The sequence below is a fragment of the Pseudomonas sp. GM84 genome (assembly GCF_000282535.1).
Classification (GTDB): Bacteria; Pseudomonadota; Gammaproteobacteria; order Pseudomonadales; family Pseudomonadaceae; genus Aquipseudomonas.
The window spans coordinates 1-57,369 of the sequence record NZ_AKJC01000104.1; the positions used below are offsets into that span (position 1 = coordinate 1).

Below are 57,369 nucleotides of genomic sequence, written 5' to 3' on the forward strand. Positions count from 1 at the left end.
AGGCCGGGACAGGCATGACGAGGTAGCCTGTTCGGGCCCCATCGCCGGCAAGCCGGCTCCCACAGGTAGAAGAACAATGCAATCCTTGTGGGAGCCGGCTTGCCGGCGATGAGGCCAGAACAGCCGGCAGCGTCCTCAAGCCTGCGCCAGCACCCGGCGCCGCCGCACCACCAGACTGTCCACCACCCACATCACCACCATCGACACCCCCACCAGCGGGAACATCACCCCGAGCACCAGCATCACCCCCACCGCTGTCTTCCAGCGCGGCAGGTCATGGCGCAGCGGCGGCACGCCCAGGCCACCTTCCGGCCGGCGCTTCCACCACATCACCAGCCCGCTCACCGAGCCCAGCAGGATCATCAGGCACACCAGCAGGATGATGATCTGGTTCAGCGCGCCGAACATCTTGCCTTCGTGCAGCATTACACCCAGCTCGGTCGCCTGGGCAACCGGGCTGTAGTCTTGCCAGCGCACGTCGGTCAGCACCTTGCCGGTGTACTGGTCGACATGCAGGGTGGCGTCGTTGCGTGGGTCGTCGGCGAACACGGCGATGGTGAACACGCCGTCGGCAGTGGTTGGCAGGGTGATGCTGTAACCCGCCTCGACCAGGCGCTCGGTGGCCACGTCCTCCACCTGCTGCAGGGTCACCTGTGGCGCTGCCGGCATGTCCGACATCGTGTGATGCCCGGCATGTTCGGCATGCGCGCCGGATTGCGGCATGGGCGTGTTTTCCAGCGCCCAGGGCACGGTCTGGCGGTGGGCCTTGTTCAGCTCACCGGCCTGCTGATCGGACTTGGGCACGTCATTCCACATGGCCGCCGGGAAGCGGTTCCACAAGTCGGCGTACTGCTTGCCCCACAGCCCGGTCCAGGTCATGCCGCTGATCAGCATCAGCAACAGCAGGGCCGAGCCCCAGAAACCGGTGACGGCATGCAGGTCGCGCCAGAACACTCGACCTTTCGCCCCGATGCGCGGCCATAGCACGCCAGCGCCGTTGCGCCCCCGCGGCCACCACAGGTAGAGGCCGGACACCACCAGCACGATGCCCCAGCCGGCAGCCAGCTCCACCAGGCGGTCGCCGACCGTGCCGACCATCACCTCGCCGTGCAAGGCGCGGGCGATGGCCTGCAGGTTCTGCTTGGCGTCCTGCTCGCCGAGGATCTTGCCGCTGTAAGGGTCGACGAACACATTCAGCTCGCGCCCACCGTCATGCACCACGAACTGCGCGCTGCGCTCGGCATCGATCGGCGGCAGGTACTGGCCCACGTGGCCCTTCGGATACGCCTGGCGCACTTCGGCCAGCATCAGGTCCGCGCCCTGTCGATGATGCCCGGCTTCGACCACCATCAGGTCGCGATACAGCAGCGGGTCGAGCTGCGGCTTGAACAGATAGATGATCCCGGTGATCGCCAGCAGGATCATGAAAGGGGCCACGAACAGCCCGGCATAGAAATGCCAGCGCCAGGCCAGGTTGTAGAAGGAAACGCGTGTTCCGCTCATGGGAACCTCCTGTTTGACCAGCTGAGGGGCGCGACCGTGACCGTGCCCATTGTTGTTGTCAGAAGCTCAAATCGACCTTGGTCCAGAAGGTCCTGCCTGGCTCGTTCACCGGCTGTGGATCAGTGGCCGGGTAGCCGAACCCGGCATTCCCGGCCAGGTTCAGGTGCTCGGCGTAGGTCTTGTCGAACAGGTTGTCGACCCCTGCGCTGAGCTTGAGGTTGTGGTTCACCTTGTAGGTGCCGTTGAGCGAGAACACACCGAAGCCGGCGCTCTTGTCGTAGTCCTTGCCGACCACGTTGCCCTGGTTCTCGGCGATGCGGTTTTGCGCCGCGACCAGCCGCCACAGTGCCCCGGCACTCCAGGTGTCGCGGCTGTAGGTCAGGCCCAGGCGGCTTTCCAGGGGTGGCATCTGGGGTAGCGCTTTGCCATCACTGCTGTTCTTGCCCCAAGCGTAGGCGAGCGTCGCATCGGTCTTCCAGTTTTCCGTCAGCTTGTAGGCGGCACCCAGTTCGCCGCCCATGATGCGGGCATCGATGTTCTGCGCCTGGGAGGTGCTCATGCCCATCATGCCGGTGTGGTAGTCGAACAGGATGTAGTCGCGGATCTGCCCGACGTAACCCGAGGCCCAGGCTTCCAGGCGCTCGTCGCGGTACTGGATGCCGAAGTCGAGCTGGGTGGTCTTCTCGGGCTTGATGCTGTCGAAGGCGTTGGTCGAGCCGGCTGGCCCCTGGTCCGGGGAGAACAGCTCCCAGTAGTCGGGGAAGCGCTGGGCATGGCCGAGGCCGATGTAGGTGGTGGCTGGCAGCGCCGCCAGGTCGTGCTCGTAGCGCACGAAACCACTGGGCAGGGTGTCGGCACGGGTGTCGCCGTTGGTAGCGCTGTCATCACGGAAATCCCTGGCCGAGGCGCGATCCAGGCGAGCGCCGGTGATCAGGCGGTCCTGGCCGGTGGCATACCAGGTGAGTTCGCCGAACGCACCGTAGTTGTGGAAGTCGGCGTCCTTTTCCCAGGGCTCGTTCTTGTAGGCGTCGACGCCCATGGCGCTGCGTGCACGGTGCTCGTTGGTCTGCGCGTCGATGCCGCTGATCAGTTGCACGTCGGCCCAGCGCCAGGTGGCTTTGATGCGTGCGCCCAGCGTGCGGCGGTCCACGGCGGAGGCCATTGGCCCGGCCATCATGCCCATGCCTGACGGGGTACGCAGGGTGTAGTTGTCCATGACGTGGTCGGCGTAGTTGTAGTAGACCTGCGCCTCGATCTTGTCGAGCACCTCGCCCAGGTTGGACTTCTCGAAGCGCAGGCCCAGGCTTTCGCGCTTGAACTGAGCACCGTCCATGCCGCGCCCGGCGTAGCGTGCTTCGCCGTCACCCTTGCCGGCAGTGAGCTCCAGCAGGGTGTCCTGGTCGGGAGTCCAGCCCAGGGCCACATCGCCGTTCCATTTGTCCCAGCGCGAGGGCACGGTGTCGCCGCTGCCATCCTGGTAATCGTCCGAGTGCGACTGGTTGCCGACGAAGCGGGCATAGCCCTGGCTGTTGCCGGCGGCGGCATCGACCAATTTGTCGAAGCGGCCATTGGAGCCCGCCAGCAGGCTGGCGTTGACCCGGCTGCCGAGGGGGCCGAACTTTTCCGGTTCACGTTCGAAGAGGACGGTCCCGGCCGAGCCGCCGGGGCCCCAGATCACGCTTTGCGGGCCTTTGATCACGGTGAGGCGGTCGTACGTCTCCGGCGAAATGTAGGACGTCGGCGCATCCATGCGGTTGGGGCAGGCACCGAGCATCACGCCGCCGTTGGTGAGGATGTTCAGGCGCGAACCGAACATGCCGCGCAGCACCGGGTCGCCGTTGGTGCCGCCGGCGCGAATCGCCGAGAAGCCGGGGATGGTCTTGAGGTAGTCGGCGCCATCGCTGGCCGGCACGGGCTGGCGCGGGTCTTTCGGGTTGGTGACCACGGTCAGCGGCGAGCTGGGTGCAATGGCGGTGATCACCGTCGGGCTCAGCTCGGCCAGGTCGTGCTCATGGCCTTCGTGGCCAGGGTCGGCGGCCAGGGCCATGGGCGCGAGCAGCGAGCCGCACAGGGCGGCGAGTGTGCCTTTGAATGCATAGGCAAAAGCAGGGGTACAGCCGGACATAAGATTTCCGTCGATCAGTCATGAGTGAGCGCGAAGCCTCCTGGCTCCGTGCAGCAATGGTGGTTTCAGACGCTGATCGAAGGCGGCGGCGCGCGGCTGCGCGCACCGGGGAACACGGCCTGCCGGGCATGGCCCTGGTGAGTGGGCGCGGGATTGAGGGTGGCGGGGGTGACGCTGGCCGCGCTGAGCGGGCTGAGGGTTTGCGGTAAGGCGGGGCAGTTGAACAACAGGCTGCAGTAACCGCACTTTTCCCACATCACATGCAGCTGGCCATCGTCGCCATGGCCTGAGTGGGCATCGCCGCCATGCTGATGGCTGGCAGGCATCGCCATGTCCATCGGCATGCTCATGCCGGCGTGGTGGTCCATCGGCATCGACTGGGAAACCAGCGGGCCGATGAAGATCATCCACATGGCGAACAGGCTCAGCCAGCCGCCACCGACGCGCCTGCGATCAGGGCGGGTGGTACGGCTGAGGCGGTTGCGCGGCAGGCTCATGGTGCGAGCGCCTGTCAGCTAGCGGTCAGTGCGCGTGTTCGTGGCCTTGGGGCTGGTCCGCCGGCGGCTGCTTCTGCACGGCGACATCGACCGTGATGTCGCCGGCCTTCTCGAAGTGCAGGGTCAGCGGGAAACGCTTGCCGTCGCTGAGCAGGCTGCGGTCCTTGGGCTGCATGAGCATCACGTGGTAGGCGCTGGGGGCGAAGATCACCTCCTTGCCGGCCGGTACCACCACGCTGGGCACCTGCTGCATCTTCATGGTGCCGCTGGCGGTCATGCTGTGTTCGTGCAGTTGTGCGTCAGCGGTGATCGGGCTGTCGACGCTGAGCAGGCGATCATCGACCTTGCCGTTGTTGTGCACGATGAAATACGCAGCGACGTTGGGCGCATTGGGTGGCAGTTGCAGCGACCAGGGGTGCGCGATGTGCAGGTCGCCCACGGTGTATTCATGGGCATTGGCAAAGGCGCCGGGCAGCAGCAAGGCGGCCACTACGAGAGCTTGCTTGAGCATTGGGTGAGTCTCCATTCTGTTCGGGTTCAGGCAGGCAGCGTGATGAACTCAGACCAGGGGAGAGGCACGGGGGTTGAGCGCGGGCCATAACTGGCGCGGCGTCGCTTGGTAGTGGGGGGGCGCTGGTGCATGGCCGGCCAACAGCGTGGGTGGGTTGTGCAGCTGTGGCGGGTAGCCTGGCAGGGCCAGCAGCGGCGCGGCGCCGGAGCAGCACCAGCAGTGCTGCATGTTGGAATGGTCGTCGCTTTGCGTGCCGAGGTCGATCTTGGCCAAGGCTTGTACGTCGACCTTGGCCTTGCCGGCCAGGCTGGAACAGAAAGCCCCCCACAGCAGCTGTTCGGCCGGGCCCTTGGGCGCGGCAGTGGACAGCGGCATGGCCAGCAGGTTGAACAGCACTGCGAAGCAGGCTATCCAGGCGATGTGCCGACGTGGGGGCATGGAGAGATCCGGTCAGGAATCGTGGCGGGTATTGTAAGGCGGAGTATAGGTAAAAATGCGGGGTGCGGTGAAGTGACGCAGGTGGGTGGTGATATCTGGGGCTGCTGCGCAGCCATTCGCGGGACAAGCCCGCTCCCACAGGGACCGCGCTTCTCTGAAAATTGGCGCATCACTTGTGGGAGCGGGCTTGTCCCGCGAATGGGCCGCAAAGCGGCCCCGGCAATCTCAAGCCTTGCTACGCCCCATCAACCCGAAGCACAAGGCATTGGCGACGATCACCGCGTTGTCGCGGGTGATGATTTCCTGCTCCATTCCTCGCCCTGGGGCACGATACGCACTCCCTTGAACACGGTGATCAGGACGAACAGGGCGAGGACAGCTACGACGATGAGGCTGGTCATGATGCTTGCTTCCTTTTAATGGCGGAGTCAGGCCCGAATGACCCGGGCGGTATTGCCTTCGATGGCGACGAGCCGCACACGCTCGCCGGAGGAGATGTCGCTGGCGGCGACGCAGACCCACTCCTCGTTGCCGAGGATCTGTTTCTGGAAACGCACACGGCCCTTCTCGAATGGCGAAACGCTGTTGACCAGCAGCCCGACCTCACCGATCACGCTGTCGGCGGTCCAGCGCACGTCCGGCTGCTTGCGCTTGAGCAGCTTGAACCAGAGCAACGTGGTGCCCGAGGAGAACAGAGCCCACAGCAGTACCTGCATGTCCAGGTGCAGGCTGGGGGCGGCCAGTGCGATAAGTGAGACCAGTACGGCACCGATGCCGAACCAGATGATGAAGAACGTGGGCAGGACCAATTCGAGCAGGATCAGGACGATGCCGAACACCAGCCAGATCCACCATTGCATTTCCATATGGGTGACGCCTACCAGAGGAGGGGGCTCGAGTTTAGGTAGGAGGAAAAGCAAGTCTATTCAGACAGATTGGAGTTAGTTGTAGGAATTGCCTGGCTTTCTGGGTGGGACGGTGGGAGTGGAGAAGTGCCAGGCGGATGTTCGTTGGCGTTTTCGAGATCGAGCGCGCTAGAAACCTCACGCCATGCCGAGAGCCGCCACCATTTCTTCTGGAGACAGATACTCACGATCTACGCCAGGAAGAACCGGGCGCTTCAAGATCAGCACTGGAACGCCCAGCGCTCTCGCCACCTCGAGCTTCGGCTCGGTCGCCACGCTGCCGCTGTTCTTGCTGACCAGCACATCGATCTGCCTGCGAGCGAACAATGCCTGCTCATCTGCGAGCTGAAATGGCCCACGCGCCCCGATCACCTCGCAACGGTCATTCCCAGGGCAGGCCTCCAACGCCCGCAACGTCCAGAACTGTCCCGGCGGAATCTCGTCAAGGTGTTGCAGCGGTTCGCGCCCCAAGGTGAACAGTGGCCGCTGAAACGGCTTGAGCGCGTCGATCAGCCCCGCCCAGTCTTCCACCTCGCGCCAGTCGTCACCAGGCTGGGCCTGCCAGGCCGGGCGGCGCAAGGCCCAGCACGGGATACCGACGGCTCGGGCGGCGGTGGCGGCATTGCGGCTGATCTGCGCGGCGTAGGGGTGGGTGGCGTCGATCAGCAGCGTGATGCCTGCTTCACGCAGGTAGCGGGCCAGGCCTTCGGCCCCGCCATAGCCACCGACCCGCACCTGGCAGGCCAGGTCCTGCGGCACGCGGCCGATGCCGGCCAGGCTGTAGACATGCTCGGGCCCAAGCTGGCGGGCGATGGCCAAGGCCTCGGTGACGCCACCGAGCAGCAGGATGCGCCGGCTCATTGCACACCGGCCTTGCCGACGATGCCGCCCTGGCGGTCGATGGCGAACACTTCCACCTGCACCTGCGCCGGCACCACGCTGCGAGCGAAGGCCAGCGCATGGGCGCAGACCGCATCGCCCAGGGCGACACCGGCCGCGTGGGCCATGGCCAGGGCCTGCTGGCTGGTGTTGGCGGCAATGATCGCCGCCTGCAGCTCGGCATCGGCGCCCACGTCAGCCGCCCAGCCGGCCAGTTGCGGCAGGTCGATGCTCGAATGGCGGCTGTGCAGGTCCATGTGCCCGGCGGCCAGCTTGCTGATCTTGCCGAAGCCGCCGCACAGGGTCAGGCGCGGCACCGGCACCTTGCGCACGTGCTTGAGCACCGCGCCGACGAAGTCGCCCATCTCGATCAGGGCGATTTCCGGCAGCCCGTAGACCCGCTGCATGGTGTCTTCGCTGGCATTGCCGGTGCAGGCGGCAATATGGGTGTAGCCATTGGTGTGGGCCACGTCGATGCCTTGGTGGATCGAGGCGATGTAGGCCGAGCACGAGAAGGGCCGCACGATACCGCTGGTGCCCAGAATCGACAGGCCGCCGAGAATGCCCAGGCGCGGGTTCATGGTCTTCAGCGCGAGTTGCTCGCCATCTTGCACATTCACCGTGACCTCGAAGCCGCCCGGGTAGGCGCAGTCATCGGCCAGTTGCTGCAGGTGTTCGCTGATCATGCGCCGGGGCACCGGGTTGATCGCGGGTTCACCCACGGCGAGCACCAGGCCAGGCCGGGTGACCGTGCCGACCCCAAGGCCTGCGACGAACCGCACACCGGGTTCAGCCACCAGGCGCACCTGGCTGTAGAGCAGTGCGCCATGGGTGACATCCGGGTCGTCGCCGGCATCCTTGAGCGTGCCTGCTTCGGCGCGCTCGTCGTCGCGGCGGCAGAATTCCAGGCGCATCTGCACCACCTTGCCCTTGGGCAGGGTGATGCTCACGGCGTCATTGACCTGGCCAGTGAGCAGCAGGCGCGCTGCGGCCAGGCTGGTGGCGGTGGCGCAACTGCCGGTGGTCAGGCCGCTGCGCAGCGGGGCTGGTTGTTCGCGGGTTTCTTCACGCATCGAGCGGCTTCACCACGTCGAGCAAGGTGATCGGCAGGGCCTGGCGCCAGGTATCGAAGGCGCCCAGGGGCTGGGCCTGGGCAACATGGATGCGGGTCAGTTCGCCGCCATGCTGCTCACGGAAATGCGCCAGTGCCAGTTCGCTTTGCAGGGTCACCGCATTGGCCACCAGGCGACCGCCGGGGCGCAAGCGTTCCCAGCACAGCGGCAGCACCCCTTCGCGGGTGACGCCGCCGCCGATGAAGATCGCATCCGGGCGCTCCAGCTCGGCCAGGGCCTCAGGCGCCTTGCCGCGAACCAGCTGCAAACCGGGAACGCCCAGGGCGTCGCGGTTGTGTTCGATGAAACCCTGGCGGCCTTCGTCGGCTTCGATCGCCAGGGCACGGCACGCAGGGTGGGCGCGCATCCATTCGATGCCGATCGAGCCGCAACCGGCGCCGACGTCCCACAGCAGCTCACCCGGTTGAGGGGCCAGGCGGGCGAGGGTAATGGCGCGCACGTCGCGCTTGGTCAGCTGGCCGTCGTGACGGAAGGCGCTGTCCGACAGGCCGGGCACGCGTGCCAGGCGTGGCGCATCTGGCGTGGCCTGGCACTCGATGGCGACCAGGTTGAGCGCGGCCACTGGCGGGCAAGGCCAATCGTCGGCACTGCCCGACAGCTGGCGCTCGTCCGGGCCTCCCAGGTGTTCGAGTACATGCAGGCGGCTTGGCCCGAAGCCGCGTTCGCGTAGCTGCGCGGCGATAGCGGCGGGGCTGTCACCATCATTGCTCAGCACCAGCAGGCGCATGCCGCTGTGCAGGTGGGCGTTGAGCGCTGCCAGTGGCCGCGCCACCACCGACACCACCTGCACCTCCTGCAGCGGCCAGCCCAGGCGGGCAGCGGCCAGGGCGCAGGAGGAGGGCATCGACAGCACGTGCATTTCAGTGGCTGGCACGTGCCGCGCCAAACTGGCACCGACGCCGTAGAACATCGGGTCGCCACTGGCCAGTACGCACACGGGTTCACCGCGCAGCGCCAGCACCGGGGCCAGGGAGAACGGGCTGGGCCAGTCTTGCCGTGCGCCGCTGATGCAGCGCGGCAGCAAGGCCAGCTGGCGCGGGCTGCCGATGATCCGCGAGGCGCCCAGCAAGGCGCGTCGGGCCTGCTTGCCCAAGCCACTGAAACCGTCTTCGCCAATGCCTATTACTGTCAGCCAGGGTGCCATCTGATCCAATCCGCCCATCATGCTCGACCACCGGCTTTTCATGCCGCCGGACAAAGCAGGCATAATACCGCGCCTTCTACACTCAAGCGCATTTTCAGCGATTGCCGGACACCCCTTTGAAGCAGGCCCATGCCCCCACCGTTTCGCCCCGTCCCTCGGCCTGTCCGGGGTTGTGGCGCATCGTCAGTGCCCGTGACGGCGGCATCTGCAGGATCAAGCTGCCCGGTGGCCTGCTGCTGGCCGACCAGGCCGATGCCGTGGCAGACGCCGCCGAGCGCTATGCCTCGGGCGTGATCGAAGCGACCAACCGCGCCAACCTGCAGGTACGCGGTATCGGCAATGATCATGCAGGGTTGATAGACACCTTGCTGGCGGCCGGCCTCGGCCCGCGTGACGCTGCCAGCGACGATGTGCGCAACCTGATGCTCAGCCCCTTGGCTGGGCACGATCCGGCCATGCGGCTGGATGTGCGGCCACTGGCCGAGCAGATTCTCGACCTGCTGCAAGGCACGCCACGCTTTCACCAACTGTCGGCCAAGTTCGCCGTGCAAGTGGACGGCGGCGAAGGGCTGGCAATGCTCGAACACCCCCACGACCTGTGGCTTTGCGCGCTTCACCTGGAGCAGCGCAGCTGGCTGGCGTTCGGCCTGGCCGGTTGCCCGGCCGACGGCCAGGTGCTGGGCGCGGTGCCGCTGGAGCAGGGGCCGGCGCTGGTGCGTGCGGTGCTCGGGCGCTTCCTCGACCTGGCCAGCCCGGAGCAGTCACGCATGCGCCAGCTGCTGGCAAGCTGCGCAGTTGAAACCTTCGTCGCGGGGCTTGAAGTGCCGCTGCGTCGCGATGCGGCCGTGCTGCAGTGGCGCCGCGAAACAGCCGGCAGCCCGTGGCTCGGCGTCGTGCCTCAGCAGCACGGCACAGCCCTGGGCGTTGCACCGCCGCTCGGCAGGCTTACGCCCGACATGTTGCGCGGCGCCGCGCACATCACCCGGCAGTGGGGTGACGGTAGCCTGCGCTTGACCCCCTGGCAGAGCCTGATGCTGACCAACATCGACCCCGCCGGCATCGAGCAGGCCCAGCGAGCGCTGTCGGCCCTGGGGCTGCTCTGCCACAGTCATGAGCCGCTCGCCCGCATTGTCGCCTGCACCGGCGCCAGCGGCTGCGCCAAGGCGCATGGCGAGACCAAGGCCGATGCGGTAACGCTTTCAGCCCTGTTGCGTACCGGTGCCCCGGCCAGTGTGCACCTGTCCGGCTGCTCCCGATCCTGTGCCGTGGCCCATGTCGCCCCGGCCACCCTGCTGGCCCGCTCGCCGGGCCGCTACGACCTCTATCTGCGTGACGCGCGCCAACCGGGGTTCGGTGCCCTGCGCGCCACCGACCTCACCTTGAACGAAGCAGGCGCCATGCTCGCCCTGCCGACGGAGCACCTTGATGATTGACTACATCCGCGATGGTCAGGAGATCTATCGCAATTCCTTCCGGATCATCCGCGAGGAAGCCCGACTCGAGCGGATCCCCGCAGACCTGGAGAAGCTAGCCGTGCGCGTCATCCATGCCTGCGGCATGGTCGAGGCCATCGACGGCCTGCAGTTCTCCGAAGGGGCCGGCCGTGCCGGGCGTGAAGCCCTGGCCAACGGTGCGCCGATCCTCTGCGACGCGCACATGGTCGCCGAAGGCATCACCCGTGCGCGCCTGCCGGCGAACAACAAGGTGATCTGCACCCTGCGCGACCCCAGCGTCCCGGACCTGGCCAAGGACGCCGGCAACACCCGCTCCGCCGTGGCCCTGGAATTGTGGCGGCCGCACCTGGAAGGCAGCGTGGTGGTGATCGGCAACGCGCCGACCGCCCTGTTCTACCTGCTGGAAATGATTGATGCGGGCGCACCGAAACCGGCGCTGATCCTCGGCTTCCCGGTCGGTTTCGTCGGCGCGGCGGAGTCCAAGGCCATGCTCGCCGCCGACAGCCGTGGTGTGCCGTTCGTGATCATGCAAGGCCGCCTGGGCGGCAGCGCGATGGCCGCAGCGGCGGTCAACGCCCTGGCCACGGAGGTGGAATGATGGCGCCGCGCGGACGTCTGCTGGGCCTGGGCGTGGGCCCCGGCGACCCTGAACTGATCACCGTCAAAGCCTTGCGCTTGCTGCGCGAGGCACCGGTGGTCGCCTATTTCGTGGCCAAGGGCAAGCGTGGCAATGCCTTCGGCATCATCGAGGCGCATCTGCAGGCCGAGCAAACGCTGCTGCCGCTGGTGTACCCGGTGACCACCGAGGCGTTGCCGGCACCCTTGTCCTACGAGCAGGTCATCAGCGATTTCTACGATGAAGCCAGCGTTCAAGTGGCCGAACACCTGGATGCCGGCCGCGACGTGGCGGTGATCTGCGAGGGTGACCCGTTCTTCTACGGCTCCTACATGTACCTGCATGACCGGCTGGCACAGCGCTTTGATGCCGACGTGGTCCCGGGCGTGTGCTCGATGCTGGGCGGCGCCTCGGTGCTGGGCGCGCCGCTGGTCTATCGCAACCAGAGCCTGTCGGTGCTGTCAGGCGTATTGCCTGCTGAAGAACTCAAGCGACGACTCGCCGACGCCGACGCGGCGGTAATCATGAAGCTGGGTCGCAACTTCCCCAAAGTGCGTCAGGTGCTCGGTGAGCTGGGCCTGGATGGGCGTGCGCTGTATGTGGAGCGCGCGACCATGGCCAACCAGAAGATCGTCCCGCTGGACCAGGTCGATCCGCAGTCTTCGCCTTACTTCTCGCTGATCATCGTGCCGGGTGAAAAATGGCAGGGATGAACATGCACGAAGCCCCGGCGATCATCATCCTCGGGCCTGGCAGCCTGACCACGGCGCAACGTATCCAGCAGTGCTATCCAGCGTCCACGATCCATGGCTTGAATGGCCGGGTCGAAGGTGCCGACGCCTATTACCAGGCGTTTGGCGACACCCTGCGCGCCCTGTATCAGCAGGGCAGGCCGATCATTGCGTTGTGCGCGGCAGGCATCGTCATCCGCAGCCTGGCCAGCCTGCTTGGCGAAAAGGGCGAGGAGCCGGCGGTGCTGGCGGTTGCCGAGGACGGCAGCGCCGTGGTGCCTTTGCTCGGCGGCCTCAGTGGCGTCAACGTGATGGCCCGCGAGATCGGCGAGGCACTGGGCGTGGCGGCGGCGATCACCACCAGTGGTGAGCTGCGCTTCGGCACCTGCCTGCTGAACCCGCCCGAGGGGTACGCGCTGGCGGACCTCGACCAGGGCAAGCGGTTTGTCTCCGACCTGCTGGCGGGTGAGGCGGTACGGATAGAAGGTGATGCCCCTTGGTTGCAGCAAGCTCAGTTGCCGGCCAGTGACAGTGCGCAGCGCACGATCCATGTCGGCTGTGATGCACGCCCGAGCCACCGTGACGAGTTGCTGATTCACCGCCGCTCGCTGGTGGTGGCGGTTGCCGATGCAGGGCCCGAACTGCTGGCACAAGTGCGTAGTGCCTTGCGCGATGCAGGCCTGGCCGAGCAGGCGCTGGCCTGCCTGCTGGCGGATGAAGCCTTGATGGCGGAGCCATCGCTGCATGAGGCAGCCGCGGCACTTGGCGTCGGTCTGCGCTTTGCGCCAGTGCCTTGCGGCCTGGCCAGCATGCTGGCCGAAAGCCTGCCTGAGGCGACACTGGTCGAGCAGGCGGGGATCGTCATTGCCGTGGCACCGTCGCCTGTCGACGTGACGCAGGTCGGTCGCCGCCGCGGTCGCCTGGCGGTGATCGGGCTTGGCCCCGGTGCCGCCGACCTGATGGTGCCGGCGGTCAAGGCCGAGCTGGCACGCGCTGAGGATGTGCTGGGCTATGAGACGTACGTGCGCATGGCTGGCCCGTTCCGCGATGATCAAGTGCTGCATTGCACTGACAACCGTGAAGAAATGCAACGCGCCCGACATGCGTTCGAGTTGGCTGCCCAAGGCCGCTCGGTAGTGGTCGTGTCATCCGGCGACCCAGGCGTGTTCGCCATGGCCGCCGCGGTGCTCGAAGCGCTGCACGGGTCCGACGACCCTGCCTGGCACCGTGTCGATCTGGAGATCCTGCCCGGGGTTTCGGCTTCGCTGGCGACCGCTGCCCAGGCGGGTGCACCGCTGGGGCATGATTTCTGCGTGATGTCGCTGTCGGACAACCTGAAGCCCTGGTCGGTCATCGAGCATCGTCTGGACCTGGCGGCTCAGGCCGATCTTGTCCTGGCGTTCTATAACCCGATTTCCCGCTCTCGACCTTGGCAGCTGGGGCGCGCCATCGAGATTGTGCGACAGCATCGCGGTGGCAGCACGCCTGTAGTACTGGGCCGAGATATCGGTAGGCCTGGGCAGACGCTCAAGGTCGTGTCTTTGGCCGAGCTGGTACCGGAAATGGTCGACATGCGCACCATGGTCTTGCTGGGGTCTTCCACGACCTGCCAATTCCCTAGAGCCGATGGCACGCAGTGGGTGTACACGCCGCGCTGGTACCCGACTGCCGGGTGAGGCGCTGAGGGAAACGGCTCATGCCTGCTCCTCGGTCGTTTGCAGCATAGGGTGAGGGCCCCTCGACGATACCCGTCGGGGCCTTCAAGGTACTCTGCAAATGACCGATGAAAACACTGTCAGTGGCGATAGCATCGCCGTCGTCGAACAATCCCTCCTGGCGCTCAGCGCAGGTATCTCCGCGCAAAACCGCCGCGATGCCAAGACGACTTTCCAGTTCGCTTCTCGGGTGGCGTCCAAGCTGCACGACCGTGATGGCGAGTCCGAGGCCTGGTTCAACAAGTTCCTGGAAGTGATGCGCACCTGCGGCTGGGTGGTGGGCAAGCGCTCCTACGAGCGTGACTATGACCAAAGCCGATCGCTGACCCTCGGACCTATTGCCTTCAAGGTCGCCAGCGCCGCGGGCCAGGCATTGCTCGGTGGCCCGGTTGGCCAGGCCATAACCAAGCTGATCGGCGATGGCCTGGAAGCGCTGGGCGGTATCACCGAAGCTCAGGAGATCTACAAGCAGAACGTCAAAGGGCATCCTGTGTCGACCACGGGCCTGGCGGCCTGCATCGAAACCCCCGAGGGTGAGATGTTCATGCTGGTGAACGCGTTCAGTGCTTCACCGAGCGAAAACGACTTGAACACCGTGGTGTTCGAGTGGAAGAGCGCGAGCAAGGACCGTTATTGCGGTTCGGTCGTGCTCAGCTTCAACGAAGCGGTGTACACCGACGCGGTGCGTGCCTCGATCGAGCAGAAGCTTGTCGACAAGGCTGTCCAGGCAGCCACCGAATTCGAGATCTGACATGGAACGGGGCTTCAGGGCCCTGTTCTTCCTTTTCTGTACTTGAAATTCGAGGTACTCCGATGAGTGAGGAAACCTATTCCTTGTGGCTCGTTGGCGGCACGGGCTTGTTGGTCGCGGATACGGCACTGCAAGACCAGCAGTATGCGCTGGACTCGGTGCTGTTCGCCCAGTTGCATTCAGACAAACTCAATGGTTCACGTTTTGCCAACTACGCTCGCTGGTACAGCGGTTACCGCACGGCCCTGGAACAGCGGGGTTGGATATTCACCCGTAGTCGAAGTGATCACCAGCGCTTGCAGGAAGGCGCTCCCCCAACACTGGCCCACATTCTCAAGAGCCATTTGCAGGCTCGTCATCCCAGCCTCTCAGGTTACCTGCAGGCGGCTATTACCAGGCTTTCGCAGGAGGAGGTTCAGCAACAGCTGAGGGCCTTCACCATGGCCCAACCCGAAAAAGCCAACGGCGTTGTCTGTGAACTGGGCGTTCTGCTTCCCGGCCCTTCGATGGACCTGTGCGGGCTGGCTTTGGGCAGTGAACTGTCCGACGGCATAGACCTGCGCGAGAGCGGCGCGACATTGGGCGAATACGTGGCCCAATCCATCCGCGAGCATTTGCACGAGATGCTCGAGCGCAAGCAGCAGGCAGGGAATATCAGGAACCTGGGCACGCTGAAGTGGGAGGATGGCAATGGAGCAACATGAAGCCGCAGTCGTGGGTGCCAGCCTTGTTTCCTTCATCCCCGGAACCAGTCAGAAGCAGCGTGAGGCGGTCAAGCTTGCCTCCTTGTGGGCTGAGACCGTGACCCTGAAAGACGTGGCGCAGGCAACTGCCGAAGAACAGTATCGCTACTACCTGAGGAAGCTGATGTATCTGGGGTGGGACGCGAAGACGGCGGAACAGGTTCACTGGCCCGATCCACAGCGCGTGGTGCTTGTCGACCAGGTGCTGAGCAAGATCGATGCTGTCGCTGGAAGCGTCCACGCCCGCCACATGTCACTGACGTTCGAGGCACTGAAAAAGAACGGCAAGCCATTGCTGCATTTTGAATCGCGGAGCAAGGAGCGGGCGCAGTTCCAGCTCTTGTCCTGTGCTGCCGTGAGCAGCAACTACGTTGACATCGTCCTGTATCACGAAGCTGGCGACAGCTCTGCCTTCACGGCGGGCTTTCTGTTTCGCGAGCGCCAGGACATGCGCGTTACCGCCGAGCTTGTTCGTTTCAATACACGGTTGTTCGACCAGGAGCGCCGCAGCGGGGTCGAGCGTGCGCTGGTAAACATCGCGCTCAAGGAAATCCATGCAATGGAGGTCTAGGACACGAGGTAGCCCTTGATCCCGGTAAAGATGATCTGCGCCGCCAAGGCGCAGACGAACAGCCCCATCAGGCGGCTGACGATCTGCAGGCCCTGATCGCCAAGAATCCGCTCTATGCCATGCGAGAGGTACAGGACCAGGCCTACGGTGAAACTGGCCAGGGCGATACTGACGATGGCCAGCAGCTTGTCGTCCCAATGCGGTTGCCCAACCCCCATCACCAGCAGTGCACCGATGGTGCCGGGGCCGACCGTCAGCGGGATGGTCAGCGGCACGATGGTCACATCCTGCTGCACGTTGTCGGCCTGCACGGCCGGCTTGCCCTGGGCCATGCCCAGGGCCGAAATGAACAGCACGCTGCCGGCGCCGATGCGAAAGGCGTCGGCGGTGATGCCGAAGATGCCGAAGATCGCTCGCCCGAACAGATACAGCAGGACACTGGCGACCAGCGCCGCGAAGGCCACCTTCCAGGCCAGTTGCTTGCGCTCCTTGCTGGAGTGGCCACGGGTCAGGCTGATGAAGCACGACAGCACGAAGAACGGGCTGTAGAGCACGAGCATCTTGAGGTAGACACTGAACAACTCATGGAGCATGAGCGAGATTCCTGGCTGGGCCGTCGGGGAGGGGACTTACCCGTGAACCGGTGGATCCAGCCACTATAGTTCAGGAGGTGTGCAGCGGATCGTCAGCCTTTGCTTCGCGCTGTTTTGCCCAGTACTGAATCAGCTCGCGCAGCTGCGACAGCTCCACTGGTTTGGCCATGTGCCCGTCCATGCCGGCCAGCCGTGCGCGTTCCTTGTGTTCGGCCAGGATATGCGCAGTCAGCGCCACCACCGGGGTGCGCTGGCGCTGGTTGGCGGCTTCCCAGTCGCGCAACTGCTGGGTGGCCGAGAACCCGTCGAGTATCGGCATTTCGCAGTCCATCAGCACCAGGTCGTAGCGCCGCGCCTTCATGGCCTGCAAGGCCTCTTCACCATTGCTGGCGGTGTCCGGTTCGAGGTTCAGCTTGCCCAGCATGCCCCGGATCACCTTGGTCGAGATGCTGTTGTCTTCGGCGACCAGAACGCGGAAATCACCTGGCAGCTCCGTTGCGCATGGCGTGTTGGGCAGGCTTGCCGGCACGGCCTGCTCGCGACCGCGCTGGGCCAGTTCTTCGGCCAGGGTGGTTTTCAGGGTGTAGCCGGCTACCGGCTTGGCGAGGATGCGTTTGACCCCGGCGTTACGGGCGATGACCTTGCTCGGGGCATTGCTGATGCCGGTGAGCATCACCACCAGGATGTCGTGGTTGAGGCTCGGGTCTTCCTTGATCTTGGCGGCCAGTTGCATACCGGTCATGCCTGGCATGTTCTGGTCGAGCAATACGGCATCGAAGTAGTCGCGCAGGTGCGCCTTGGTCCGCAACAGCGCGAGGGCTTCCTTGCCAGAAGGTACTGCGCTGACATTCATGCCCCAGGCGCTGCACTGTTGCACCAGCACCTTGCGGCAGGTGTCGTTGTCATCGACCACCAGCACCCGCGCATCGCGCAACGGGCCGTCGAGGTCGGCCGGGGGTTGCTCCAGGCGCGAAGGGTCCAGCGGCAGGGTCAGCCACAGGGTGTTGCCCATGCTGGTGCTGCTCTTGATGCCGAACTCGCCCTGCATCAGGCCGATCAGCTGTTTGGCGATCACCAGGCCGAGGTGGCCGCCGAGTTTGTTGCTGGAGAGGAAGTGGTGGCTGTGCAGCTCGGCCTGCAGCAGTGCTTCGCGCTCGGCGGCAGGCAGCGGTTCGCCACTGTCCTGCACGGCGATCCGCAGGCGCGGCACCTCGCCGCGTTGATCCAGCGCAACCACCAGCAGGATCTCGCCGTGGTCGGTGTTCTTCAGCGCATTTTCCAGCAAGCTCGACAAGGCCTGGCGCAGGCGCGTCGGGTCGCCGCTGATGACGCGCGGCACCTGTGGCTGGGTGAAGCTGATCAGCTCGATGTTCTGCTGCTCGGCCTTGGCCCGGAAGATGTTCAGGCAGTCTTCGATCAGGGCGTTGAGGTCGAACTGCACGTCGTCCAGCTCGATCTGGCGCGACTCGAGCTTGGAGATGTCGAGAATCTCGTTGATCAACGTCAGCAGTTCGTTGCCGGCGCTGTGGATGGTTTGCACATAGTCGCGCTGCTTGACCGACAGCGGCGTGCCAAGCAGCAGCTCGGTCATGCCCAGCACCCCGTTCATGGGGGTGCGGATCTCGTGGCTGATCTTGGCCAGGAACTCGGCCTTGGCGTTGATTTCGGCATCGCTGGCGGCCAGCGCGCGGCTGGCGCTGAAACGTTCTTCGCTCATGCGCCGCAGGCGCTCGCTGACGGCCAGGTTGAGCAGCAGACCGCACGTCACGGTCAGCCCCATGAGGATGCACAGCAGCCATGGCGTCGAGGTACGAGTCAGGCCGAGCAGGGCCGGTAGCAGCACCAGGCCGCCCAGGTTGAACACCAGCATGGCGATGGAGAACAGCCGTGCCGGGGCATAGCCTTTGTACCAGTGATAGCTGCTGACCAGCAGCATGGTCATGCTGCCCAAGGCCAGCAGGGCGTAGGTCATCAGGTTGAGCGGCAGGGTGTCGACGAACAGCAGGATCAGCCCGCTGACCGCAGTGATCAGCATCTCGCCATGCAGCAGGCGGTTGAGCCGGGGCGAGTTGCAGGGCGAGAAGAAGTGCTGGGTGAAATACAGGCCCGACAGGCCAGCCAGGACCAGGGTCAGGTAGGCGGCCGGGGTTTGCGCGCTGTGCCACAGGTGCCACCAGGGGCCGCTGAGGTTGAGCAGGATCAGGCCGCTGAGCAGCATCAGGCCGTGGTACAGGGCGAGAATCAGGGTGGTGCTGGATCGGCTGTAGAGGAAGCGGATCAGGTTGTGCAGGATCAGCATCAGCAAGCCGCCGAAGAGCATACCGAACAGCAGCGCCTCGCTGTGGTCGGAAGCGGCTACGGCCGCGGGCTCCAGGGTGATGGCCGGGCGCAACTGGTGCTCGGAGACCAGGCGCAGGTAGATATCCAGGGTGTGCGTGCTGTTGGGCAGGGGCAGTATGTGGTCGCTGCCGCGCAGGGTCGGGCTGGCGTTGCCGGCCTGGCGGCCATGGCGCAGCTGGCGTAGCAGCTTGTCACCGTCGAGGGCGTACAGGTCCAGGTGGGAAAGGTCGGGGGCGAAAATCCGCAGCAGTTGCTCTTGATCGCCCGGCTCCAGGCGGTAATGCAGCCACAGGGCCTGTTCCGCAGGGGCGGCATCGAGCTCGCCGAGGGTGATCGGGCTGAACTGGCTGCGATAGCGATCGGAGCGAACGTCGCTCAATTGCAGACTGGCCTGTTCGTCGAGCAAAACGGACCAGCCTCCGCCTTGCTCGGCAGAAGCCGGGAGTAGGCAGAGCAGGGTCAGCAAGCTGACGATCAGGGCTGTGGCAATCCGAAGCCGACGCACTACGAGATCCCTTCCTAGCTGATGTGCCGGGTACTAACTATGCGCGGCGCGCCAAGTCGAAGGCAAGGCCCACAGGGGGCCTTGTCGACGAGCCGAACGCCGCACGCACAGGGCGTTGCGGCGATCCGGCAACGCTTACTGCTGGTGTTCACCGCGCTCGCGGGCAATGGCCCGGTAGCCGATGTCGGTACGGTAGAAGCTACCGTTCCAGCTCACTTCCTTGGCCAGGCGGTAGGCCTGCTGCTGGGCATCGGCAACGCTGGCACCCATGGCCGTGGCGCAGAGCACGCGACCGCCGTTGGTGACCACTTGGCCGTCCTTGAGCGAAGTGCCGGCGTGGAACACCTTGCCTTCGATCTTGGCCGCTGCATCCAGGCCGCTGATCACGTCGCCCTTGGCGTAGTCGCCCGGGTAGCCACCGGCTGCCAGCACCACACCCAGGCTCGGGCGTGGATCCCACTGTGCTTCGACCTTGTCCAGGGCCTTGGCGAAGGCTGCTTCGATCAGCAGCACCAGGCTCGACTCCAGGCGCAGCATGACCGGCTGGGTTTCAGGGTCGCCGAAGCGGCAGTTGAACTCGATGACCTTCGGGTTGCCCGCCTTGTCGATCATCAGGCCGGCGTACAGGAAGCCGGTGTAGACGTTGCCTTCTTCGGCCATGCCGCGCACGGTCGGCCAGATCACCTGGTCCATCACGCGCTGGTGCACGTCGGCGGTGACCACCGGCGCAGGCGAGTAGGCGCCCATGCCACCGGTGTTCGGGCCAGTGTCCTGGTCGCCGACGCGCTTGTGGTCCTGGCTGGTGGCCATGGGCAGCACGTTGTGGCCGTCGACCATGACGATGAAGCTGGCTTCCTCGCCGTCGAGGAACTCTTCGATCACCACGCGCGAGCCGGCTTCACCGAACGCGTTGCCGGCGAGCATGTCACGCACGGCGTCTTCGGCTTCCTGCAGGGTCATGGCGACGATCACGCCCTTGCCTGCGGCCAGGCCATCGGCCTTGATCACGATCGGTGCGCCTTTTTCCTGCAGGTAGGCCAGGGCAGGCTCGATCTCGGTGAAGTTCTGGTAGTCGGCGGTCGGGATCTTGTGGCGAGCCAGGAAGTCCTTGGTGAACGCCTTGGAGCCTTCCAGCTGGGCTGCGCCCTTGGTCGGGCCGAAGCAGTCCAGGCCGCGGCTGCGGAACAGGTCGACCACACCGATGACCAGCGGCGCTTCCGGGCCGACGATGGTCAGGTCGACGTTCTTCTCGGCGAAGTCGGCCAGTTGCTCCAGGGCGGTGACGTCGATGGCGACGTTCTCGCACTTGGCTTCGGTGGCGGTGCCGGCGTTGCCCGGGGCGACGAAGACTTTCTCGACGCGTGGGTCCTGGGCGACTTTCCAGGCCAGGGCGTGCTCACGGCCGCCGCTGCCGATGATCAAAACTTTCATGTCAAAACCTCGAATTCAGGTGGTCTCGAGGCTGGCGGCGTACCTGGTGGGAGCGGGCTTGTCCCGCGAATGCGGCGGTGAATTCACCATCGTATTCGCGGGACAAGCCCGCTCCCGCAGGGCCGCTGCTCGCCCCGAGATCCGCGTAATTAGTGGCGGAAGTGGCGCATGCCGGTGAACACCATGGCGATGCCGGCTTCGTCAGCTGCAGCAATCACCTCGGCATCACGCATCGAGCCACCTGGCTGGATCACGGCGCTGATACCCACTTTAGCCGCATTGTCGATGCCGTCACGGAACGGGAAGAACGCGTCCGAAGCCATGACCGCACCTTGTACCTGCAGGCCAGCATGCTCGGCCTTGATGGCAGCGATGCGTGCGGAGTTGACGCGGCTCATCTGGCCGGCGCCGACGCCGATGGTCTGACGCTGCTTGGCATAGACGATGGCGTTGGACTTGACGAACTTGGCCACTTTCCAGGCGAACACCAGGTCGTGGATCTCTTGCTCGGTCGGCGCACGCTTGGTGACGATCTTCAGGTCATCGGCAGTGATCATGCCGTTATCGCGGCTCTGCACCAGCAGGCCACCGTTGACACGCTTGAAGTCCCAACCGGCAGTACGCTCGGCTGGCCACTCGCCACATTCCAGCAGGCGCACGTTCTGCTTGGCAGCGACCACGTCGCGAGCAGCCTGGGAGATTTTCGGGGCGATGATCACTTCGACGAACTGGCGATCGACAATGGCTTTGGCCGTTTCGCCATCGAGCTCACGGTTGAAGGCGATGATGCCGCCGAACGCCGACTCGGTGTCAGTGGCGTAGGCCAGGTCGTAGGCCTTGCGGATGCCGCCTTCGTCTTCAGGGACTACGGCCACGCCGCACGGGTTGGCGTGCTTGACGATGACGCAGGCCGGCTTGACGAAGCTCTTCACGCACTCCAGTGCAGCATCGGTGTCGGCCACGTTGTTGAACGACAGCTCTTTGCCCTGCAATTGGATGGCGGTGGAAACGCTGGCTTCGCCTTTCTTGGCTTCGACGTAGAACGCCGCGCTCTGGTGCGGGTTCTCGCCGTAGCGCATTTCCTGGGCTTTGACGAACTGGCTGTTGAAGGTGCGCGGGAACTCGCTGCGGCCTTCGGTCGACAGGGCCTCTTTGGCCTGGTCGATGGTGCCCATGTAGTTGGCGATCATGCCGTCGTAGGCAGCGGTGTGCTCGAACGCCTTGAGCATCAGGTCGAAGCGCTGGGCGTAGGTCAGGCCGCCGGCCTTGAGGCCTTCGAGGACGCTGGCGTAGTCGCTGGCATTGACCACGATGGCCACGTCCTTGTGGTTCTTGGCAGCCGAACGGACCATGGTCGGGCCGCCGATGTCGATGTTCTCGATGGCAGTCGGCAGGTCACAACCAGGCTTGGCGATGGTGGCTTCGAAGGGGTACAGGTTGACGGCGACCAGGTCGATCGGCTTGATGCCGTGCTCGTTCATGATGGCGTCGTCGACACCGCGACGGCCGAGGATGCCGCCGTGGATCTTCGGATGCAGGGTCTTGACCCGGCCATCCATCATTTCGGCGAAGCCAGTGTAGTCGGCCACTTCCACCGCGTTGACGCCGTTGTCCTTGAGCAGCTTGTAGGTGCCGCCGGTGGACAGGATCTCGACACCGAGCTGTTGCAGCTCACGAGCGAATTCGAGGATACCGGTCTTGTCGGAGACGCTGATCAGGGCGCGGCGGACTGGCAGGCGGGTAGTCTGGTCGGTCATTTCGGGTTCCAATAACGCGGTGGAGTCAGCAAAAAAGGCGTTCCTTCGCAGGAGCCGCCTTTTCTGATTGGGATTCTGGCCTTACAACAAGTCGTACTGCTTGAGCTTCTTGCGCAGGGTGCCACGGTTGAGCCCGAGCATCTCGCTGGCTTTGGTCTGGTTGCCCTTTACGTAGTTCATCACGCTTTCGAGCAGGGGCGCCTCGACTTCGGAGAGCACCAGGTTGTACACGTCAGTGACGGTAGCGCCTTCCAGGTGTGCGAAGTAGTTGTGCAGCGCCTTCTCGACGCTGTCGCGAAGGGTCTGGCCCTCTTCGCTCGGCGTATTGAGGTGCTGTTTGAGGTTGGCGTTGTCGCTCACGGGCGTTGTTCCACTCACTAATGTCTCGGTCATCATCGTCATGCGGCCACCCCTTGTTCGTCCTCTGTCTCAAGGCTCTGTCGACGTTCGTTGAAATACCCACGAACGTTGGCGCACTGCGCTTGTGTGTCTTCCAAAGCGTTGAACCGGGAGCGAAACTCCTTGCCGCCGGGTCGTGTTGCCAGGTACCAGCCAACGTGCTTGCGGGCGATACGAACGCCCATCACATCGCCATAGAAGGCGTGCAGCGCGGCCAGGTGCTCCAGCAGGATTCGTTCCACTTCGTCCAGCTTGGCGGCTGGCAAATGCTCGCCGGTCGCCAGGTAATGCGCGATCTCGCGAAAGATCCAGGGACGCCCTTGGGCAGCCCGGCCGATCAGCAGACCGTCGACCCCGGTGGCGTCCAGCACCGCCCGGGCCTTTTCTGGCGAAGTGATATCGCCATTGGCAAAAACCGGGATAGACACCGCCTGTTTGATGGCAGCGATGGTGTCGTATTCGGCTTCGCCGGTGTACAGGTCGGCGCGTGTGCGGCCATGTACCGCCAGCGCCTGGATGCCTGCCTGTTCGGCGATCTTCGCCACGTTCAGGCCGTTCTTGTTCGCCCGGTCCCAGCCGGTACGAATCTTCAGGGTCACCGGGACGTCCACCGCGCCGACAACGGCGTGGAGGATCTCGCTGACCAGTGCTTCATCTCTCAATAAAGCAGAGCCTGCGGCTTTGTTGCAGACTTTTTTCGCCGGGCAGCCCATGTTGATATCGATGATCTGGGCACCCGCTTCGACGTTGGCCCGGGCCGCCGCCGCCATCATCTGCGCGTCACCACCGGCGATCTGTACCGAGCGGGGCTCGGGATCACCTTCGTGGATGCGACGCAGGCTCGACTTGCGGCTGTTCCACAGGCTCATGTCGCTGCTGACCATCTCCGACACCACCATGCCCGCGCCCAGGCGCTGGCAAAGTGTACGGAAAGGCTGGTCCGTGACCCCGGCCATGGGCGCGAGGATCAGGTTGTTGCGTAGTGTGTATTGGCCGATGCGTACCGCCGACATAGGTGTTCCCTGTTGTGGGGCCGAATCATTGGAGTCGAAAAAGGGTGGGCATGATACCCGCTCTCGGTGACCGGATAAAGATGGATTTGGATAAATTCTGAACAGTTGTCGGCTTATGCCGATAGTGCTGCATGCCGCCTGTGCGGACCCCATCGCCGGCAAGCCGGCTCCCACAGAGCCTGCTTGCCGGCGATGGGTTATTCGGGGGAGCGGAAGCTGAGGCTGTAGTTCACGGCCTTGGGGCCCGGGTCGAGGATGTCCAGGGCAATGTGGATCGGCGTCTGGCTGGGCATTTCGCCACGGCCGGCCAGCTCGCCGGAGAGGTATTCGCTGGGTTTGAAGCGGCGGCTGGCGATCAGCTGGCCATTGAGGTCGGCGAAACGCAGCTCCAGCAATGGGAATGGTTGGGCGAAGGGGGCACGGTTGTAGATGATCGCGTCGACGATCAGTGCGCCCTTGAAGTCCGGGTGGCTGCGCACCACCAGGTTGCTGCTCTTGATCCGGCCGATATCGACGCGGGTCGGTACTTCGCAGCCAAGCACTGGGCACAGTTGCTGGAAGATCGGGCGGTACTGGTCGTGGCGGGCCAGTTCGTCGAAATGGAACCACACGTACTGGAAGGCCAGCAGGCCGGCGGCGAGCAGGGTCAGCACGCCCCACAACAGGCGCTTGCCCCAGTTAGCCTTGGGCTTTTCCCAACCCAGTTGCAACGGGTCGTCGACCACATCGACCAGAGGCTCCTTGCGGGACGGGCGCTCGGCTTTGGCGGCAAAGCCAGGCTCCAGGCGCTCGCTCGGCAGCGGTTCGACGGGGTCGTCGTCACGGGCCGACAGATGGATATCGATTTCGTCGTCATCACGGGCGCTCAGGCCCTTTTCGTGAATGATTTCGTCATCGTCAGGCAGTGGCTCGGGGAAGTCGCGGGCGTCATCGTGCTCGGCTGCCCGGTGGGCAGCAGGCTCATCATCGAAGTCCAGGTCCAGGCTCGCGCCCAGTGTCGGTTCGGTGCGGTCCCCGGGTTCTGGCTCGAGGGACAGCAGCTCCTGGTCCATCAGGACCGGCGCGGGCTGGTCCAGCGCTTGCGGTTCGAGGCGATCGTCGGTTGCGGTGCCGAACGGTGCAGCGCCGAGGTCGTCAGCTTGCGGCTCGTCTCGGCGTGCCTGCAGGGCGTCCTCTGCGGGCGCCGACCGGGGTTCGGCGGGCTGGTCGCGACGCTCCAGGCGGGCAAGCTCCTCGTCCAGGTCCAGCTCATCCAGGGCCTGGACGGTGGCCGCCCAGTCCTCGGGTTCGACCGGTGGCCGTTCGATGGTTGCAGGAGTGGGCACAACCGGCGCCTCGGCGGGCAGTTCCGCTGGCAACGCAGGTGCGCTGCCAGCCTTGGCACGATTCTGCTCCAGCAACTGTTTTGCCGCATTGAACACCTGCAGGCAGTGGCCGCAGCGCACCACGCCGCGCGCTACGCTCAGCTGGTGATGAGTGACGCGAAAGCTGGTCTGGCAATGCGGGCACTGGGTGACGAAACTGTCGGTCATGCGGCAATCCGGGAGCTGTGCAGAGGTTAATTCTAGGCCCGCTTAGCGGCGGCGACCACTGATGCGCACCCAGCCGTCGCGCACGACGATCGGGTCCAGCTCGAAGTCGGCGGCGTAGGCCGCGGCCACTTCCTCACCCTGTTCGGCGAGGATGCCCGACAGCGCCAGCAGGCCACCTGGGCGGACCAGGCCGGACAGTTGCGGCGCCAGGGAAACCAAGGGGCCAGCGAGGATGTTGGCGACCAGCACGTCGGCCTGCATCGCCGGCATGTGCTCGGGCAGGTGGAGCGCGAACTTCTCATCCGCGATGCCGTTGCGCTGGGCGTTGTCACGCGAGGCTTCGAGCGCCTGCACATCGATGTCGGTGCCAACGGCTTCACGGGCGCCGAGCAGCAGCGCGGCGATGGCCAGGATGCCCGAGCCGCAGCCGAAGTCCAGCACCTGGGTGCCTTCGAGCTGCTGGCCGTCAAGCCATTCCAGGCACAGCGCGGTGGTCGGGTGGGTGCCGGTACCGAACGCCAGGCCCGGGTCGAGCAGCAGGTTGACCGCGTCCTTTTCCGGGGCCTCGTGCCAGCTCGGCACGATCCACAGGCGGCGGCCGAAGCGCATCGGCTGGAAGTTGTCCATCCAGCTGCGTTCCCAGTCCTGGTCCTCGATCACCTCGGCGTGGTGCTCGGGCAATTCTGCGCCCGTCAGCAGGCGCAGGTGAGCGAATACGGCCTCAGGCACGGCATCGGCTTCGAACAGCGCCAGCAGGTGGGTGTGCGACCACAGCGGGGTGGTGTTGAGGTCGGGCTCGAAGATCGGTTGATCTTCGGCGTCCATGAACGTGACCGAGACGGCGCCGACTTCGAGCAGGGCGTCTTCGTAGGTTTCGGCTTGTTCCGGGCTGATGGCCAGGCGTACTTGCAGCCAAGGCATGGCGGGCACCTTTGGTAAATCGACAGGGGCAGCCCGAGGCTGCGCGAAGGCTGGCAGTTTACGCGAGTGCGGGGGGTTTGTAGAGGAGGGCGGGGAGGTGCCTGTCTTGGGTTTTTCAGTGTTCATGAGATCGAGCGCCGCCCGCGCGGCGCATCGCGGATAAATCCGCTCCTACATTTGTTGCAACGTGCCACGGTCTGTCAGGCCATGGTTGTCCGCCTTGTTGCCCGCCAAAAAATCGCGTCGGACAAACAAGGCTGGCAACTATGGCCTATCAGGCATAGGTACGTTGCAACAAATGTAGGAGCGGATTTATCCGCGATGCGCCGCGCGGGCGGCGCTCGGTTTCACTGGCGCAAAATATCTCAAGCCAGGCAATAAAAAACCCCGGCACGGGGCCGGGGTTTTCATGCATCACGCTAACGCGATCACTCCTGGTTGGCCAGTTTGTGCTCGAGGTAGTGGATGTTGACGCCGCCTTTGCAGAAACCTTCATCACGCACCAGGTCGCGGTGCAGCGGGATGTTGGTCTTGATGCCGTCGACGACGATCTCGTCCAGGGCATTGCGCATGCGCGCCATGGCTTCGTCGCGGTCCTTGCCGTAGGTGATCAGCTTGCCGATCAGCGAGTCGTAGTTCGGCGGAACCGAGTAACCGCTGTACAGGTGCGAATCGACGCGAACACCGTTGCCGCCCGGGGCGTGGAAGTGCTTCACCTTGCCTGGGCTCGGGATGAACTTCTTCGGGTCTTCGGCGTTGATACGGCACTCCAGCGAGTGGCCACGGATCACGACGTCTTCCTGGCGGATCGACAGCTTGTTGCCAGCGGCGATGCTGAGCATCTCCTTGACGATGTCGATACCGGTGACCATTTCCGACACCGGGTGCTCAACCTGCACGCGGGTGTTCATCTCGATGAAGTAGAAACGGCCGTTCTCGTACAGGAATTCGAAGGTACCGGCACCGCGGTAGCCGATCTCGACGCACGCATCGACGCAACGCTTGAACACTTCCTGACGGGCTTTCTCGTCGATGCCCGGGGCAGGTGCTTCTTCCAGGACCTTCTGGTGACGGCGCTGCAGCGAGCAGTCGCGGTCGCCCAGGTGGATGGCGTTGCCCTGGCCGTCGGACAGCACCTGAACTTCCACGTGACGTGGGTTGGTCAGGAACTTCTCCAGGTAGACCATCGGGTTGCCGAAGGCGGCACCGGCTTCGGTACGGGTGAGCTTGGCCGAGGCGATCAGGTCCTCTTCCTTGTGCACCACGCGCATGCCGCGACCACCACCGCCACCGGCGGCCTTGATGATCACCGGGTAGCCGACGTCACGGGCGATCGCCAGGGCGACCTCTTCGTCTTCCGGCAGCGGGCCATCGGAGCCCGGTACGGTCGGAACGCCGGTCTTGATCATCGCGTCCTTGGCCGAAACCTTGTCGCCCATCAGGCGAATGGTGTCGGCTTTCGGGCCGATGAAGGCGAAACCGGACTTCTCCACCTGCTCGGCGAAGTCGGCGTTTTCCGCCAGGAAGCCGTAACCCGGGTGAATGGCGGTAGCGCCTGTCACTTCAGCCGCGGCGATGATCGCCGGGATGTGCAGGTACGAATCCTTGGACGAAGCAGGACCAATGCAGACCGACTCGTCTGCCAGGCCCAGGTGCATCAGTTCGCGGTCGGCCGTGGAGTGCACGGCGACGGTCTTGATGCCCAGCTCTTTGCAGGCACGCAGGATCCGCAGGGCAATTTCCCCGCGGTTGGCGATCAGGACTTTTTCCAGCTTCCCAGACATCGTTGGCTCTCCGCGAATCAAACGATGGTGAACAGCGGCTGGTCGAACTCAACCGGCTGACCGTCTTCCACCAGGATGGCGTCGATGACGCCGCCCACATCGGCTTCGATGTGGTTCATCATTTTCATCGCTTCGACGATGCACAGGGTGTCGCCTTTCTTCACGCTCTGGCCAACTTCAGCGAAGTTCGGCGAGGTCGGCGAAGGCTTGCGGTAGAAGGTACCGACCATTGGCGAACGGACCACGGTGCCTTTCAGGGCAGGGGCAGCAGCGGCAGCTTCGGCAGCCGGGGCAGCGGCAGCAGCGGCCGGAGCAGCTACAGGGGCAGCCATCGGTGCGGGTGCGTAGAACTGTTGAGCCGCTGGGGTCTTGCTGTGACGGCTGATACGGACCGACTCTTCGCCTTCCTTGATCTCCAGCTCGTCGATGCCAGACTCTTCCAGCAGCTCGATCAGTTTCTTGACTTTACGGATATCCATTAATCATCAACTCCCAAAGGTTCGGTCAGGGGGCGTAATTTAAAAAACGTATCTGAACGTTTCTCTCGAACCTCGGCCCACTCGGGCCAAGGTCTCAATCATCAGGGCTGTGCGTTGGCAGCCAGCTGTTCCAGTGCGGACTCCAGGGCCAGGCGATAACCGCTGGCGCCCAGGCCGCAGATCACCCCTACGGCGACATCGGAGAAGTAGGAATGGTGACGGAACGGTTCGCGTTTGTGCACGTTGGACAGGTGCACTTCGATGAATGGGATGCTCACCGCAAGCAATGCGTCACGTAATGCGACGCTTGTGTGGGTGAAAGCAGCCGGATTGATCAGGATGAAGTCCACACCCTCGTTGCGTGCGGCGTGAATACGGTCGATCAGTTCGTACTCGGCATTGCTCTGCAGGTACTGCAGATGATGGCCAGCGGCGCGGGCGCGCTGCTCCAGGTCCTGGTTGATCTGGGCCAGGGTCACGGCGCCGTAGTGGCCCGGCTCGCGAGTACCGAGCAGGTTCAGGTTGGGGCCATGAAGCACCAGTAGGGTTGCCATCTGCGGATTCCTTGGATTTGTAGGGCAATTCGACACAGCGCGGCGAGTGTGCCGTAAAGCGACGGCAAGTGTCCAGTTCCCCGCAATAGGCAGCACGATGTCCGAGGTTCGCGCGAAGTATGTGACCAAATGATTAAATCTGGTCACTCATTGGCAGAAATTTCCCGGCACGCGGGAAGTTATAGACCGAGTTTGCCGCGCACGCGCGTAAGAACTTCGGCGAAATCGCCGGCGTTTATCTCGCCAATCACCCGATCAGTGGTCATTTCGCTGCCGTTCGCGGCAAAGAACAACAGCGCGGGTGGGCCGAACAACTGGTAGCGGTCGAGCAGGGTGCGTTGCTCGGCATTGCTCTGGGTGATATCGAAACGCAGCAATTTGAACGCGCCCAGCTGGGATTGGACTTGAGGAGCGTTGAGCACTTCGTGCTCGATCACCTTGCAGCTGATGCACCAGTCGGCGTACCAATCCAGCAGCACCGGCTGGCCGTTGGCCTTGGCGTCCGCCAGCGCGGCGTCCAGGGCGGCAGGCGTGGTGAGGGTCTGCCAGGCACTTTCGCGGGCTTCGGCACCACTGCCGGCGCCAACGACGGCGGGCGGCGGCAGCGGGCGCAGGGGGTCGCCCTGGCCATTCAGGGCGCCATACCAGCAGGCCAGGGCGTACACCAGCAAGGCCAGGCCAAGCAGTTGCGCCAGGCGCTGGCGTGGCGTCTTGACCACGAACTCCAGGGTGCCGAGGAACAGCGCCACGCCGGCGGCCAGGAAACCCACCAGCAGCAGGGTCACCGGCCCCGGCAGCACGCGGCTGAGCAGGCCGATGGCAAGGCCCAGCAGCAAGACGCCGATGGCGTTCTTCACGGTGTTCATCCACGGCCCGCTCTTCGGCAGCCAGGCCGCGCCCCCGGTGGCGACCAGCAGCAGCGGTGCGCCCATGCCCAGGCCCAGGGCGAACAATTTGAGCGCGCCGCCCACGGCGTCGCCGCTGGCGCTGATGTACAGCAAGGCACCGGCCAGGGGGGCTGATACGCAGGGCGAAACCAGCAGGCTCGACAACACGCCCAGGATCGCAGCGCCCAGCAAGGAGCCGCCCCGGGTGTGGTTGGCCACGTTTTCCAGGCGATTGCTCAAGGCGTGCGGCAGTTTCAGTTCGAACAGGCCGAACATGGCCAGGGCGAACAGCACGAAGAACAACGCGAAGGGCACCAGCACCCAGGCTGACTGAAGTCGCGCCTGCAGGTTCAGGCCGGCACCGAACAGTCCCATCAGCGCGCCCAGCACGGCGAAACTGGCCGCCATCGGCAGGATGTAGGCCAATGACAGCGACAGACCGCGCAGGCCGCCGACCTGGCCTCGCAAGACCACGCCGGAAAGGATCGGCAGCATCGGCAGCACGCAGGGTGTGAAGGTCAGGCCGACTCCGGCGAGGAAGAACAGCAACAGCGATTTCCAGTTCCAGGCCTGTTCGCCACTGGCCGGCAGTGCACCGGGCCCTTCGCCGTCGATGCTCAGGCGCTCGGTTTCAGGTGGGTAGCACAGGCCTTTGTCGGCGCAGCCCTGGTAGCCCACCAGCAGGGTGAAGGCGCGGGCGTCGTTGCGCGGCAGCTCGATGTCGAGCACGCCGTGATAGACCTCGACGTCGCCGAAGAACTCATCGTGCTTGGCTTCGCCCTTGGGGATGTTCGGTGTGCCCAGGGCGACGTCCGCAGGTTCGGTGCGGAACTGGAAGCGGTGGCGGTACAGGTAGTAGCCGTCGGTGGCGACGAAGCGCAACTTGATGGTCTGGGCATCGGCCTGGACCAGGCTGAGCTTGAAGGCCTCGTGCACCGGCAGGAAGTCGGCACCGTTGGACAGCGAGGCGGCGCCGAGGGTGGCGCTGGGGCGGTTGTCGAGCAGGCCCGTGGCGAAGGCTGGGCTGGCCAGCAGCAGGAACAGCAGGAAAAACAGGCGGCGCATGACGGACTCGCGAGGTGGAACATGCGGGGCATGATAGCGGAGATGAGAAGGGTTGGGAGATTGGGGGGGAGGAGAGCGACACGTGGCCGCTGACTGTGTTCCGCCAGTGCTGGCCCTTTCGCGGGACAAGCCCGCTCCCACAGGACCTGCGCAGATTTCAGGAAGCGCACCCTACCTGTGGGAGCGGGCTTGTCCCGCGAAAGGGCCAGACCTGTCAGACCCTGAACGCGCGAACAGCCCGGTTCAGCTCACCACCCAGGCTCAGCAACTGCTCCCCTTGCTCGCGCCCTTCACCAATACGCTGCAGGTTGTCCTCACCCAGTGCATGAATCCGCTCACTGTGATCGCGAATCTCGCTCACCGCGCCACTCTGCTGCGCCGTGACATCGGCGATGCGTACCGCCGTATCGGCAATCGTGCGAATCGCGCTGACGATGTCATCCAGCGCGCCATCGGCGGCCTGGGCTCGACCGGCAGTCGCTTCGGCATGTTCGAGCTGAGCCCGCATGCCCACCACAGACTCCTTCGCGGCCTGCTGCAGGCGGTCGATGAGGGCCTGGATCTCGCCGGTCGCCCCGGTGGTGCGCTGTGCCAGCGAGCGCACCTCGTCCGCCACCACGGCAAAACCGCGACCCATCTCGCCGGCGCGCGCGGCTTCGATCGCGGCGTTCAAGGCCAGCAGGTTGGTCTGCTCGGCAATCGACCGGATCACCGTCAGCACCCCGCCGATGGTCGCCGACTCTTCGGCCAACTGCTCGATCATGCGCGCATTGCCCTGCACCTCGTCGACCAGCGTGCGCAAGCCCGACAGGCTCTGGCCGATCACGGCCTGGCCCTGTTCCACGGCGCGGCCGGCGTCGCGGCTGGCGTCGGCTGCGGAACTGGCGTCACCGGCCACCTGCTGGATGGTCGCCTCCAGTGCTCCCAGGGCATCGCGGATCTGCCCGGTGTCACCGGCCTGGCGTTCGGCGCCTTGGTGCAGGGCGGCGCTCATGCCCGCCAGGGCATGGCTGCTGCCGGCGACCTGCTCGGCGTTGTGGCGGATGGTGCCGACCAGTTCCACCAGGTAGTGGCGCAGGCGGTTGAGCGATTCCTGGATATCGTGCAGCTCGCGGTTGGTCCGGCCCAGGGCGATGGCCTGGGCGAAGTCGCCTTCGGCCCAGCGCGAAAGGGCCGGGGCAAGGCCGGTCAAGGTGCGTGCCAGGCGCCGCTGCAAGGTGTCGATGAGCAAGGCGATCAGCAGGATCAGGCCGATCATCAGCCCTTGCATGAGGCGCACCTCGCTGGCGATCCTGGCGTGCTGGCCACGCACCTGTGGCTCCAGGCCGGCAATGGCCTGCTGCACGGCGTCGAGCCGTTCATGGGTGCTGGCGGCCAGGGCGCTGCGTCGCTCGATCTGTTCACGGGTGCGTTGCAGCTCCGCGGGGTAGCGGTTGAGCAGGCTTTGCAGGTCGCGCTTGAGCGCAACCGCGACATCTTCCTGTTGGGTATTGGCCTGGGTTTCCAGGCCCATCATGGCGGCAAAGTCGTCTGCGCCGGATTCGGCTGTGCCGGTCACACCCAGCAACGGCAGGGCGTCGATGAGCTGGGCCTGGGCGCGAATCAACTGCAGCTCGCGCTCCACTTCGTCGGCCAGCTCGGCGCGGCCGCTGCTGACCAGCTTGTCACGGGCCAGCGAAAGGCGGCCCAGGTGTACGCTGGCATCGAGCAGGGGCTGCAGATAGCCGTTGGCAGCAGCGCTGCCGCTGTCGCGAGCATAGCGGGCCAATTGTTCGAGGTTGGCCCCCAGTTCCCGTTCGGCCTGCAGCAGCAAGGCTTGCGGATCGCCAGCCAGCTTGCCGGCCGCCAGCAGTTCGCTGGCGGTGAAGGCGCTCAGCGTGTCCAGGCCAGGTCGCAACTGGCTGGCCAGTTCGTCAGGCAGCTCGGTCAATGCCGCTTGCAACTGCTGGTTGGCCTCCATGGCCGCGGCGTGGCGCACGGCGTCACCGTTGCCCAGGTAAGCCTGGATATTGCGCGCGGCCTGGTTCTGAAACTGCTGGGACAGGCTCAGGTAACGCTCCATCAATTGATAGGGCCGTTCCAGGGCACGCTGCGACCACCACAGGGTCGCGCCCAGGGCAATACACACGGTAACCAGCAACAGGGTGTTGAAATTGGTCAGCCACTTCAGGCGCATAGCCGCGAACTTCCTGCGGGGGAGTGGAGGTAGGGGCCCGAAGTTATTGCCATTTCATGACAAGGTGATGACGCTAGTGGCTTGATGCCATCTTTGTGCTAAGGCGACGGCCTCGCGGCGGATCTCTGCCCCGAAACAATGCGGATATTCAGTTCGCGACTCATTGGTCGCTTATGCGTAAGGCGGTGTCTGCTTTATAGTGCTGCGACACGGGCTTGCCGTGGCACCCTGGCGCAGGCCTGTGGTCAAAGCCCTGAACCGTCGTGACTGATTAAGGACAAAGCCATGCTGGACTGGAAAAACCGTGAGGCCAAAGCCGAGCCCCGCGAGCGTGTCGACGGCCGCGGTGCTGCCGCCCGTAGTTACCTTGGCGGCCTCTGGAGCCGTGCCCTGGGGACGCTGATCGGCCTGTATCTGCTGGTCTGCATCGGCCTGGGCTGGTACTGGAGCCAGGAGCCGGAACTGTTCCCGGTGCAACAGAATGCCCAGGCGGCGGCCGAGCGCACTGGCCAGCAGATGGTGGTCGGCTATACCACCCTGGAAACCCTCAAGACCGTTGCCGGCACCTTGCTGAACAAGCCGGGCGGCTATATTTCCAACGACCGTTTCCCGCCAGGGCTGTGGATGGACAACATGCCGAGCTGGGAATACGGCGTGCTGGTCCAGGTGCGTGACCTGTCCCGCGCCCTGCGCAAGGACTTCGCCCGCTCGCAGTCGCAGTCGACCGAAGACGCCGACCTGGCCAAGGCCGAGCCGCGTTTCAACTTCGACAACAAGAGCTGGATCCTGCCATCGAGCGAATCGGAGTTCGAAGAAGGCATCAAGTCGCTGACGCGCTACCAGACCCGCCTGGCCGCTGGCGACAAGGGCGCGATCTTCTACACCCGCGCCGACAACCTGAACAACTGGCTGGGCGATGTCGCCACCCGACTTGGCTCGCTGTCCCAGCGCCTGTCGGCCAGCGTTGGCCGGGTCAAGCTCAACACCACGCTGAAGACCGAGTCGGTGGTGGCCGGGCAGGCGCCGCAGGTGGACGAAGAGCTGGTGGAAACCCCGTGGCTGCAGATCGACAACGTGTTCTACGAGGCCCGTGGCCAGGCCTGGGCGCTGTCGCACCTGCTGCGTGCCATCGAGGTGGACTTCGCCGACGTGCTGGCGAAGAAGAACGCCACGGTCAGCGTGCGACAGATCATTCGTGAGCTGGAAGCCTCGCAGGAGCCGCTGTGGAGCCCGATGGTGCTCAACGGCAGCGGCTTCGGCATGTGGGCCAACCACTCGCTGGTCATGGCCAACTACATCTCCCGGGCCAACGCCGCGGTCATCGACCTGCGCCAGTTGCTGTCGCAGGGTTGAGCATGGCCATCAGCCCCGACGAGGCCGCCCACCGGGCGGCTTCCGACCGCGAACTGGTCGCCTGGGTGGACGAAGCCGATCAGGTGTTGGGTGCGTTGCCCAGGGCTGAGCTGCGCGAGCGGAGCCTGATCGGCCGTTGTACCTTCATTCTGCTGTTCAACAGCGCCGGGCAGCTGTGCGTGCACCGGCGGACCTTGAGCAAGGCGCTGTATCCCGGCTACTGGGATGTGGCTGCCGGCGGCATGGTGACGGCAGGCGAGGGTTATGCCGAATCGGCGGCGCGGGAGCTGGCCGAGGAGCTGGGGATCGACGGCGTGCCGTTGAGGTTCCACGAGCGCTTCTATTTCGACCAGCCGGACAACCGTTTGTGGTGCGCGGTGTACTCGGCGGTTTCCGATGCGCCCTTGCGGCTGCAGCCGGAAGAAGTGATCGAGGCGAGGTTCATGCCTGTCGAACAGGCTGAAGCCGAGAGCCTGATCAAGCCGTATTGCCCCGACTCGTTGGCTGCCCTGCAGCGGTACAAGGCCAGTCTTTGAACGGTGGGCTGGCTGGGCTGGCCTCATCGCCGGCAAGCCGGCTCCCACAGGCACAGTGCAGGTCTTTGGCGCTGTGGAGTCTTTGTGGGAGCCGGCTTGCCGGCGATGGGTCGCAAATCATTCGCAAAATGGCGCAATCCAGTACTTAGCAACGGCGTGATTTATCGTTAAACTGCGCGCCCTTTTCGGGCTGCCGCAGGTCTTGTGGCAGTAGCGCCGCCCCTGCCAGAGTGGGGCTTCGCGGTCGGCTCCCGCCGACCAGTTTTTGTCCTCAGCACCGAGGAACAAAAGTGGCCAAGAAAGCTTCTTCCTTCGCCGCCCTAGGCGGTCTCGTTTACTCCACCGATGCCGGTCGGCACTGTCCTGACTGTGGCCAGCCGGTGGATGCCTGCACCTGCAAGCAGCCAATCATCCCCGAAGGCGATGGCATTGCCCGTGTGCGCCGTGAAAGCAAAGGCCGTGGCGGCAAGACCGTGACCACCGTCACCGGCGTGCCGCTGCCACCCGACCAGCTCAAGGAGCTGGCCACCACCCTCAAGCGTCGCTGTGGTACCGGCGGTGCGCTGAAGGATGGGGTCATCGAGATCCAGGGCGATCACGTCGAACTGCTGATCGGTGAGCTGACCAAACAGGGTTTCAAGGCAAAAAAATCCGGCGGCTGATGCCTGCCCGCGCTTTTTTGCCCAGCGCTTTCTAAACTCGTTGCCGTGGCCAGGGTCTATCCCTGGACACGGGCGAATCGTCATTTTCAGCATTTACACTGCAGCCGCCTGCTGGCGGGGCAGTGTCTTCGACTTTTCTATAGGGGACTTGAATGTCCGTACGACGCACACGCAAAGACGATGGTAGCCAATGGACCGTGGCCGACAGCCGCAGTGTTTATGGCATCCGCCATTGGGGCGCTGGTTATTTCGCCATCAATGAAGCCGGGCGCGTCGAAGTGCGCCCCAACGGGCCCAATAGCGCACCGATCGACCTGTTCGAACAGGTCGACGAACTGCGCCAGAGCGGCTTGTCGCTGCCGTTGCTGGTGCGCTTCCCCGATATCCTGCAGGACCGCGTGCGCCAGCTGACCGGCGCCTTCGACGCCAACATCGCGCGTCTTGAATATCAGAGCCAGTACACCGCGCTGTACCCGATCAAGGTCAACCAGCAGGAAGCGGTGGTCGAGAACATCATCGCCACGCAGAACGTCTCCATCGGCCTGGAAGCCGGCTCCAAGCCCGAGCTGCTGGCGGTGCTGGCGCTGGCGCCGAAGGGCGGCACCATCGTCTGCAACGGCTACAAGGACCGCGAGTTCATCCGCCTGGCGCTGATGGGCCAGAAACTCGGCCACAACGTGTTCATCGTCATCGAGAAAGAGTCCGAAGTGGCGCTGGTGATCGATGAGGCCGCCGACCTCAAGGTCAAGCCGCAGGTGGGCCTGCGTGTGCGCCTGTCGTCGCTGGCATCGAGCAAGTGGGCCGATACCGGTGGCGAGAAGTCCAAGTTCGGCCTCTCGGCCGCCCAGTTGATTTCGGTGGTGCAGCGCTTCCGCGATGCCGGCCTGGACCAGGGCATCCGCCTGCTGCACTTCCACATGGGCTCGCAGATCGCCAACCTGGCCGACTACCAGCACGGTTTCAAGGAAGCCATCCGCTACTACGGCGAGCTGCGCGCGCTGGGCCTGCCGGTCGACCATATCGACGTGGGCGGTGGCCTGGGCGTGGACTACGACGGCACCCACTCGCGCAATGCCAGTTCGATCAACTACGACATGGATGACTACGCCGGCGTGGTGGTGGGCATGCTCAAGGAGTTCTGCGACGCGCAGGGCCTGCCGCACCCGCACATCTTCTCCGAGAGTGGCCGTTCGCTGACCGCGCACCATGCCATGCTGGTGATCCAGGTGACCGATGTCGAGAAGCACAACGATGAAGTGCCGACCATCGAGAACAAGGAAGCCCTGCCGGAAACCGTGCAATGGCTGGTTGACCTGCTGGGCCCGACCGACATCGAGATGGTCACCGAGACCTACTGGCGCGCCACCCACTACATGGGTGACGTGGCGGCGCAGTACGCCGATGGCAAGATCACCCTGGCCGAAAAGGCTCTGGCCGAGCAGTGCTATTTCGCCGTGTGCCGTCGCCTGCACAACTCGCTGAAAGCCCGCCAGCGCTCGCACCGCCAGGTGCTGGATGAACTCAACGACAAGCTGGCCGACAAGTACATCTGCAACTTCTCGGTGTTCCAGAGCCTGCCGGATACCTGGGCCATCGGCCAGGTGCTGCCGATCATTCCGCTGCACCGTCTGGACGAAGAGCCGATGCGCCGCGCGGTGCTGCAGGACCTGACCTGCGACTCCGACGGCAAGATCAACCAGTACGTCGACGAGCAGAGCATCGAGACCAGCATGCCGGTGCATGCGGTCAACGAAGGTGAGGATTACCTGCTGGGCGTGTTCCTGGTTGGCGCCTACCAGGAGATTCTCGGCGACATGCACAACCTGTTCGGTGACACCGATTCGGTGAACATCTACCAGAACGCCGATGGCAGCGTGTACCACGCCGGTATCGAGACCCACGACACCATCGAAGACATGCTGCGCTACGTGCACCTGTCGCCGGAGGAGTTGATGACGCATTACCGCGACAAGGTGGCCAGCGCCAAGATCAGCGCGCGTGAGCGAACCCAGTTCCTCGATGCCCTGCGTTTGGGCCTGACCCGCTCTTCGTACCTGTCGTCCTGATCTGCAAAAGGGGCCGCTGTGCGGCCCCTTCTGTTTCTACGGTTACGGGTTGGTGGCTGTCAGTTCGATTTTGACGGGCACAACCGCCCCATCCTCTCTAAGGATCGCTGTGCTCGAATAGCTATAGACCTGCTCCTGAGTTCGAGCCGTAACTTTCAAGCCGGCCACATGTTCTACGGCGCCGGATTGTCGAGTCACCAGGAAGGGCGTTAGGCGTTCAAGGCTCGGTAATACCTGATCGTCGTTCCCTGCCTGTTCCGCAACGAAGTACAGGTAGATCAGCGGAACAGTTGCGTTCCCAGCGTCACTTAGCACTTCATAAACGGCGCTGTGTTTGCCAAGCGGAGTTATCGAAACCACCTTGCTCAACACCGGCTTCGAGTGTTCGGTGAAAATCCATATGGCTTGTGCGAAGGCCAGCAGGAGCAAGCCTGCTATCAGCCATCTAGTAACCGAATGCCTTCGCATATTCGATACCTGCCTTGATCCATTCCTGGTCTTCTGGGTCATCACCATAAGGAGGGTCGCCCCACCATGAGTCAAACACCGGATTGCTGGTGCCCGCTCGACTCTGAGCCCATCCGGCACCTCTCAACAAAAAATCTTCCGAAAGGCCTGCGGCTGTTCCACATGCGCCGTAGTTGAAATTCCCCAAGGCCTCGTATTGCCTTACCTGCTGCTTATAGTCCCACTCACCTCGATTTCGAACTTTCGAGTAAAACCACGACACTAGAAAACCAGTGCCGCCGTTTTTGAAGTAGTTACGTTCCATGCTGGCAGCATGCATGTTGCTTACGACGGATACGTCTGATGGCGCGGGTGGAGGGTACTTGTACATAGTGGCTCCTTGCCCAAAGGCATTGAAAATGATCCCCCTCCGTGGGTTTTGCCTTATGTACCTGTGCCGTTCGGACAGTCAATCGGAAATGTCTCCCATATTGTTTTCCTGGTTCTCAGATCCACTTACCTCGCTGATGCAATTTCCAGCCAACCCCCCCCAACGTCACCGCCCGCAACGCCATGAATCCGAGAAACGCCAACCACAACCCATGGTTGCCAAACCCCCTCATGGCCCACGCCAGCGGCAGTGCAATCAGCACCGACAGCAGCATCGCATTGCGCATTTCCCGCGCCCGCGTCGCACCGATGAACAGCCCGTCGAGCAAGTAACTCCACACCGCGATCAACGGCAATACCGCCAGATAAGGCAGGTAGGGGTAGGCCGCCGCCCGCACGCTGGCGATATCGGTCTGCAGGTCGATGAACAGATGCCCCCCCACCAGGAACACCCCGGCAAACCCCAGGCTGGTGATCAACGACCAGCCGCACGCCACCACCAGCGAGCGGCGCAGGGTCTCGCCATCACGCGCACCAATGGCATGTCCGCACAGGGCTTCCACGGCATGTGCCAGGCCATCGAGGGCATAGGCGGTGAGCAACAGGCCGTTGAGCAGCAGCGCGTTGGCCGCCACCGTGGCCTCGCCCAGGCGTGCGCCCTGCACGGTAATCAGCAGGAACACCAGTTGCAGGGCCAGGCTGCGCAGGAAGATATCGCGGTTGACCGCCAGCAATGGCCGCCAGGCTTGCCAGCGCTTGAGCGCGGCCCAGGCGATCTGCCCGGGGTAGGCGCGCAGGGCGGGGCGGGTCAGGGCCAGGCCGAGCAGGGCGGCACTCCATTCGGCAATCACCGAGGCCCGCGCCGAGCCCAGCACGCCCCAGTCCAGACCCAGGACGAACCACAGGTTCAGCGCGATGTTCAGCAGGTTGGTGGTCAGCAGGATGGCCAGCGGCGCTCGCGCATTCTGGGTGCCGAGGAACCAGCCCACCAGCGCGTAGCTGGCCAGCGCCGCCGGCAGGCCGAGCAGGCGGGTATGGAAGAAGGCTTCGGTGGATTGCTGCAACTCGGCACTCGGTTGCATGGCATGCAGCGCCAGCTGGCTGAAGGGCAGGGCGAGCAGGCCGATGAGCAGGGCCAGGCCCAGTGCCAGCAGCAGGCCTTGCACCAATACCTGGCGCAGCGCGGCGCCATCGGCACGCCCTGCCGCCTGGGCGGCGAAGCCGGTGGAGCCCATGCGCAGAAAGCCCATCAGGCCGACCATGAAGGTGAACAACGTGCCGCCCACGGCCACCGCGCCGAGCTGGTGGGCGTGGGGCAGGTGGCCGATGACCGTGCTGTCGACCAGCGTCACCAACGGCACCGAGATGTTGGACAGGATCATCGGCGCGGCCAGGGCCCAGACTTTGCGGTGGGTGAGGCGATGGCGCCAGTCGCTGGCAATTCGAGACATGTGAGTTCCTGGGAAAAGCAGGGCCGCTGCGCGCCCCAATCGCCGGCAAGCCGGCTCCCACAGGTGCTCCGCTGAGCGTGAAGTGTGGGAGCCGGCTTGCCGGCGATTGGGGCGCAGAGCGCCCCCTTTCGGGTTCCGATTGGCCGCATTGTACCGGCCTGCCATCGGCCGTTGCGCTATAGTTGCTGCCCTCAAGCACCGCTGCCAAAGAGTTCCCACTCCATGTTCAACAAAGGATTGTTGCTGGCCTGCGCGCTGGCCTTGCTCAGCGCCTGTGATTCCTCGACACCCGACAAGCCCGCCCCTGCCACACAAACGCAGGCGAGCGCGCCGGCCGAGGCCCCGGCTGCCCGTCATGAAGATCCTGCCGTGCTCGCCAAGCGCTTTGAGGGCCGTGAACTGAGCGTGCTGGATGCCTCGGAAGTGCAGTTCGACGGCGCCAGCACCCTGTCGGTCAGTTTCTCCGTGCCGCTGGACGCCAGGCAGGACTTCGCCAGCAAAGTGCACCTGGTCGACACCGTGAAGGGCAAGGTCGACGGCGCCTGGGAACTCTCCGATAACCAGATGGAACTGCGCCTGCGCCATCTGGAGCCACAGCGCAAACTGGTGCTGACGGTCGACAAAGGCCTGCTGGCGGTCAATGGCCAGCAGCTCGCCAGCGAGTCGGTGACACGCCTGGAAACCCGCGACATGCAGCCCACGGTAGGCTTCGCCAGCCGTGGCTCGCTGCTGCCCACACGCCTGGCCGAAGGCCTGCCGGTAATCGCCCTGAACGTCGACAAGGTCGATGTCGAGTTCTTCCGGGTCAAGCCAGACAGCCTGTCGGCGTTCCTGGTCAGCTGGGGCCGCAACAGCAGCCTCTACTACTACCAGTCCAAGGAAACCCTGGACATGGCCGAGCTGGTCTACAGCGGCCGCTTCGACCTCAACCCGACGCGCAACACCCGTGAAACCGTGCTGCTGCCCATCGCCGGGATCAAGCCGCTGCAGGAACCAGGCGTGTACCTGGCGGTGATGCGCGCGTCCGGCACCTACGATTATTCGCAGCCCGCGACCCTGTTCACCCTCAGCGACATCGGCGTGTCCGCCCACCGCTACCGCGACCGCCTCGACGTCTTCGCCCAAGCCCTGGAGGGCGGCAAGGCACTCAATGGCGTCAACCTCGAACTGCACGACGACAAGGGCAAGCTCCTGGCCCAGGCCAGCACCGACGGCGCGGGCCATGCCCAGCTGCCGATCACTGCCAAGGCCGATACCCTGATCGCCACCCAGGGCGTGCACACCACGCTGCTGCGTCTGAATACCGCGGCCTTGGACCTGGCCGAGTTCGACATCACCGGCCCCCAGGCCAACCCGTTGCAGTTCTTCATTTTCGGCCCCCGCGACCTGTATCGCCCCGGTGAGACCGTGCTGCTCAACGGCCTGCTGCGCGACCAGGACGGCAAGCCGGTCAAGGCCCAGCCGGTCAGCGTGGAAGTGCGTCGCCCCGACGAGCAGGTCAGCCGCAAGTTCGTCTGGGAGGCCGATGGCAATGGCCTGTACCAGTACCCGCTGCAACTGGCGACGGAGGCCCCGACCGGTCGCTGGCAGCTGTTGCTCGACCTGGGCGGCGGGCGCAAGCAGGTGTACGAGTTCCTCGTCGAAGACTTCCTGCCCGAGCGCCTGGCGCTGGAGCTCAAGGGCAGCAGCACGCCGCTCGCCCCCGAAGACGCCGCGAACATCCAGGTCACCGGCCGTTACCTCTATGGCGCCCCGGCCGCAGGCAATCGCCTGAGTGGCCAGGCCTACCTGCGGCCCCTGCGCGAGGCGGTGCCGGCGCTGCCGGGCTATCAGTTCGGTTCGGTCACCGAGACCGACCTCAACCAGGACCTGGAGCTGGATGAAGTCACCCTCGATCAGACCGGCAAGGCCGTGGTCGCTATCGAAAGCCACTGGGCCGAGGCCCGCTCGCCGCTGCAATTGACCGTGCAGGCCAGCCTGCAGGAGTCTGGCGGGCGCCCCATCACTCGACGTCTGGAACAACCGATCTGGCCCGCCGAGCGCCTGCCCGGTTTGCGTGGCCTGTTCGAGGGCGAGGAAACCGACAGCGACGGGCCGGTGCAATTCGAATTCCTGGTGGCCGACCGTGACGGCCACAAGCTCGCCGCCGACGGCCTCAAGGTGCGCCTGATTCGCGAGCGCCGCGACTACTACTGGAACTACTCGCAGAGCGACGGCTGGAGCTACGCCTACAACGAGAAATTCCTCACCCAGGAAGAACAGACCCTCAGCATCGAGGCCGGTGCTACCGCCAAACTCAGCTTCCAGGTGGAATGGGGGCCGTACCGGGTAGAAGTGGAAGACCCACAGACCGGCCTGGTCTCCAGCGAACGCTTCTGGGCCGGCTACCGTGCCCAGGACAACGCCGCAGGTGGCGCGGTGCGGCCAGACCAGGTGAAGCTGGCGCTGGACCAACCGGCCTACGCCGACGGCGCCACCGCCAAAGTGACCGTGACCCCGCCAGCGGCCGGCAGCGGTTACCTGATGGTCGAATCGAGCGAAGGCCCGCTGTGGTGGCAGGAAATCGAGGTGCCCGCCGAAGGCAAGACCTTCGAGGTGCAGCTGGACAAACAATGGGCCCGCCACGACCTGTACCTCAGCGCCCTGGTGATTCGCCCTGGCGAGCGCAAGGCCAACGCCACGCCAAAACGTGCCGTCGGCGTCCTCCACCTGCCCCTGGCCCGCGCCGAGCGCAAGCTGGCGCTGAGCCTGCAGGCACCGGAGAAGATGCGGCCCAAGCAACCGCTGACGGTCAGTTTCAAGGCCGTCAACGCCGATGGCAGCGTGCCCAGGCAGGTGCATGTGCTGCTGTCTGCGGTGGATGTGGGCATCCTCAACATCACCGACTTCAAGACGCCCGACCCCTTCGCCAGCCTGTTCGGCCGCAAGGCCTATGGCGCCGACCAGCTGGACATCTACGGCCAGCTCATCGAAGCCGGCCAGGGCCGCCTGGCCAGCCTGGCGTTCGGTGGCGACGCGGCGATGGCCAAGGGCGGCAAACGGCCGAACACCACGGTGACCATCGTTGCCCAGCAGAGCCTGCCGGTGACCCTGGACGACAAGGGCGAAGGCCAGGCGACGGTCGATATCCCGGACTTCAACGGTGAACTGCGGCTGATGGCCCAGGCCTGGACCGAGGAGCATTTCGGCATGGCCGAAGGCAAGACCGTGGTGGCCGCGCCGCTGATCGCCGAGCTTTCGGCACCGCGCTTCCTCGCCGGTGGCGACCAGACCCGCCTGGCACTGGACCTGGCCAACCTGTCCGGCCGGGCCCAGCAACTGAACGTGGCCATCAGCACCGAAGGCCCGTTGAGCCTGGCGGCGAGTGCCCAGCAAAGCGTGACCCTGGCCGAGGGCCAGCGCACCACGCTGATGATTCCGGTGCAGGCCCAGGGTGGCCTGGGGCAGGGCAAGGTGCAGGTGCGGGTCGATGGCCTGCAGTTGCCGGGTGAGCCGGCCAGGGCCTTCACCCGCGAATGGACCCTGGGCATCCGCCCGGCCTACCCCGCGATGCTCAAGCACTACCGGGTAGCGCTCAAGGAGCAGCCCTGGACGCTGCCAGAAGGTGACCTGGCCGCCTTCGAGCCGGCTGGCCTGGAGGCCAGCCTGGCCCTGTCGAGCCGCCCGCCATTGAACCTGGCCGAGCAGATCCGCGCCCTCGAAGCCTACCCCTATGGCTGCCTCGAACAGACCGCCAGCGGCCTTTACCCGTCCCTCTACGCCGATGCCGAAAGCCTCGCACGCCTGGGCATCAAGGGCGAGCCGGCGGCGGTGCGCAAGCGCAAGATCGAGATGGGCATCGAGCACCTGCTGGGCATGCAGCGCTACAACGGCAGCTTTGGCCTGTGGAGTGCCGACAGCGAAGAAGAGTACTGGCTGACCGCCTATGTCACCGACTTCCTTCTGCGCGCTCGCGACCAGGGCTATGGCGTGCCGGCCGAGGCGCTGAAGAAGGCCAACGAGCGCCTGCTGCGCTACCTGCAGGAGCGCAACCTGATCGAGGTGGACTACAGCGAGAACGCCGAGCACACCCGTTTTGCCGTGCAGGCCTATGCCGCCCTGGTGCTGGCGCGCAACCAGCAGGCGCCGCTGGGTGCCCTGCGCAGCCTGTTCGATCGGCGTGCCGATGCCCGCTCCGGCCTGCCGCTGGTGCAACTGGCCGTGGCGCTGGACAAGATGGGCGACAAGCCGCGTTCGCAACAAGCCTTGCAGGCGGGCCTTGGCATCAGCCGCAGCAAGGGCTGGATGGCCGACTACGGCAGCAACCTGCGTGACCAGGCGCTGATCCTGGCGCTGCTGCAGGAAAGCAATCTGGCCAGCGACCAGGTCGACCAGCGCCTGTTCGCCCTGTCCGATGAGTTGGCAGCCAACCGCTGGCTGTCGACACAGGAACGCAACGCCCTGTACCTGGCCGGCCGTGGCCTGCTTGGCAAGCCGGAAGGCCAGTGGAAGGCGCGCCTGGACAGTGCCGGCGAGGTCCGCGAGTTCAGCAATGACGACGCTGGCATGAAGCTCGAAGGCCCGCTGCTGGCCTCGCCTTTGAGCCTGCAGAACGAGGGCAGCGCCACGCTCTATCAGCAGCTCACCCTCTCTGGCTACCCGCGCCAGGCGCCTGTCGCCGGTGGCAATGGCCTGGAAATTCGCCGCGAGTACCTGGGCATGAATGGCCAGCCACTGGACCTGCAGAACCTGCGCAGCGGCGACCTGGTGCTGGTGCACCTGGCACTCAAGGCCCAGGATCGAGTGCCTGACGCACTGGTGGTCGACTTGCTGCCGGCAGGGCTGGAGCTGGAGAACCAGAACCTGGCGCAGAGCGCCGCCAGCCTGGACAACGCCAGCAGCGCGGTGAAGCAATGGCGGGAATCGATGCAGAACGCCAGCGTGGTGCATCAGGAGTTTCGCGATGACCGCTATGTGGCGGCGCTCAAGCTCGACGGCTACGGCACCACCCACCTGCTGTACCTGGCGCGTGCGGTAACGCCGGGCACCTACCGTGTGCCGCCACCGCAAGTGGAGTCGATGTACCGGCCGAACCTGCAGGCGGTGGGGGATGGGCAGGGGGAGATGACGGTGAAGGCGCGATGAGGTTGTAGGGTTTTCACTGGCCCCATCGCCGGCAAGCCGGCTCCCACAGAAATCGCACACCTTCCTGTGGGAGCCGGCTTGCCGGCGATGGGCTGCAAAGCAGCCCAAGCCTCAATGGATCACCCAGCTCATCACCCACAAACCCAGCACCAGCCAGATGATCCCGAGGATGATCGAGGCACGCATGAACGCACGGATCGCCGAATACAGCAGCATCAGGCCGACGATCAGGGCGAGGATGCTGATCAGCGAGGTATCCATGCCCAACGTGCGTGCCAGCCCATCGATGAAGTTGCCCCCGGCATTGGCCAGCAGGTTGAACAGCCCGCTCAAGGCATCGACGATGAAGCGGATCAATGAACCCAATGCCTGGCCAAGCCACTCGAAAAAACCTTCTACATGCATAGTTGCTTCCTGATGAACGATTCGGCGAGTTGCCGTTCCCAAGCCTTTGGCCATCACCTGGCCAGGTCGGTTCCCGATGCCTAGCTTAGCCCGACCGCGCACGCGCGCGGGCAGGATCCTGCGCACCCTTGCCATCACGCTCATGCTGCTGTGCGGCCTGCTGTGGCTGGCTGACCGCCTGTGGCCACTGCCCATGCCGGCAGACGACCTGGCGCGGGTGGTGCTGGCCGAGGACGGCACGCCGTTGTGGCGCTTCGCCGATGCCGAGGGGGTGTGGCGTTACCCGGTCAGCCCCGACGAGGTTTCGCCGTTCTACCTGCAGGCGCTGCTTACCTACGAGGACCGCTGGTTCTACCATCATCCGGGGGTCAACCCGCTGGCGCTGGCGCGGGCGGCGTGGCTGAACCTGCGCGGTGGGCGCGTGGTGTCGGGCGGCAGCACGCTGTCGATGCAGGTGGCACGCCTGCTCGACCCGCATGACCGGACCCTGGCCGGCAAGTTGCGGCAGCTGTGGCGCACGGCGCAGCTGGAGTGGCACCTGTCCAAGCGCGAGATCCTCCAGCTCTACCTCAACCGTGCCCCGTTCGGCGGCACCTTGCAGGGCGTGGCCGCCGCCAGCTGGGCATATCTGGGCAAGTCGCCCAAGCACCTGACCGCCGCCGAGGCGGCGCTGCTGGCCGTGCTGCCCCAGGCACCGAGCCGTTTGCGCCCGGACCGTCACCCCGCGCGCGCCCAGCGCGCCCGCGACAAGGTGCTGCAGCGCCTGGCCGAGTATCAGGTATGGCCCGCCCAGCAGATCAGCGAAGCCACCGAGGAGCCGCTGTTGCTGGCGCCCCGTCAGGAACCGGCGCTGGCGCCACTGCTGGCGCGGCGCCTGAACACCCCCGACAGCCCACCGCTGATCCGCACCACCCTGGATGCCGCCTTGCAGCGGCGTCTGGAAGACCTGCTGCTGGGCTGGCGTGCGCGGCTGCCGGAACGTACCTCGGCGGCGATCCTGGTGGTGGATGCGCAGACCATGGCGACGCGGGCCTACCTGGGCTCGATCGACCTCGCCGATGAGCGACGCTTCGGCCATGTCGACATGGTTCGCTCGCTGCGCTCACCGGGTTCGACCCTCAAGCCGTTTCTCTACGGCATGGCCCTGGACGACGGCCTGATCCATTCCGAGTCGCTGCTGCAGGACGTGCCGCGGCGCTATGGCGACTACCGCCCCGGCAACTTCTCGATGGGCTTCAGTGGCCCGGTGTCGGCCAGCTCGGCGCTGGCCCTCTCGCTCAACCTGCCGGCGGTGCAATTGCTCGAAGCCTACGGGCCCAAGCGCTTTGCCGCGCAGTTGCGCATGGCCGGCATGCCGTTGGCACTGCCGCCATTGGCCGAGCCCAACCTGGCGCTGATCCTCGGTGGCGCCGGTAGCCGCCTGGAGGAATTGGTCGGCGGCTATGCCGCGCTGGCCCGGGCCGGCAACAGTGCCCAGGTGCGCTTGCAGCCCCAGGACCCGCTGCTGGAGCGGCGCTTGATGTCGCCGGGTGCGGCGTGGATCATCCGGCGCATCCTCAGCGGCCAGGCGTGGCCGGACCGCGACCCGCATGCCGAGCTGGTGCAACGTCCGCAGCTGGCCTGGAAGACTGGCACCAGCTACGGCTTTCGCGATGCCTGGTCGATCGGCGTCGGCCCGCGCTACCTGATCGGCGTCTGGATCGGCCGGCCCGATGGCACGCCGGTGCCCGGGCAGTTCGGCCTGGGCTCGGCAGCACCCCTGATGCTGCAGGTGCATGACTTGCTGAGCAACCGCGACAGCCAGCGCGGGTTGAGCGTCCCGGTCGAGCGCGTGCCCGACAGCGTTGGCGTGGCGGCGATCTGCTGGCCGCTGGGGCAGCCCATGGCGCGCCAGGACCCCAACTGCCGGCGGCAGCGCTTCGCCTGGACGCTCGACGGGACTACGCCACCGACCCTGCAGGCCGCCGACCAGCCGCTCGGCCTGGGCTTGCGCGAGCGGGTCTGGGTCAATGCCCAGGGGCTGCGGGTGGATGGCAGCTGCTCAGGGGCCAAGCTGCGCGACATCGCCCTCTGGCCGGCGCCTCTGGAGCCCTGGTTGCCGCGTGCCGAGCAGCGTGCGACGCGGCTGCCGGCGGTGGACCGCAACTGCCCGCCGCAGGTCCCGGCCAGCGCGCCACCGTTGTCGATCGTCGGCGTACGTCCCGGTGACAACCTGCGCCGCCCGGCAAGCAGCACCGAGCCGCTGCAACTGCAGGTGTCGGCCCTGGGCGGCGGCGGTCGGCGCTGGTGGTTCCTCAACGGCCAGCCGCTGGGCGAAACCGAAGGCCAGGGCAGCTTGCTGGTGCGCTTCCAGCAGCTCGGGCAGCATGAGCTGAGTGCGCTGGACGAAAGCGGTGCAACGGCGCGGGTGGCCTTCCAGGTGGGTGAGTAGCGTTCGACGTTTGCCGAGGCAGCACCTACGCTTGCTGGTGATGGGTGTGACCGGCGACGCCCCGGTACCCAAGGGATTCTGGAGCACCCTATGCGTCCTCTGGTCGTGCCCCTGATGCTCGTGTCCTGGGCCAACGCGGTTCTTGCCGACCCGTTGCCGGTGTATCTCGACAGCCACGAATACGAACGCCGCCTCCCCAGTGCGAATCTGCCGCTGGATGCCTATCGCCCTGTTGCACCGCCGCTGCAACTGGCGGTGGCCGCTGGCGAGCCAGCTTCGATGCCGATGGCCGACCGACTGGTGCTGCACAAGGTGCGTTTCGAAGGCGGTACGGTCTACCCGTTGAGCGAGCTGCGTGAGCACTATCAACCGCTGATTGGCCAATCGATCACAGTGGATGAACTGCAGCAGTTCACCGATCGCCTGACCCAGCGCTACCGCGACGACGGTTTTCCCCTGTCGTTCGCCTACTTGCCGCAGCAGGATCTTGCCGATGGCCGCGCCCACGTGGTGCTGGTGGAAGGCTATATCCGAGACGTCCAGATCGTGGGTGATATCGGCCCCGCGGCGGCCTACTTCGCACAGTTGGCCGAGCGGCTGAAAACCGAGCGGCCACTGACCGACGCAACGCTCCAGCGCACCCTTGGCCTGATGCAGCGTGTTCCGGGCATCACCGTGCAGGCCGAGGTGATCCCGGAGGAAGGCGCCGAGGGTGCGGCACGGCTTACCCTGCGCGCGTCGCGCCAGCCATTTGCTGCAGCCGTGACCGTGAATGACGGCAGCCGTGACGATCTGCAGGCGCTGTTCACGGTTTCCAGCAATGCGCAGACGCGTCTTGCCGAGCAGTTGACCGCACGTTTCTTGCTGCCGCCGGGTGATGACCAGGCGCATTACCAACGGCTTGACTACAGCCAGTACCTGGACGCCCAGGGCAGCCAGTTGCTGCTTTCGGCTGCGCGCTACCGCAGCGAACCCGGCACCCGTGTACGCCTGGACAACGGTACCGACCTGAGCCAACGCATCGAGAGCGAGCGCTATGCCCTCGGCTTCGCACAGCCGCTGATCGTTGGCGCGAATGAATGGATGAACGTGACCGGGCGTTTCTATTCGGTCAGCGAGCACATCGATGAAAGGCGCGGTGGCGAGCGTGAATACGACACCTATGTGCGTGCACTGTCATTCGAGGGCGACTGGCGCCAGGCCGAGCGACGGCGCCTGCGCATGGTCAGTGCCGGGGTCTATCAGGGCCTGGATTACCTGGGCGCGCGCAGCGATGCCGACTACGACCTGGACTTCCTGCGATTTCGCCTGGCGGGGTTGCAGGGCGACACCTTGCTGGAAAACTGGCAGGGCGTCGTCTCGGGTGCGCTGTACTGGAGTGATGAGCGCCTGCCCGAGAGCGAGCGGGCGGTGTTCGGTGGGCAGCATTTCGGCCGCGGCTATCCGCGCGACCAGGCCGCAGGGGACAAGGGTTGGGGCGTGGCCTACGAGCTCAACTACAGTATCCGGTCACGCACGGGTTGGCCGCCTGTGCTGCAGCCCTATGCGCTCCTCGACGCCGCCAAGGCCTGGTACAACGGCGGGCCGTTCGAGGATGCCAACATGAGTTCGGTGGCAATCGGGGTGCGGCTATCGGACGGCCGCGCCGGCAGCGTTGCGCTGGAAGTGGCCAAACCGCTGGCAGATGTGGCGCTGGACAGCATGAACCGAGCGCCGCGCGTGATGTTGAGCGTTACCTATCAGATGCAATGAGGCCCACAGCGACGTGGGTCAGTGCGTGATGAAACGCTGGTGCACCGGCGACGAACTCGGCGTCAGCGCCAGGGCCAGTTGCGTGCGGTTGTGCATGTGGGTCAGGCGCAGCACCTGCGAGACGTACAGTTTGACGGTGTTCTCGGTGATGCCCAGCTCGCAGGCAATCTGATAGTTGGTCTTGCCCTTGCTCACCAGGCGGGCCACCTCCAGCTGGCGGGGCGACAATTTCTCGAACGCGGCGGGCAACTCGCCTTCAGGCTCCTCGGCATCGGTGGCTCGCCGGTGAACGCCTTGGCCGCGGGCTTTTTCGAGATCCTGGTAAAGCTCGTCGATGGAGCCGGCCAAGTCCTGCAGGCGCTGATTGAGGTTGCCCAGGTCCTGGAAGTTGGCCTTGCGTTCGAGCAGGATCTGCTCCTGGCGGCGCAGGCCTTCGAGCAGTTCGTCGAGGTCCGTGGGTTTCTGGTAATAGTCGGCAAAGCCCTCGCGCAAGGCGCGGATCACGTCCTGCTTGTCGGCACGGCCGGTGAGCATGATCGCTTCGAACATGCGTTGGCGCCCGGCAATCTCCTTCAACGCCCGAACCAGCTCGATGCCATCGCGTTCGGGCATGTGCAGGTCGCACAGCACCAGGCCAATGGCTTCGTCGGCCATGTAGCGCTCGATGGCTTGGTCGGTTGAAAAGGCGGGAACGCAGGAGTGGCCCTGGCTTTCGAGAAACTCGCACAACTGCTCGACGATCACTTCCTGATCATCGACGACCAGGACTTTCACCTCACTTGATGACTTGTTCACGATCAAACTCCCTGTTCGTATATGGCCCAGCTCCCGGACCAGACGCTCTGGCAGCTTAAAAATAGCCGCTGCAAGCGATTCTGTACAAGGTATGTACAAGCCATCGGACCGCAGGGATGATCATTGGATCCATACAGCGGTAAGAAGAAAGCCGGCGAGCACGTAGGGGACGAAGGCCTGTTTGTCGCCCATTTGCTCGGTCAGGGTCTGCAGGCGCTTCTTCACCTTGGGGTTGAGCAGGGTCCACAGGCGCCTGCGCGTTGCCAGCCAGAGCAGCAGGCTGACACCCGCCCCGATGAAGGTACCGAGCACATATTGCGGGCTGGTGGCCAAGGCCAGGGCGCCCATCAGCTTGACGTCGTCGGCGCCGAAGCGGCCGAGCATGTAGCCGGGCAGGGTCAGCAGCATGACGATGGCCAGGGCCCAGCCGGCCTCGCTGGCGTCGGCGCCGATCCAGCTGTGGCCGGTGACGAACAGCCAGACCAGGGCGCAGGCGGCGACACCCAGTGTCAGCACGTTGGCGATCTGGCGTTCGCGGATATCTTGTTCAGAGCACAAGGCAAGCCACATCAGGAGAACAATGCTTTGCATTGGCAGTCCTTATTCGTTGAACACCGCTACCCGTTCAGTCAGGTTTCCTAGTCAGGGTAGACGCGAACTGACGAACGGGCTATGCCATGGCTATTTCTTGCTGCCCGGTGGGTAATGGCTCAACACTTCGGCCACGGTGTTGTGGATCGCGCTGTTGCGCTCCTCCGGGCTTGGTGGATAGTTGTTCATGATCTGCTCGGCACTGCCGCGCCAGACCAGCTTGCCGTCATGGCCATCGAACATGTCGACCTGGATGGTCGCCACCTTGTAGTCGACGCTGCGGGTCTCGTTGTACATCGGCCCGCCCCAGTAGCCACCCCAATAGCCACCCCAGCCGCCCCCGTAGTTGGTGGTGATCTGTTGCTGGCGTTGCTCGACGATCAGGTAGGCACGCACCTTGAGGTCGGCAGGGCTATTGCCCTGGGCCGGACGCAGGCCGCGCTGGTCGAGCTGATAGTCGACCGCTTGACGGATGCGCTGTTCGGTCAGATCGCTCTTGATGCGCGGATCATCCGGGCGGTATTGCAGGCCCGGCTCCTGCCACGCCCAGCTGCGATACGCGGCAAAGTCGCGGCTGGCGTCGAAGTCCTGCTGGACGTTGTGGCTTGAGCAGGCGGCGAGCAGCAACGCGAACGACAGTAGAACAAGGCGGCGCAACATGATGGTTCTCCATTGAACATTAACTGGGAGGATAGCCGCTGAGCGCTTTGTGCACCGATTCGCGCAAGGCGCTTTCGCGCTCGCGCGGCGAGCTCTGGTCGCTGCCACTTTCGGCGCTCGCGCTCCACACCGGCTCGCCGTTACGGGCATCGAACAGGTCGATGCGCACCACCATCACTTCGACTTCGTAGGTGCGCACGATCGGCACGCTGGCATAGGCGCCGTAGCCGTTGTTGTAGCCACCGACGCCGACACTGCCATAGGGACGCGGGCCATAGTAGGGGCCGTAATAGGGGTCGTAGTAGTCGTAGTCGCGTACCTGGCGCAGGCGCCGCTCAAGGCGCATGTCGGCACTGACCAGCAGGTCGCCGGCGCTACCCCTGGCCGGACGCAGCCCGTGCTGGTCGAGCGCACCGCTGACGGCGTCGGCCAGTTGCCCGGGGTCGGCGTCGGCGTTGCCGGTGGGCAGTTGGCCGTCGCGCCAGCTCCAGCTTCGGTAACGTCCATAGTCCCGCGCAGGTGCCGGGTAGGCACTGGCGTCGAAGGTACTGGCCGCTTGCGCGGGGGCCGGTGGCAGCGGGCGGCTGCTGGCAACGTAGGGGTTGCTCGCCTGGCAAGCGGCCAAGGCGAGCGGCAGCATGGCCAGGCACAGTGGACGGTACGGCATTTCTTCCTCCCGGCGGGCGGGTCAGCGGGGGCGGCACATCCAGTGCAGGTAGCGGCCGAGCCCGGCGAAACCTGGGTGACGGCGGTGGGCCAGTTCCATTTCCAGCAGGTCGAGCAGCTCGGCCTTGTCCTGGAATTCCTTGGGCATGTAGTCGTGGAACACCCGCACGCCGCTCTCGCTTTCGACGTGCCACATGGATTCAAGTTGCGCCTTGAGCTCCCGTGGATCAAGCGGTTTTTGCGGGGTCAGGCTCTGCTTTTCACCCTGCAGGCGGTTGCTGCGCAGCTTGCGGAAATGGCCCTTGAGCAGGTTGCGGTAGACCAGCGCATCGCGGTTGTAGAAGGCCAGCGACAGCCAGCCACCGGTGGCGGTCAACTGGTGCAGCACCGGCAGGATGCTTTCCGGCTCGGCCAGCCATTCGAGCACGGCGTGGCACAGCACCAGGTCGTAGGGTTCGGTGAGCTGGCCGAGCAGATCCTGCCACGGCGCCTGGATGAAGGTGGCGGGCTGGCCGGCTTCGGCAAAGCGCGCGCGGGCGCCTTCGAGCATCGGCGCGGCCGGTTCGGCCAGGGTCACGTGGTGGCCGCGCTGGGCCAGCCAGAGCGCCATGTGGCCGAGCCCGGCACCAATGTCGAGCACCCGCAGCGGGCGGTCAGGCAGGGCTTCGGCCAGGTCGGCCTGGAGCACGGCCAGGCGGATCGCACCCTTGGCGCCGCCGTAGATCTTCTCGGCGAAACGGGTGGCCAGCTCATCGAAGTGACGGTCGTTCATCGGGCGAAGCGCCTCTCGCTGTCGGCCAGCTTGGCCCGTACCACTTGCTCCATGTCCAGGCCCAGTTCGCTGCACAGCAGCAACAGGTAGAGGATCACGTCACCGACCTCCTGGCCGGCATGGGCGAGCTGATCAGCAGGCAGCTGGCGCGATTGCTCCTCGCTCAGCCACTGGAAGATTTCCACCAGCTCGGCCATTTCCACGCTGGCAGCCATGGCCAGGTTCTTCGGGCTGTGGAAGCCGCGCCAGTCGTTGTTGTCGCGGATCCGGTGCAGGCGTTCGGTGAGTTCTTGCAGGTTCATCGGGGGTCTCCTAATGCCGCATAGCTTCGGCGCAGGCCCGATGCAAAGCAAGTGGATTCGGGGCGCTAGAGCGTTTCCCAGCGCCCGACCATGTGCACCAGCTCGCCATGCCCATCGAGCCGCAGGTCACCTGCAGGGCCTGCCGCGCTGGCACTGAGCACCACCTCCGACGGCAGGCGCACGGGTTTGCGGAAATCCACCTCGAACGCGTATTTGCTGTTGGGCAAATGGGTACGCAGCGCCGCCAGTGCCATGGCCTTGCTCCACATGCCATGGGCAATGGCCTTGGGAAAACCGAACAATCGTGCGCTGGCCGCACTCAGGTGGATCGGGTTGTAGTCGCCGCAGACCTTGGCGTAGCGCCGGCCGATATCACTGTCGGCATACCAGCGGGTGGCTTCCGGCAAGGACTCAGGCACGTTGTCTTCGCCGGCGTCGGGCTGGCCATCGAGGTGTAAGCCACGCACCAACATGCGGCTGGTCTCGCGCCAGAGCAGGCCGAGCGCATCCTCGGCTTCGGTGACCAGGTCGAAGGTGCCGCCCTTGGCATGCGCCTGCAGGTTGTCGGCGAACACTGCAAAGCGCAGCCCGTCGATGCCGCCCAATGGGCGCAGCACCTCGATGCGATTGTGCAGGTGAACCAGGCCGAGCAATGGGAACGGGAAGTCGTGGGCTGTCAGCAGTTGCAGTTGCAGCGTGAAGGCCATCACGTGCGGGTAAGTGCCGGGCAGTCGCCCATCGTCGGTGAAGTGACAGAGCCGGCGATAGGCCGCCAGGTTGTCGGGCTGCACGCGAATGAAACTGCGCAGGCCAGCGGTGGGTAGCGTGCTGCCGCTGATCTTGCGTTTGCTGGCCGCGCGCAGGTAAAGGCTGGCGCGCGAGTCGGGGCTGTGCAGGTCGTGCCATTGTCGGTTCATGCTCATGCCCCCATCAATGCCTGGCCGCAAACCCGCAGCACTTGCCCGTTGACGGCGCCGGCCCCTGGCTGGCTGAGCCAGGCGATGGCTTCGGCGACATCCTGTGGGCGCCCGCCCTGACCCAGCGAGCTCAAGCGCCGCCCGGCCTCGCGCAGGCCCATGGGCATGGCGGCGGTCATGTGCGTCTCGATGAAACCCGGGGCCACCGCGTTGATGCTGCCGCCACGCTCGGCGAGCTTCGGCGCCCAGGCCTGGGCGAAGCCGATCAGCCCGGCCTTGCTGGCCGCGTAGTTGGCCTGGCCACGGTTGCCGGCGATGCCGCTGACCGAGGCCAGCAGGGTGATGCGTGCGTCGGCGCCCAGCGCGCCGCCTTCATAAAGCGCCTGGGTCAATACCTGCGGGGCCTTGAGGTTGACCGCCATGACCGCGTCCCAGTATTCCGGGGTCATGTTGGCCAGGGTCTTGTCGCGGGTGATGCCGGCGTTGTGCACGACGATATCGATGCCGCCGGGCAGGGCTTCGAGCAGCTGCGCGGCGGCGTCGCCGGCGCAGATGTCCAGGCCCAGGGCCTTGCCGCCCAGGCGGGCTGCCAGGGCGTCGAGGTCCTGTTGCGCCTGCGGCACGTCCAGCAGCATGACCTCGGCACCGTCGCGGGCCAGGGTTTCGGCGATGGCGGCGCCGATGCCCCGCGCCGCGCCGGTGACCAGCGCACGCCGGCCTGCCAGCGGCCGGGTCCAGTCTTCGACCTGCTCGGCGCAGGGTTCAAGGCGCAGCACCTGCCCGGAAATGAACGCGCTCTTGGGCGACAGGAAGAAGCGCAGGGCCCCTTCGAGCTGGTGTTCGGCACCGTTGGCGATGTAGAGCAGCTGCGCCGTGGCGCCGTTGCGCAGCTCTTTGGCCAGTGACCGGCTAAAGCCCTCCAGGGCACGTTGGGCAACGCTGGCCAGTGGGTCGTCGAGCTGCTCTGGCGTACGCCCGAGGATCACCACATGGGCACAGGTGGCCAGGCTGCGCAGCAAGGGCTGGAAGAACTCGCGCAACTGCTTCAGCGCGTCGCTGTCGGACAAATGGCTGGCATCGAACACCACGGCCTTGATCTTCGGCCCCAGGCCGGCGACCCAGGCGGGGGCCTGCAAGCCTTCACCATTGAAGCTGTAGCATTCGTCGGTCAGGCGCGGGGCGATGGCTTCGACGGTGTTCGCCAACGGCCCGCCGCCCAGCACCAGCGCGCCCTCTACAGGGCGCAGGCGGCCCGCCTGCCAGCGCTCCAGCGGCGCCGGGCGCGGCAGGCCAAGGGCATCGACCAGGCGACGGCCGAGGTTGGAGTTGGCAAAGCCGATATAGCGGTCGCTCATGTGCGGGTCTCCCGGAAGGCAAGCTTGCAAGTGTGGACCAACTTTGTGGCAAGGTCGTTCGAATGCGGCAAAAACACCTAGGCTGTACGGACCGAATGGTTTCAGGAGGAATCCACGCATGCGTTCACTTCGCCGGGTCGCGATCCTGGGCGGCAACCGAATTCCCTTCGCCCGCTCCAACGGCGCTTACGCCACTGCCAGCAACCAGGCGATGCTCACCGTCACCCTCGAAGGCCTGATCGAGCGTTATCGCCTGCATGGGCAGCGCTTGGGCGAGGTGGTGGCGGGCGCGGTGCTCAAGCACTCCCGTGACATGAGCCTGACACGCGAATGCGTGCTCGGGTCGCGCCTGTCGCCACAGACGCCTGCCTACGACATCCAGCAGGCCTGTGGCACTGGCCTTGAGGCGGCGCTGCTGGTGGCCAACAAGATTGCCCTGGGGCAGATCGACAGCGGCATCGCGGGTGGCGTGGACACCACTTCCGATGCGCCGATCGCGGTCAATGAGGGGCTGCGCCGCATCCTGCTGCAGGCCAACCGCGGCAAGAGCCTTGGCGAGCGGCTCAAGCCTTTTCTGCAACTGCGCCCTGGCCACCTCAAGCCTGAGCTGCCGCGCAACGGCGAGCCACGCACCGGGCTGTCGATGGGCGAGCACTGCGAGCGCATGGCGCAGACCTGGCAGATCGACCGCGCCGCGCAAGATGAACTGGCCCTGCTCAGCCACCAGCGGTTGGCGGCGTCCTACACCGACGGCTGGCAGGACGACCTGGTTACGCCGTTCCTGGGGCTGGCGCGCGACAACAACCTGCGACCGGACCTGAGCCTGGAGCAACTCGGCAAGCTCAAGCCGGCGTTCGACCACAGTGGCCTGGGCACCCTGACCGCGGGCAACTCCACGCCGCTGACCGATGGCGCTTCGCTGGTGCTGCTGGGCACGCCGGAGTGGGCCCAGACGCAGGGGCTGGAGGTGCTGGCGTATCTGGTCGATGGCGAAACGGCGGCGGTGGACTTCGTCAAAGGCCAGGAAGGGCTGTTGATGGCGCCGGTCTACGCCGTGCCGCGCTTGTTGGCGCGCAATGGCCTGAGCCTGCAGGACTTCGACTACTACGAGATTCACGAGGCCTTCGCTGCCCAGGTGTTGTGCACCCTCAAGGCCTGGGAGGATGCCGAGTACTGCCGCACGCGTCTGGGGCTGGAGGCACCGCTTGGGGCCATCGACCGCAGCAAGCTCAACGTCAAGGGCAGTTCCCTGGCGGCCGGGCATCCGTTTGCCGCGACCGGGGGGCGGATTCTGGCCAATCTGGCCAAGCTGCTGGCCAAGGCGGGCAAGGGGCGCGGGTTGATTTCGATCTGCGCGGCGGGAGGGCAGGGCGTGACGGTGATTGTCGAGCGTTGAGACCGCGTCGTCCCTTTCGCCGGCAAGCCGGCTCCCACAGTTGAGGCATGTGGGTTACCTGTGGGAGCCGGCTTGCCGGCGAAGGGGGCGACATGGCGCCTTCAGGTGTTAGGCTTGTCTGGTCAGAACTATAAGAAACCATCATG

General features: G+C 65.1%; 50 protein-coding genes and 1 pseudogene (1 of these 51 only partly in view). 16 read left to right on the forward strand and 35 right to left on the reverse strand.

What is annotated here, in order from left to right:
- Positions 1-135 precede the first annotated feature (135 nt).
- The 10 genes and pseudogenes from PMI38_RS09130 to PMI38_RS09170 all read right to left on the reverse strand — a co-directional run bounded on the left by PMI38_RS09130 (position 136) and on the right by PMI38_RS09170 (position 9,135).
- A complete protein-coding gene (locus tag PMI38_RS09130; protein ID WP_008093029.1) occupies positions 136-1,503 on the reverse strand; it encodes a PepSY-associated TM helix domain-containing protein in 1,368 nt (455 codons plus the stop codon).
- Positions 1,504-1,561: 58 nt separating this feature from the next.
- Positions 1,562-3,628: a TonB-dependent copper receptor gene (locus PMI38_RS09135; protein ID WP_008093030.1), complete on the reverse strand. Its 2,067-nt coding sequence runs from the start codon at positions 3,626-3,628 to the stop codon at positions 1,562-1,564.
- Positions 3,629-3,693: 65 nt separating this feature from the next.
- Positions 3,694-4,125: a DUF2946 domain-containing protein gene (locus tag PMI38_RS09140; protein ID WP_008093031.1), complete on the reverse strand. Its 432-nt coding sequence runs from the start codon at positions 4,123-4,125 to the stop codon at positions 3,694-3,696.
- A gap of 25 nt (positions 4,126-4,150) precedes the next feature.
- Entirely contained in the window at positions 4,151-4,636 is a 486-nt protein-coding gene (locus tag PMI38_RS09145; RefSeq protein ID WP_008093033.1) for a copper chaperone PCu(A)C, read from the reverse strand.
- Positions 4,637-4,684: 48 nt separating this feature from the next.
- Positions 4,685-5,074, reverse strand: coding sequence for a DUF2946 domain-containing protein (locus PMI38_RS09150; protein ID WP_008093035.1), 390 nt, complete (start codon positions 5,072-5,074; stop codon positions 4,685-4,687).
- Positions 5,075-5,326: 252 nt separating this feature from the next.
- Positions 5,327-5,475: pseudogene (locus tag PMI38_RS27720) on the reverse strand (SPFH domain-containing protein); the annotation flags it as partial.
- Positions 5,476-5,502: 27 nt separating this feature from the next.
- Entirely contained in the window at positions 5,503-5,940 is a 438-nt protein-coding gene (locus PMI38_RS09155) for an NfeD family protein (RefSeq protein ID WP_008093039.1), read from the reverse strand.
- 177 nt (positions 5,941-6,117) lie between these two features.
- The gene (locus tag PMI38_RS09160) at positions 6,118-6,840 is read right to left on the reverse strand and encodes a cobalt-precorrin-6A reductase (protein ID WP_008093040.1); all 723 of its coding nucleotides are present in this window, start codon (positions 6,838-6,840) and stop codon (positions 6,118-6,120) included.
- Positions 6,837-7,931, reverse strand: coding sequence for a cobalt-precorrin-5B (C(1))-methyltransferase (locus PMI38_RS09165; RefSeq protein ID WP_008093042.1), 1,095 nt, complete (start codon positions 7,929-7,931; stop codon positions 6,837-6,839). Before PMI38_RS09165 ends, PMI38_RS09160 begins: the two co-directional genes overlap by 4 nt.
- Positions 7,924-9,135 carry a bifunctional cobalt-precorrin-7 (C(5))-methyltransferase/cobalt-precorrin-6B (C(15))-methyltransferase gene (locus PMI38_RS09170; protein WP_043273310.1) on the reverse strand — a complete coding sequence of 404 codons (1,212 nt, stop codon included), beginning with the start codon at positions 9,133-9,135 and terminating at the stop codon, positions 7,924-7,926. Before PMI38_RS09170 ends, PMI38_RS09165 begins: the two co-directional genes overlap by 8 nt.
- Positions 9,136-9,236: 101 nt before the next feature.
- On the opposite strand from PMI38_RS09170, the gene cobG reads away from it, so the two are divergent.
- From cobG to PMI38_RS09205, 7 genes are all read left to right on the forward strand, one after another.
- Positions 9,237-10,568, forward strand: a complete 1,332-nt coding sequence (gene cobG / locus PMI38_RS09175) for a precorrin-3B synthase (RefSeq protein ID WP_043273303.1) — start codon at positions 9,237-9,239, stop codon at positions 10,566-10,568.
- Positions 10,561-11,187, forward strand: a complete 627-nt coding sequence (locus tag PMI38_RS09180; RefSeq protein ID WP_008093055.1) for a precorrin-8X methylmutase — start codon at positions 10,561-10,563, stop codon at positions 11,185-11,187. Before cobG ends, PMI38_RS09180 begins: the two co-directional genes overlap by 8 nt.
- The gene (locus tag PMI38_RS09185) at positions 11,184-11,918 is read left to right on the forward strand and encodes a precorrin-2 C(20)-methyltransferase (protein WP_008093058.1); all 735 of its coding nucleotides are present in this window, start codon (positions 11,184-11,186) and stop codon (positions 11,916-11,918) included. The genes PMI38_RS09180 and PMI38_RS09185 overlap by 4 nt, the downstream gene beginning before the upstream one ends.
- A gap of 2 nt (positions 11,919-11,920) precedes the next feature.
- Complete coding sequence (cobJ, locus tag PMI38_RS09190; RefSeq protein WP_008093060.1) at positions 11,921-13,612, forward strand: precorrin-3B C(17)-methyltransferase; 1,692 nt, start codon at positions 11,921-11,923, stop codon at positions 13,610-13,612.
- 100 nt (positions 13,613-13,712) lie between these two features.
- Entirely contained in the window at positions 13,713-14,402 is a 690-nt protein-coding gene (locus PMI38_RS09195; protein WP_008093062.1) for a hypothetical protein, read from the forward strand.
- Positions 14,403-14,464: 62 nt separating this feature from the next.
- Positions 14,465-15,106, forward strand: coding sequence for a hypothetical protein (locus tag PMI38_RS09200; protein ID WP_008093064.1), 642 nt, complete (start codon positions 14,465-14,467; stop codon positions 15,104-15,106).
- Positions 15,093-15,716, forward strand: coding sequence for a hypothetical protein (locus PMI38_RS09205; protein WP_008093065.1), 624 nt, complete (start codon positions 15,093-15,095; stop codon positions 15,714-15,716). Before PMI38_RS09200 ends, PMI38_RS09205 begins: the two co-directional genes overlap by 14 nt.
- Here PMI38_RS09205 and PMI38_RS09210 read toward each other — a convergent pair.
- From PMI38_RS09210 to PMI38_RS09270, 13 genes are all read right to left on the reverse strand, one after another.
- Positions 15,713-16,309: a MarC family protein gene (locus tag PMI38_RS09210; RefSeq protein WP_008093068.1), complete on the reverse strand. Its 597-nt coding sequence runs from the start codon at positions 16,307-16,309 to the stop codon at positions 15,713-15,715. The two genes, PMI38_RS09205 and PMI38_RS09210, sit on opposite strands and share 4 nt — an antisense overlap.
- 70 nt (positions 16,310-16,379) lie before the next feature.
- On the reverse strand, positions 16,380-19,154 hold the full coding sequence (locus PMI38_RS09215; protein WP_043273306.1) for a hybrid sensor histidine kinase/response regulator: 2,775 nt from the start codon (positions 19,152-19,154) through the stop codon (positions 16,380-16,382).
- A gap of 135 nt (positions 19,155-19,289) precedes the next feature.
- The gene (purD, locus tag PMI38_RS09220) at positions 19,290-20,585 is read right to left on the reverse strand and encodes a phosphoribosylamine--glycine ligase (protein ID WP_008093071.1); all 1,296 of its coding nucleotides are present in this window, start codon (positions 20,583-20,585) and stop codon (positions 19,290-19,292) included.
- 149 nt (positions 20,586-20,734) lie between these two features.
- On the reverse strand, positions 20,735-22,342 hold the full coding sequence (gene purH, locus PMI38_RS09225) for a bifunctional phosphoribosylaminoimidazolecarboxamide formyltransferase/IMP cyclohydrolase (RefSeq protein ID WP_008093073.1): 1,608 nt from the start codon (positions 22,340-22,342) through the stop codon (positions 20,735-20,737).
- Between the two features lie 81 nt (positions 22,343-22,423).
- A complete protein-coding gene (fis, locus tag PMI38_RS09230) occupies positions 22,424-22,744 on the reverse strand; it encodes a DNA-binding transcriptional regulator Fis (RefSeq protein WP_008093076.1) in 321 nt (106 codons plus the stop codon).
- Positions 22,741-23,754, reverse strand: a complete 1,014-nt coding sequence (gene dusB / locus PMI38_RS09235; protein ID WP_008093077.1) for a tRNA dihydrouridine synthase DusB — start codon at positions 23,752-23,754, stop codon at positions 22,741-22,743. Before dusB ends, fis begins: the two co-directional genes overlap by 4 nt.
- A 197-nt stretch (positions 23,755-23,951) precedes the next feature.
- Positions 23,952-25,286, reverse strand: a complete 1,335-nt coding sequence (locus tag PMI38_RS09240; protein ID WP_008093079.1) for a DUF3426 domain-containing protein — start codon at positions 25,284-25,286, stop codon at positions 23,952-23,954.
- Positions 25,287-25,328: 42 nt separating this feature from the next.
- Positions 25,329-26,207 carry a 50S ribosomal protein L11 methyltransferase gene (gene prmA / locus PMI38_RS09245; RefSeq protein WP_008093080.1) on the reverse strand — a complete coding sequence of 293 codons (879 nt, stop codon included), beginning with the start codon at positions 26,205-26,207 and terminating at the stop codon, positions 25,329-25,331.
- Positions 26,208-26,635: 428 nt separating this feature from the next.
- The gene (gene accC, locus PMI38_RS09250; protein WP_008093082.1) at positions 26,636-27,991 is read right to left on the reverse strand and encodes an acetyl-CoA carboxylase biotin carboxylase subunit; all 1,356 of its coding nucleotides are present in this window, start codon (positions 27,989-27,991) and stop codon (positions 26,636-26,638) included.
- Between the two features lie 17 nt (positions 27,992-28,008).
- The gene (gene accB, locus PMI38_RS09255; protein WP_008093084.1) at positions 28,009-28,470 is read right to left on the reverse strand and encodes an acetyl-CoA carboxylase biotin carboxyl carrier protein; all 462 of its coding nucleotides are present in this window, start codon (positions 28,468-28,470) and stop codon (positions 28,009-28,011) included.
- 101 nt (positions 28,471-28,571) lie between these two features.
- Positions 28,572-29,024 (reverse strand): type II 3-dehydroquinate dehydratase, encoded by a 453-nt coding sequence (aroQ, locus tag PMI38_RS09260; protein WP_008093086.1) that lies wholly within the window; start codon positions 29,022-29,024, stop codon positions 28,572-28,574.
- Between the two features lie 179 nt (positions 29,025-29,203).
- Positions 29,204-30,976: a protein-disulfide reductase DsbD gene (locus PMI38_RS09265; RefSeq protein WP_008093088.1), complete on the reverse strand. Its 1,773-nt coding sequence runs from the start codon at positions 30,974-30,976 to the stop codon at positions 29,204-29,206.
- 214 nt (positions 30,977-31,190) lie between these two features.
- A complete protein-coding gene (locus PMI38_RS09270) occupies positions 31,191-33,152 on the reverse strand; it encodes a methyl-accepting chemotaxis protein (RefSeq protein ID WP_008093091.1) in 1,962 nt (653 codons plus the stop codon).
- A gap of 285 nt (positions 33,153-33,437) precedes the next feature.
- Between PMI38_RS09270 and PMI38_RS09275 the strand changes: the two genes are divergently transcribed.
- From PMI38_RS09275 to speA, 4 genes are all read left to right on the forward strand, one after another.
- On the forward strand, positions 33,438-34,505 hold the full coding sequence (locus PMI38_RS09275) for a DUF2333 family protein (protein ID WP_008093092.1): 1,068 nt from the start codon (positions 33,438-33,440) through the stop codon (positions 34,503-34,505).
- A 2-nt stretch (positions 34,506-34,507) separates the two neighbouring features.
- Positions 34,508-35,041, forward strand: a complete 534-nt coding sequence (locus PMI38_RS09280; RefSeq protein WP_008093094.1) for an NUDIX hydrolase — start codon at positions 34,508-34,510, stop codon at positions 35,039-35,041.
- A gap of 290 nt (positions 35,042-35,331) precedes the next feature.
- Positions 35,332-35,703, forward strand: coding sequence for a translation initiation factor Sui1 (locus PMI38_RS09285; protein ID WP_008093095.1), 372 nt, complete (start codon positions 35,332-35,334; stop codon positions 35,701-35,703).
- A 152-nt stretch (positions 35,704-35,855) separates the two neighbouring features.
- The gene (gene speA / locus PMI38_RS09290; protein WP_008093097.1) at positions 35,856-37,769 is read left to right on the forward strand and encodes an arginine decarboxylase; all 1,914 of its coding nucleotides are present in this window, start codon (positions 35,856-35,858) and stop codon (positions 37,767-37,769) included.
- 42 nt (positions 37,770-37,811) lie between these two features.
- Here speA and PMI38_RS09295 read toward each other — a convergent pair whose 3' ends face one another.
- From PMI38_RS09295 to PMI38_RS09300, 3 genes are all read right to left on the reverse strand, one after another.
- Positions 37,812-38,198, reverse strand: coding sequence for a hypothetical protein (locus tag PMI38_RS09295; RefSeq protein WP_238540179.1), 387 nt, complete (start codon positions 38,196-38,198; stop codon positions 37,812-37,814).
- A 16-nt stretch (positions 38,199-38,214) separates the two neighbouring features.
- Positions 38,215-38,607: a polymorphic toxin type 44 domain-containing protein gene (locus PMI38_RS26540; protein ID WP_008093100.1), complete on the reverse strand. Its 393-nt coding sequence runs from the start codon at positions 38,605-38,607 to the stop codon at positions 38,215-38,217.
- A 115-nt stretch (positions 38,608-38,722) separates the two neighbouring features.
- Complete coding sequence (locus PMI38_RS09300) at positions 38,723-40,057, reverse strand: MATE family efflux transporter (protein WP_008093102.1); 1,335 nt, start codon at positions 40,055-40,057, stop codon at positions 38,723-38,725.
- A gap of 222 nt (positions 40,058-40,279) precedes the next feature.
- Between PMI38_RS09300 and PMI38_RS09305 the strand changes: the two genes are divergently transcribed.
- Entirely contained in the window at positions 40,280-45,181 is a 4,902-nt protein-coding gene (locus PMI38_RS09305; RefSeq protein WP_008093104.1) for an alpha-2-macroglobulin family protein, read from the forward strand.
- 111 nt (positions 45,182-45,292) lie between these two features.
- Here PMI38_RS09305 and PMI38_RS09310 read toward each other — a convergent pair whose 3' ends face one another.
- On the reverse strand, positions 45,293-45,586 hold the full coding sequence (locus tag PMI38_RS09310) for a hypothetical protein (protein ID WP_008093106.1): 294 nt from the start codon (positions 45,584-45,586) through the stop codon (positions 45,293-45,295).
- Between the two features lie 76 nt (positions 45,587-45,662).
- Between PMI38_RS09310 and pbpC the strand changes: the two genes are divergently transcribed.
- Both pbpC and PMI38_RS09320 read left to right on the forward strand, forming a co-directional pair.
- A complete protein-coding gene (pbpC, locus tag PMI38_RS09315) occupies positions 45,663-48,017 on the forward strand; it encodes a peptidoglycan glycosyltransferase PbpC (RefSeq protein WP_008093107.1) in 2,355 nt (784 codons plus the stop codon).
- A gap of 90 nt (positions 48,018-48,107) precedes the next feature.
- Positions 48,108-49,769, forward strand: a complete 1,662-nt coding sequence (locus PMI38_RS09320) for a ShlB/FhaC/HecB family hemolysin secretion/activation protein (RefSeq protein ID WP_008093109.1) — start codon at positions 48,108-48,110, stop codon at positions 49,767-49,769.
- An 18-nt stretch (positions 49,770-49,787) separates the two neighbouring features.
- On the opposite strand, the gene PMI38_RS09325 is transcribed toward PMI38_RS09320, so the two are convergent.
- The 8 genes from PMI38_RS09325 to PMI38_RS09360 all read right to left on the reverse strand — a co-directional run bounded on the left by PMI38_RS09325 (position 49,788) and on the right by PMI38_RS09360 (position 55,827).
- Positions 49,788-50,570 (reverse strand): response regulator transcription factor, encoded by a 783-nt coding sequence (locus PMI38_RS09325; RefSeq protein ID WP_443216388.1) that lies wholly within the window; start codon positions 50,568-50,570, stop codon positions 49,788-49,790.
- A 114-nt stretch (positions 50,571-50,684) separates the two neighbouring features.
- Positions 50,685-51,155, reverse strand: coding sequence for an A24 family peptidase (locus tag PMI38_RS09330; protein ID WP_008093114.1), 471 nt, complete (start codon positions 51,153-51,155; stop codon positions 50,685-50,687).
- Positions 51,156-51,245: 90 nt separating this feature from the next.
- Entirely contained in the window at positions 51,246-51,815 is a 570-nt protein-coding gene (locus PMI38_RS09335) for a DUF4136 domain-containing protein (RefSeq protein ID WP_008093116.1), read from the reverse strand.
- A gap of 19 nt (positions 51,816-51,834) precedes the next feature.
- Entirely contained in the window at positions 51,835-52,482 is a 648-nt protein-coding gene (locus PMI38_RS09340; RefSeq protein ID WP_008093117.1) for a DUF4136 domain-containing protein, read from the reverse strand.
- Positions 52,483-52,503: 21 nt separating this feature from the next.
- The gene (locus PMI38_RS09345) at positions 52,504-53,253 is read right to left on the reverse strand and encodes a methyltransferase domain-containing protein (protein WP_008093119.1); all 750 of its coding nucleotides are present in this window, start codon (positions 53,251-53,253) and stop codon (positions 52,504-52,506) included.
- Positions 53,250-53,555 (reverse strand): MazG-like family protein, encoded by a 306-nt coding sequence (locus PMI38_RS09350; RefSeq protein ID WP_008093121.1) that lies wholly within the window; start codon positions 53,553-53,555, stop codon positions 53,250-53,252. The genes PMI38_RS09345 and PMI38_RS09350 overlap by 4 nt, the downstream gene beginning before the upstream one ends.
- A 65-nt stretch (positions 53,556-53,620) precedes the next feature.
- Positions 53,621-54,472 (reverse strand): MaoC family dehydratase, encoded by an 852-nt coding sequence (locus PMI38_RS09355; protein ID WP_043273314.1) that lies wholly within the window; start codon positions 54,470-54,472, stop codon positions 53,621-53,623.
- A gap of 2 nt (positions 54,473-54,474) precedes the next feature.
- On the reverse strand, positions 54,475-55,827 hold the full coding sequence (locus tag PMI38_RS09360) for a 3-oxoacyl-ACP reductase (RefSeq protein ID WP_008093125.1): 1,353 nt from the start codon (positions 55,825-55,827) through the stop codon (positions 54,475-54,477).
- A 118-nt stretch (positions 55,828-55,945) separates the two neighbouring features.
- Between PMI38_RS09360 and PMI38_RS09365 the strand changes: the two genes are divergently transcribed.
- Together PMI38_RS09365 and PMI38_RS09370 are read left to right on the forward strand one after the other, a co-directional pair.
- Positions 55,946-57,223: an acetyl-CoA C-acetyltransferase gene (locus PMI38_RS09365; RefSeq protein ID WP_008093127.1), complete on the forward strand. Its 1,278-nt coding sequence runs from the start codon at positions 55,946-55,948 to the stop codon at positions 57,221-57,223.
- 143 nt (positions 57,224-57,366) lie between these two features.
- Positions 57,367-57,369 carry the beginning of an AraC family transcriptional regulator gene (locus tag PMI38_RS09370; protein WP_008093130.1) on the forward strand. The gene runs 777 nt beyond the window's last position, so only the first 3 of its 780 coding nucleotides appear in the window; it begins with the start codon at positions 57,367-57,369; its stop codon lies off the right edge, out of view.

Coding starts and splice junctions, on each gene's coding strand:
- PMI38_RS09130 (WP_008093029.1), bottom strand. CDS start 1,503: ATGAGCGGAACACGCGTTTCCTTCTACAACCTGGCCTGGCGCTGGCAT.
- PMI38_RS09135 (WP_008093030.1), bottom strand. CDS start 3,628: ATGTCCGGCTGTACCCCTGCTTTTGCCTATGCATTCAAAGGCACACTC.
- PMI38_RS09140 (WP_008093031.1), bottom strand. CDS start 4,125: ATGAGCCTGCCGCGCAACCGCCTCAGCCGTACCACCCGCCCTGATCGC.
- PMI38_RS09145 (WP_008093033.1), bottom strand. CDS start 4,636: ATGCTCAAGCAAGCTCTCGTAGTGGCCGCCTTGCTGCTGCCCGGCGCC.
- PMI38_RS09150 (WP_008093035.1), bottom strand. CDS start 5,074: ATGCCCCCACGTCGGCACATCGCCTGGATAGCCTGCTTCGCAGTGCTG.
- PMI38_RS09155 (WP_008093039.1), bottom strand. CDS start 5,940: ATGGAAATGCAATGGTGGATCTGGCTGGTGTTCGGCATCGTCCTGATC.
- PMI38_RS09160 (WP_008093040.1), bottom strand. CDS start 6,840: ATGAGCCGGCGCATCCTGCTGCTCGGTGGCGTCACCGAGGCCTTGGCC.
- PMI38_RS09165 (WP_008093042.1), bottom strand. CDS start 7,931: ATGCGTGAAGAAACCCGCGAACAACCAGCCCCGCTGCGCAGCGGCCTG.
- PMI38_RS09170 (WP_043273310.1), bottom strand. CDS start 9,135: ATGGCACCCTGGCTGACAGTAATAGGCATTGGCGAAGACGGTTTCAGT.
- PMI38_RS09180 (WP_008093055.1), top strand. CDS start 10,561: ATGATTGACTACATCCGCGATGGTCAGGAGATCTATCGCAATTCCTTC.
- PMI38_RS09185 (WP_008093058.1), top strand. CDS start 11,184: ATGATGGCGCCGCGCGGACGTCTGCTGGGCCTGGGCGTGGGCCCCGGC.
- cobJ (WP_008093060.1), top strand. CDS start 11,921: ATGCACGAAGCCCCGGCGATCATCATCCTCGGGCCTGGCAGCCTGACC.
- PMI38_RS09195 (WP_008093062.1), top strand. CDS start 13,713: ATGACCGATGAAAACACTGTCAGTGGCGATAGCATCGCCGTCGTCGAA.
- PMI38_RS09200 (WP_008093064.1), top strand. CDS start 14,465: ATGAGTGAGGAAACCTATTCCTTGTGGCTCGTTGGCGGCACGGGCTTG.
- PMI38_RS09205 (WP_008093065.1), top strand. CDS start 15,093: ATGGAGCAACATGAAGCCGCAGTCGTGGGTGCCAGCCTTGTTTCCTTC.
- PMI38_RS09210 (WP_008093068.1), bottom strand. CDS start 16,309: ATGCTCCATGAGTTGTTCAGTGTCTACCTCAAGATGCTCGTGCTCTAC.
- purD (WP_008093071.1), bottom strand. CDS start 20,585: ATGAAAGTTTTGATCATCGGCAGCGGCGGCCGTGAGCACGCCCTGGCC.
- purH (WP_008093073.1), bottom strand. CDS start 22,342: ATGACCGACCAGACTACCCGCCTGCCAGTCCGCCGCGCCCTGATCAGC.
- fis (WP_008093076.1), bottom strand. CDS start 22,744: ATGACGATGATGACCGAGACATTAGTGAGTGGAACAACGCCCGTGAGC.
- dusB (WP_008093077.1), bottom strand. CDS start 23,754: ATGTCGGCGGTACGCATCGGCCAATACACACTACGCAACAACCTGATC.
- PMI38_RS09240 (WP_008093079.1), bottom strand. CDS start 25,286: ATGACCGACAGTTTCGTCACCCAGTGCCCGCATTGCCAGACCAGCTTT.
- prmA (WP_008093080.1), bottom strand. CDS start 26,207: ATGCCTTGGCTGCAAGTACGCCTGGCCATCAGCCCGGAACAAGCCGAA.
- accC (WP_008093082.1), bottom strand. CDS start 27,991: ATGTCTGGGAAGCTGGAAAAAGTCCTGATCGCCAACCGCGGGGAAATT.
- accB (WP_008093084.1), bottom strand. CDS start 28,470: ATGGATATCCGTAAAGTCAAGAAACTGATCGAGCTGCTGGAAGAGTCT.
- aroQ (WP_008093086.1), bottom strand. CDS start 29,024: ATGGCAACCCTACTGGTGCTTCATGGCCCCAACCTGAACCTGCTCGGT.
- PMI38_RS09265 (WP_008093088.1), bottom strand. CDS start 30,976: ATGCGCCGCCTGTTTTTCCTGCTGTTCCTGCTGCTGGCCAGCCCAGCC.
- PMI38_RS09270 (WP_008093091.1), bottom strand. CDS start 33,152: ATGCGCCTGAAGTGGCTGACCAATTTCAACACCCTGTTGCTGGTTACC.
- PMI38_RS09275 (WP_008093092.1), top strand. CDS start 33,438: ATGCTGGACTGGAAAAACCGTGAGGCCAAAGCCGAGCCCCGCGAGCGT.
- PMI38_RS09280 (WP_008093094.1), top strand. CDS start 34,508: ATGGCCATCAGCCCCGACGAGGCCGCCCACCGGGCGGCTTCCGACCGC.
- speA (WP_008093097.1), top strand. CDS start 35,856: ATGTCCGTACGACGCACACGCAAAGACGATGGTAGCCAATGGACCGTG.
- PMI38_RS26540 (WP_008093100.1), bottom strand. CDS start 38,607: ATGTACAAGTACCCTCCACCCGCGCCATCAGACGTATCCGTCGTAAGC.
- PMI38_RS09300 (WP_008093102.1), bottom strand. CDS start 40,057: ATGTCTCGAATTGCCAGCGACTGGCGCCATCGCCTCACCCACCGCAAA.
- PMI38_RS09305 (WP_008093104.1), top strand. CDS start 40,280: ATGTTCAACAAAGGATTGTTGCTGGCCTGCGCGCTGGCCTTGCTCAGC.
- PMI38_RS09310 (WP_008093106.1), bottom strand. CDS start 45,586: ATGCATGTAGAAGGTTTTTTCGAGTGGCTTGGCCAGGCATTGGGTTCA.
- pbpC (WP_008093107.1), top strand. CDS start 45,663: ATGCCTAGCTTAGCCCGACCGCGCACGCGCGCGGGCAGGATCCTGCGC.
- PMI38_RS09320 (WP_008093109.1), top strand. CDS start 48,108: ATGCGTCCTCTGGTCGTGCCCCTGATGCTCGTGTCCTGGGCCAACGCG.
- PMI38_RS09330 (WP_008093114.1), bottom strand. CDS start 51,155: ATGCAAAGCATTGTTCTCCTGATGTGGCTTGCCTTGTGCTCTGAACAA.
- PMI38_RS09335 (WP_008093116.1), bottom strand. CDS start 51,815: ATGTTGCGCCGCCTTGTTCTACTGTCGTTCGCGTTGCTGCTCGCCGCC.
- PMI38_RS09340 (WP_008093117.1), bottom strand. CDS start 52,482: ATGCCGTACCGTCCACTGTGCCTGGCCATGCTGCCGCTCGCCTTGGCC.
- PMI38_RS09345 (WP_008093119.1), bottom strand. CDS start 53,253: ATGAACGACCGTCACTTCGATGAGCTGGCCACCCGTTTCGCCGAGAAG.
- PMI38_RS09350 (WP_008093121.1), bottom strand. CDS start 53,555: ATGAACCTGCAAGAACTCACCGAACGCCTGCACCGGATCCGCGACAAC.
- PMI38_RS09355 (WP_043273314.1), bottom strand. CDS start 54,472: ATGAACCGACAATGGCACGACCTGCACAGCCCCGACTCGCGCGCCAGC.
- PMI38_RS09360 (WP_008093125.1), bottom strand. CDS start 55,827: ATGAGCGACCGCTATATCGGCTTTGCCAACTCCAACCTCGGCCGTCGC.
- PMI38_RS09365 (WP_008093127.1), top strand. CDS start 55,946: ATGCGTTCACTTCGCCGGGTCGCGATCCTGGGCGGCAACCGAATTCCC.